Below are 57671 nucleotides of genomic sequence, written 5' to 3' on the forward strand. Positions count from 1 at the left end.
GCCGGTGTGTAAGCCGCGCAGAATGATGCCTGTGATCAGGTAGCCCGAAATCACGAAAAACACATCCACCCCCGCAAAGCCGCCAGGCAGCCAGGCGGGATGGAAGTGGAACAGCAGCACAGCGAGAACCGCGATGGCACGCAGGCCATTGATGTCTTTTCTGAAGTCCATGGGAGAGTGCCGGCCAGTGGATGATCGGGAAGGTGGGTTCTGGTGATTGAGCGGCGGATTCCGCCAGGTCTTGCGGCAAACACCGGACCGTGGGAGGCGGCTTGCCGGCGATGCGTTCTATCAGGCGACCAGTTATTCACCGGGCTGACGCCATCGCGGGCAAGCCCCCTCTTATCAAACAACCTGTAAGCCACTGAAGAAACTGGATTTTGTGGGAGCGGACCGGGCGGCGTTCCGTTTGTCCGCGAATGCTGTAATTCAGCCGATGAATATTCGTCGGATGTACAGGCCTTTTCGCGGACAAGTCCGCTCCCACCTAGTTTGCTGTGCGACAGCGCTTCGTCGAAGACGTGGTGGGGCTTCCCGCAAAGTGGTGTTTCTTCAGTCGATCAGGTGTCGCCTGGTCGTCAGTCCTCGCGAACTATTCTTTTCGAACCATCTGCCCGCCATGGCTCACCGGGTTCAGCCGGATGATCTTGGGAAAGTTGATCAGGTTGATCGACGCCGAACACTGACCACCTTCACAGCGCCAGGACTGACGGCTGTCCACTTCTCCGCGTTCGGCATAGGCGGTGTCGATCATGCGCACCGGGCCGTTCATGCTGGCCTGACTGACCACCTGCACATCACGCGGCTTGCCGATGGCCCAGGCCACCAGCACCCGCTCATTGCCCTTGGTGAAGTGCAACTGATAAAGGTTCTGCTCCAGCGAACTGGCCTGAGCGTCGTAAGTGAAGTCGCGAACCACCGGTGCGATGGCTTTCATCATGATGTAGGCGGGTTTGGGCGAAAGGTCTTCGTTGAGCAGGCCGAAGTTGTGTTCCTGGTCATAGCGATCCGGACCATCGTTGTAGAGGTCGAACCACCACATGCCTTTGACGTTGGGAATGGTGCGGGCCAGAAAGTAGATCCGCGCCATGTACAGCGCTTGGGTTGTCTCGCTCTTGCCGCATGGCCCCTGATGGCTGGGCCAGCCCATTTCGGTCAGGTAGATCGGCACGTCTCGACCAGCCTTGGTGCGGATGTACTGCTCGTAGTCGGTCATCCAGCCCACCCAGGCTTCAGGTGTATTGCCATCGGTTGCCGAGCAGTGGACGTAGGGATGCACGGACAGACCGTCGACCAGGTCCAGCGCGCCGCTTTCGATCAACGGGTCGGCGAAGCCGAACCTCATGCCGTCGGGTGTCACAGAGCCTGCCAGAATCTTCGCCTGCGGCCCGGTGACGTTGCGTGTGTTCTTGCGAATCACGGGCACGGTTTTCTGCACCAGCGTCACGTAGTCCAGCGCCAATTGAGGGTCGTCGGAGGCCTCCAGGTCCCACTCGTTCCAGATCTCGTAGTAACTGATGCGGTTGCCCAACTGGCGGGTGACGTAATCGACGTAATTCAGAAACGCGCTCATCACCACCGGGTCCCGGGGCTTCTTGTTGTCGTGAAAGTAGGTGCTGTAACCCAGTATCGCCAGCCGACTCATCTCCAGTTCGCGGGCGATGGTCAGGTAGTTGCGCCAGTTGTCGGTGATGCGTAACTCGTGAGGGTAAGGGGCTGCGGTTGACCAGAAAGCGTCGTCCTTGACCGAGTTGAAGCCGGCCTGGGCGGTCAGGTCCAGTGGTTGTTTGAGCTTGCGGTCGAAGTTCATCAGGTGCGTCGCGATGCCGACGATAAAGGGCGATTCGGCGTGAGCCACAGGCATGCCGCTCAGGCAGCCCAGCAGCAGGAGACACGCGGTGTGGCGTAAAACGCGCTTCATGGCGGCCTCCTCAGCGCAGGTTGGGCAGGGCGGTCAGGTGCAGGTCGGCCGGTCTGGACGTCATGGCCTCCTGCTTTGCGTTGATGACATAACCGATGGCCAGGCCTGCAAACAGATTGGCCACGGCGACTTCGAACATGTCCGTGGTCCAGCTGATCAGGCACCAGCAGACACTGATCGACAGCAGCATGCGACCGACCCGGCTTTCATCCTCGATCAGCTTGAACAGCAGTGGAATCTGCAGGGTGTACAGCAACCCTCCGACCACGCCGAGCATCGCCCACAGGTACAGGGCCGAGTTGTCCATACCGAGAAAGATTTCAGAGCCTTCCACCGGGAAGATGCCCATGGTGCTGCCGACCATGCCGAAGCCTGCGCCGGTCAGCACCCAGCCTTCGCGGATCAGGGCGTTGATCACGTTGGGCCAGGTGTTGATCAGCCGGTCGTAGAGCGATGCCAGCGAGCTTCCGCTGCTGCTGACCGTGAGTGCGTCGAAGCTCATGACCATGCCAAGCGTTGGCAGCAACAGCCCGATGAACACCACCAGCACGCACAGAATCCGGCAGGTCCAGCTCATGCGCTGAATCATCAACAGGCCCATGGTCAGGGCGAACGCCCCGGCCGGCGCTTTACTGGTGGTCAGCACGATGGCATAGAGCGCCACCGCACTGAGCAGCATCATCACCAGTCGCGAGCGCAGGAACATGAACAGGTACAGGGTGTAAAAGGCGATCAGGATCGACAGCACATTGGACACCCGAGCGAAGCCTGCGACGCGGTCCACGTCGTCCGCGCTCCACGTGGTGTTGGCACTCAGCTCGGTTTCGCCGACGTTGTAGCTGTAGCCCTTCCACGGCACGGCAGTGAGTTTGTCCAGCGCCACCCCGGCCAGCGAGGCGAGCAGGCAGAAACCGATGGCCCAGCACAGCAGTTTTCTGCGATGGATCAGGTGCTCGCTGCACACCAGGCCGAACACCAGCGGGCTCAGGGCGAACAGGCTGAAGGCCAGATTGTGCGGACTGGCACGGTGCAGCATGGCGATCAGCCCGGAAACCGCCCACACGATGACGAAGGTCCAGAACAGGCGTCCGGCCTTGAAGGTCCGCAGCTCCAGCGCAAACAACAGGATGCAGGCGACTTTGGGCAGATAGAGCAGCGGGCTTATACCCGCCTTGTCGAAATAGAAACGCAAGGCCCCGGAAAAGGTCTCGACCAGAATCAGGCTGATCGCGACCAGCACGACCACTGCGGATTTATCGAAGGAAATGATCGACGACGAATCGCCGGCTCTGTTCGCTGGATTCAGCTCCATGATGTCTGCCTTCTGAATGGCGTCAGGAAATTCGAACGGACAAAGCTACCGCCCGACGACCGCGACAGGCGGGTCGATAAAAGGGGAAGCCTTTGGGGATGATGAGAAGTCTGGAGCGAATGCTCGCAACGGCGTGACAAGACGTATATCAGTCGCAGTTCGGGAAACTGTCAATTAATTCGTCAGGATTGGCGGATTATCCGATGAGTGCCGCACCCCTGAGGGTGACACAGAGCATGGGCACGATCAGCGCACGTGAGGCCTCTGATCGTTCCACGCTCTGCGCTCATCGTTATACACAAGTCCTCTTGGAGGAATACGATGATGATCGTTCCTACGCTCTGCGTAGGAATGCCGCCCAGGACGCTCCGCGTCCGGTTTGTGCTGTGACGCGGAGCATGGGCGTGATCAGCGGTCAGGGGTATTTGCGACGATCAGGTGCTGGCGGGAAGTACTGGTACAGCCACGTCTCGCTCAGTGTGCGGTCGCCGGTGCGGATGAACATGCGCATCTCCACCGGGTCCACCGAGTCGCTGTCAGGCACCCAGTCGAAGGTGATCCGGTAACCCTTGATGTCCGGCAGCACGAGGATGTTGAAGTCCTGCACCTTGCCGTGGGTCACGGTCACGATCGGCTCGATCCCGGTGCCTTCCGGCAGACGGTCCAGACCGCCGCCGTGGAAGTCCACCGCGAAACGGCGGGCCCAGGTTTTCGGGTAATGCTCGCCCGGTGCCCAGCCTTCCAGAAAACCACCCATGCCCGAACGCGTCGCGTGAACCTGCGCCAGCGGCGTGCTCACCGGCGGCAGCGGGCTCCAGAACAGCTTGTAGCCGTAGTTCATCGAGTCGCCAGCCTTGACCGCTGTCTTCGGTGTCCAGAACACCACGATGTTGTCCATCGTCTCGCCGGTGGTCGGCAGTTCCAGCAGGCTGACCTCGCCTTCGCCCCACGGCGTGATCGGCTCGACCCACAGGCTTGGACGGCGGCTGTACCAGACCACGGTGTCCTGATAGCTGGAGAACTCGTGATCGCTCTGCACCAGACCGAAACCTTTCGGGTCGTTGTCAGAGAACGCGCTGAACTGCGGTTTGACCGGATTGTTCAGCGGGCGGCAGATCCATTCGCCATTGCCACGCCACATCGACAGACGATCCGAGTCATGAATCTGCGGGTGAATGGTGTCGCACATGCGGCGTTCGTGGGTGCCACAGCTGAACATGCTGGTCATCGGCGAAATGCCGAGCTGCTGGATGTCCACACGGGCGTTGATGTGCGCGTCGATCTCCATCACCACCTGCCCGGACTGACAGTCGATGTCGAAGCGATAGGCACCCGTCGCGCTCGGCGAGTCGAGCAGGGCGTAAACCACAAAACGGGTGGCGTTCTTGTCCGGCGTTTCGAACCAGAACTTGGTGAAGTCCGGGAATTCTTCCTGACGCTTGGCATAGCTGTCGATGGCCAGACCGCGTGCAGACAGACCGTACTGCTTGTTGCTGTCGACGGCCCGGAAGTAGCTGGCGCCCAGGAACGAGACCACGTCATTGATGGCGATTTCAGGCGCCTTGAACAGCTTGAAGCCGGCAAAGCCCAGATCGCCTTTCACCAGATTCTTGTCGATGCCGCTGCTTTCGTAGTTGAACAGGTCGTGGCGGAAATGCACTTCGCGCGCCTGCTTGTTCTGCGGATCGACGCTGTACATGCGCACGGGCGTCTTGAAGCCCGCGCCGACGTGGAAGAAATGCACGTCCAACTGGCCGTGAACGTCTTTCCACAAGGAGTGTTCCGGGTCGTAGCGAATGGCATTGAATTGCTGCGGCGTGAGGTTCGCCAACACCGGTGGCAACACCTGCTTGGTGCTCACATAACCTTTGCCAGCCAGCTTCTTCGCGTGAGCTTGCAACTCTGCAAAATCGAAGTGCTCGATTTCACCATCAGCGGCTGCCGCCAGTGCGCGTGCAGCAAAAAGCCCTGAAGCCGACACGCTGCTATAAGCGGCCAACGCCATGGAAGCTTTCAGGAGATTCCTGCGATTCATAAGGGTGAAGCCTCTAGGTAATTCTGTGCGTCCTGCACAAAAAATGGCGCGCCAACGACTCCTTGCCGAACGCAAACTACCCACAACAGATAACAAAGACGAGATCCGGTTCGGAAATAGGCCGAAAAAAAACGCCGCTCATGCTGAATGAAAACGGCGTCGTACGCATAAATCGGGCGATTTTCAGGTCTGTGTCGGCTGACCGATCACGCTCATCGCCGCTTGGCGCAAGGCCTGCAAGCGATTTGGTCGCAAATAGCCACCCCGCCTGATCTTTTTTCAGAGCGCCGAGAGCGTAGTGGCTATGCAATATCCAGCAATCATTTTGCCGGCAGACTGACCCGCCAGACACGCGCCAAAAGCCAGATTGCGCGCTGATTGATCAGCCTGTTGGGGCCTGGAAAGTGTCCTCATGTCCACCAGTAACGCACCAGATGGAAGAAGATCGGCGCGGCAAAACACACTGAATCCAGTCGGTCGAGCATGCCGCCGTGGCCTTCGATCATGTGGCCCCAGTCCTTCACGCCCCGGTCGCGTTTGATGGCCGACATTACGATGCCGCCCGCGAAACCCAGCAGGTTGATAAGCAGTGCGATCAATGCCGATTGCCACGGGTTGAACGGCGTGATCCAGAACAGCGCGCCGCCGATCAGCGACGCGAGGGCGATGCCGCCGACGAAGCCTTCGACCGTCTTGGAGGGCGACAGGTTGGGTGCGATCTTGCGCTTGCCGAACAGCTTGCCGCACACGTACTGCAGCACGTCCGAGATCTGCACCACGATCACCAGATAGGCGATCAGCAGCAGGTTGCGACCTTCGTAACCGGCAATCTCAAGGGTCAGCAACGCAGGCACGTAGGACACGCAGAACACCGCGATCATCAGGCCCCACTGCACCTTCGAGGCGCGTTCCAGGAAGTGTTTGCTGTCACCGCCCAGTGACGCGAGGATCGGCAGCAGCAGGAACACGTAGACCGGAATGAAGATCGAAAACAGCCCGTACCAGTTCATGGCGATCAATACGTATTGCAACGGCAGCGCCAGATAGAACGCGGCCACCAGTGCGGGGTAATCGCTGCGTCGGGTCGGTGTCAGGGTCAGGAATTCGCGCAAGGCGTAGAACGACACCGCATAGAACAACAGGATGACGGCACCCTGGCCCAGCCAGAAGGCGATGCCGATCACCAACACCATGACCCACCACGCGTTGATGCGCGCGTTCAGGTTGTCGATGACCGAGTTCGGGCCGCCCGCCCGGCGCTTGAGTACGTAGCCGATCAGCGAGGCCAGCAGCAGGACGGCGCCGATGCCCATGAACAGCAGTTGAGTCTGGTTATCCATTACAGCGGCTCCGGTGCCAGGGCCAGCAGTGCATCACGACTGCGGGCGAGGAATTGCTCTTTGCTTTCTTCACTGTCCAGCCGCAGCGGTGCGCCGAAGCTGGTTGTGCATAACAACGGCAGCGGCAGCATTCGGCCTTTGGGCATGACCCGGTTCAGGTTGGATATCCACACGGGGACCAGATCCACCTGGGGATAACTTTTTGCCAGGTGATACAGCCCGCTCTTGAACGGCAACAGTCCTTCCTCCGGGTTGCGTGTGCCTTCCGGAAACAGGATCAGCGAGTCGCCGTGTTCCAGCGCCTCGAGCATGGGTTGCAGCGGATTGCTGTCGGGCGTACTGCGCGTGCGGTCCACCAGTACGCCGTTGAACACACGGTTGATGATGTAGCGGCGCAACGGACTGGACTGCCAGTAATCGGCACCAGCAACAGGCCGGGCGGTTTTGCGCAAGGCGGGCGGCAGTGACGCCCAGAGCAGTACGAAGTCGCCGTGGCTGCTGTGGTTGGCAAAGTAGATCCGCTGCCGGGGTTCAGGCGTGCAGCCCAGCCACAGGCTGCGAGCCCCCGTAATGCTGCGCGCACCTGCAGTGATGATCGTGGCGACCAGAGGTTCGAACATGACAATTCCTATTGAGCGAGGGACAGCCAGGGAAAGATAAAGATGATGCCCAGCAGCCAGAGCAGCTGCAGCACGATGTAACGGATCTGCAGGCGCAACTGCCGAAGCGCACCCTGAGTTCGCAGCGCCCAGTTGCGGCCGCCTTTCTCTGCAGGCTGAAGCTTGAGGTCGGCCAGGACCTGATCGAGTTCCTGAGTGCGATCGCTCAACTGGCTGGGACGGTCAGCCATGTGCTGGAACAGATCGGCATCGAACGCGACCCTGAACGCCTGGGATTTAGCCAGCGCCCCGGTCAGGACCATGCAGGCCACAAACACCATCATCAGAAGGCTTGCAGAACCTATCCACAGCTGCACCAGGCCAAACAACAGGCTCAGCAGCAAAAGCCCTGTGGATAAATAGTCCAGCGACTTGCCGCGCCGTAGCAGGGCGGCAACCACGTGCAGCTGCATTTCCAATGACATGAATGAGCACTCCTGTGATTGAGCGGGTTCTTACGGCCTGCGCAAAGCTATTGTGGGAAGCGCCACCACGTCTTTCGACGTAGCGCTGTCGTGCAGTAAACACCGGACTGTGGGAGGCGGCTTGCCGGCGATGAACGATGACGCTATTTTCCTGAAGTACCGCGTCAACTGCATCGCCGGCAAGCCGCCTCCCACAAAAGGTGTTCATTCAGCAGATTACGTGTTGTTTGATCAGAGGCGGTTTGCCGGCGTTGAGCCTCCCACCATCCTGTGTCATCTCATGGCCCGCGGTGTCTCGGCTACAGGCGCTTTAACTGAATAGCCTGCGAAGGCATTCAAGATATCCACATGCCCGCTACGCAGGACGACACCTGGCCTCGCTTGGCGAATCAACTCGACCGCGTTATCCACAGAACGCGCTCTTCCGGTGAGCAACAACCACGCGGCCACTGCCATTGCACTGCGCGAATAGCCCAGCGCGCAGCACACCAGTAACGGGCCGTTTGAGCGCAGACGCTCGATGGCTTCAGCAGCAAGTTGGCATTGCTCGACGGTCAGCGGTATCAGATCCAGTGCAGCGACCTGTTGATAACGTTGCGTACTCACTTTCAGCGGTAACTCAGCACACATATCCACAACCGCTTTGAACGGTTGCAACTGTTCTTGATTCGGTATGCGGCCCAGCCAGACGTTGTCCACAACCTGATCGGGATCAGGCCTTTGCCTTGTCCACACCCTTGAATTTATCCACGCGCCGATCAGATAGGGCGCCAACAGCCAACACGCAGCTGGGGATAACTTCCCGTTGGAACGTTTTTGAAAACCAGCGGCCCCGAACACAAGGTAATTCAGCGCGACCATCAGCAGGGACAGCGCAGGCCACGCCAGCCACATCCAGCCTCCGCCCAAGGTAAACACGGGTATCGCCAGCAGCAGTGCGCCGATGCCGTAATACAACGCCAGCTTGAGACGCTGCGGCTGACGTGTCAGACGTCCGGCCAGCAGCGGGCTGCGACCTTCATCCGGCCAGAGCCATATGCAGAGCCAACCGGCCAGTGCGCCTGTGGGTAAGTCGATGAAGTGATGCTGATACGTGGTCAGCACCGACACGCCAATCAGCGCGAACCAGCTGTGCAGCAACCAGCGCCACGCCACGTGAAAGTGCCGCGCATATTGGTCGTAGCAGACCCACAGCACCACCAGCAGTGCGATATGCAACGAGGGCGCCTGATTGAACGGCTTGTCGAACCCGGCCAGCACTGCGAACAGCCAGCCGAACAGGCCATCCAGTTCCGGGCGTTCAAAGGTGAAGCGCAGCGGCCAGAGCAGAAAGCAGGTGACTGCGATCAGTTGCGCGCTGAACAGGCGCAGCGCGTGGGTATCCAGCTCACGGCGCGTCAGGCAGGCGAGCAGCGAGAAGCCATAAAGCAGGTCGATGGACCAGTAGGGCACGATGGTCCAGGCCCAGAACGGCATATGGCTTTCCCAGCCAAACGCCATGCTGCCGACGTCACTGCGCTGGGCCGTATACCACGTGGCAAAGCCGTAGCTGGCGAAAAAGAACGGCGCCAGCACCAGAAGCCAGACCACCGCTCTTTTCCACAGGCCCGGTTCGCGAAACGCGTTCACTGGATGCGCTGCGCGAGGGACACCGTGAAAATCCCCCATTCATCCACACGCTGGGTGATTTTGCGAAAGCCTGCGGCTTCGACCAGTTGATCCATCTCAGACTGGCTGCGACGGCGCATGACCCATGCCTGTCCCTGACGATGGCTGGTCAGGGCGCGGGCAATCAATTCCAGCTGCGGGTGCCATGGCTGACCGGTGTACACCAGATAACCGCCAGGCTCGACAGCGGCTGCCAGCCCGGCCAGCGAATCGCCGACCATCTGATTGCTGGCGAACAGCTCATACAGACCCGAGACCACGGCCAGCGTGGGTTTCGGGTCCAGTGCCGCCAGATCGGCGCGGTCAAAGGCATCGCCCTTGACGAAGCGTGCGACGTCTTCCAGGTCTTTCTGTTCGATCAGCAGGCTGCCGTCGCGCACGTTGATGTCGCTGTAATCACGCAACAGGATCGATTCCGGTAGCGGTTCCACGCCATGCAGCGATTCCAGGATGTAACGGCCATGCCCGGCGGCGATATCGACGATACGCACCGGCTTGCCCTGATTGCGCAGGTGCGCCATGGCCAGACGCAGCAGCTCTTCGGCATGCAGCTTGCGCTGACGGATGCCGCGCCAGCCGATGGACTCAAGATAGTTCTTGTCGATCATCCGGCCCAGCGCGCCGGTGCCGGTGGGTTTGTTGCGGTAGACGTAATCCAGCGTGCTGCCGGAATCGAAGCCGGTGTCGAAGCCCAGCTTTACGCCTGTGGATAACTTGCTGCCCAAGCGCATGCTGGCGCGCGTCATGCGCCAGTACAGGTCGCGCAACGAGTTGTGCGGCAACGGCGCGGCCAGTTCTTCGGACTCGGCGCAGGTGACACCCAGCTTGTCGGCATCGAGCAGGGAAGGGCGCGCCACCGGGGTCTCGAAGTTCTGCAGCACGAAGCGTCGCGCACGGCTGATCGCCAGATGACGATCCCGCTCGCCCAACGTGTCGTGGAAGAACCCTGGCAGGATGTGTTTCTCCTTGCGCACGCTGCCCAGTCCGTCGAAAAACTGTTCCTGCGGGCCGCGGTGCACCACGAAGTCGGAACCCGAGATCAACAGCTGAGTCGGGATCTGAATGGCCTGCGCGTCGGCTACCACCCGGTCGGCGGCTTCGTAAAGGCCCAGCAGCACATTCACCGAGATCGCCTTGGTGATCAGCGGGTCGCTGTCATAGGACGCGATGCGTTGCGGGTCGTGGCTCAGGAAGCGCGCCTTGACGTAGCTGTTGACGAAGAAGTTGCCCTTGAACTTGCGCAGCAGCGCCAGCCCCGAGCGAGCGAAAGGCACGTACAGCTTGACCTTGAAGGCCGGCGAGGCGAGGACCAGCGAGCGGATCTTCGGTGCGTAGTCGTGCGCCCAGGTGGCTGCGATCACCGCGCCGACGCTCTGAGCGATCACTGCCATGTTCTCTTCCGGTATCTCGAACGTTGCGCTCAGGTGATCGACGAAGGTCTGCACGTCGCGCACGCTGGTCGCAAAGCTTGGGCTGTCGCCGCGAGCGCCGGGCGACTGACCATGGCCACGTGCGTCCCAGGCGAAGAAATCGAAACCCGGCAGGTCCAGTTCATCGACCAGATGCGCAATGCGTCCCGAGTGCTCATGGCCCCGGTGAAACAACACAATGGCCTGTCGAGGCGCATCGGAAACCTGCGTGAGGGCAGGCCAATGGCGGTAGAACAGCTCTACGCCGTCATGAGTCGTGAAGCGCCGATCATTCATCTCACGCATTGCAACTTCCTTACGCCGTAGGCTTTTGGCTGCTTATTCTTGGGGCGAGGTCTGTTCTTCCAGGCCGCGCCGGACGCGGTTGTACAGCGTGTACACCAACAGTGCGCAGACGAGGGCGAGCACTATGTTTATCCACAGGGCCGCGAGCCAGCCAACGGCCACGCCAGCGCCCAGCACGCCGAACACCAGCGCGCGGTCGCTTTTGCCCATCGGGCCGTCGTAGCGTCGGGAGGCGCCGACCATCGGGCCGAGCACACCTGCGTATTCAGTGAAAATCGCCAGCAGAGTCACCGCCAGTACCAGCCCGAGGCTGACATCGGGAATCAATGCGAAGGGCAAAAATAGCGCGCTGTCGGCGATGACGTCGGTCAGCTCGTTGAGATACGCCCCGAGCCGGGATTTCTGGCCGAATTCGCGGGCGAGCATGCCGTCAATGGCGTTGAGCGCCATGCGCAGGATCATCCACAACGGGATCAGCGCGAACAGTGCGTAATGCGGCACCGACAGCGCGACGATGGCACCGACCAGCAAGGACACGGCACAGGCGGCGAGGGTGACCTGATTGGCCGTCACGCCCTTGTCGTAAAGGCGCTGCACGGCGGGCCGCAGCAGGTTCTGAAAGCGCGGTTTGAGCTGGTAGATAGAAATCAACGAAGAGCATCCGTGTCTGTGGATAACTACACGACCTTGCGGCAACAAACGAAGCGGCACAGGCCAGGCCGCTAGTGAAACATAATGTGACCCGCACTACGCAGTACTGTTTGTGCGATATGTCTCAGGGAAGAGAATTTCGGCCTGTCTGATACCGACCTGAACGGGCATTGAACCTGACGAAAATTTCACGGCGAGTGTTACATCGTAACGCTATGATGCGGCAGCATTCAGACCGCCGATGCAGGCCTCCAGCGGGTCAGGGCGACAGTAAGCAGATTCGGGGTAGTGATGCGGGTTGATCTGGATGTAGAACATGCGGACCTTGAAGGTCTGCCGCGTTTTCAAATGGCGGTGCGTCAGGCGCGACGTCTCGCACGTCTTATGTATGTCGCCGCCGGGCTCGGTATCACCGGGCTGGTGTTGGCGTTTTTCATCGATCTGTTTTCGCCAGGCTCGCTGTGGATGGCCGTGCTGGTCAACAGTGGCGCGGCGCTTCTGCTGCTCGCTGCCGGTTTGCAGTCGGCCCGCGGCGTCGCCAACTGGCGTGCCCGCGCGCTGGAGGTCCCGGCGCGGGTAGAGCACGATCTATCTGCGCTGGATGTGGATGCTGACGTCGATGACAGCGGTTGGTATGAGCGTCTACTCACTCGCCTGAGCGAATCCAGTGAATCGCTGCTGCGCCAGATAGGTCTCTCGACCCTGTGGCTGGCCGGTTGGTCGCTCCTGGTTCTGATCAGTGTCCAGGCGATCTGGAGCCTGACACTGCTCGGCAACGACATTTCGCCAGTCGCCAATCTTGCGGGCAGCGCGCTGCTGTTGATGGCGTTCGGTTTGCTGGTGCTGGAGCGGCAACTGAGCGGCGAGGCACAGTGGCCCGAAGCCGAGCCGTTGTCGCGACTGGTGCGCATGACGATCGTCGTGTTTCTGGTCGCAGCCCTGTGCCTGTTTTTCTCCCGGATCGATCGGGTCTGGCCTGCACGTCTGGCTGTGCTGATCGGTTTGCTGCCGATGGCGGTCGCCATCGAGTTTCTGGTGCGCGCCGCGCTGTCGTTGTTCAGCCCGCGCAACGAGCGGATCGAGCCGCGTCTGTTGGCCAGCAGTTTCATTGCCGACCTGTTGCGCTGGCCACCGCGTCCGCTGATGGCCCTGCAGCACGAACTGCATAACCGCTTCGGCATCGACCTGCGCCAGATCTGGGCGTTCACCTACATGCGCCGGGCCTTTCTGCCCGTGCTGGCGGTCGTGGCCCTGCTGGGCTGGGCGCTGACCGGCGTGCATGAAATTCCGCTACAGGCGCGGGGTATCTACGAGCGCTTCGGCAAGCCGGTCGAGGTCTTCGGTCCTGGCTTGCATGCGGGTCTGCCATGGCCGTTCGGTCGTGTGCTGGCGGTCGAGAACGGTGTGGTTCATGAGCTGGCCGCCAGCGTGTCGCCCGCCAGTGCCGCCGAGCAAGTGGCCGATCCGGCCGAAGGTCCGCCACCGGCCAGCGCCAACCGCCTGTGGGACGCCAGCCACATCAATGAAAAATCCCAGGTCATCGCCAGCAGCGCTGGCGCCAAACAGAGCTTCCAGATCGTCAATATGGACGTGCGCTTCGTCTACCGGATTGGCCTGACCGATGCGGCAGCCCTGGCGGCGACCTACAACAGCGCTGATATTCCGGCCCTGATCCGCAGCACTGCCAGCCGCGTGCTGGTGCACGACTTCGCTTCACGCACGCTGGATGAACTGCTTGGCGAACAGCGCACCGGTCTGTCGGACGACATCGGCAAGGCAGTGCAGGCCGACCTGCAACGTCTGGACAGCGGCGTGGAAATTCTCGCCACCGTGGTCGAGGCGATTCATCCGCCTGCCGGTGCCGCCAATGCCTATCATGCCGTACAAGCCGCGCAGATCGGCGCGCAGGCCCTGATTGCTCGCGAGCGCGGCGCGGCCAGCGACAAGGCCAACCAGGCCCAGCTCAACGCCAGCATTGCCCATGATCAGGCCAGCGCCACGGCCAGTGAAGTGCTGGCCACGGCCCGAAGTGCCGACCTGCGTTTCGACGCCGAGCGTCAGGCTTATACCGGCGCAGGGCAGGCGTTCCTGCTGGAGCATTACCTGACCCGCCTCAACGAAGGCCTGGGCAATGCGAAATTGCTGATACTCGATCACCGTCTGGGCGGCGATAACGCGCCGACCATCGACCTGCGTTCCTTCACCCCACCGGCAGACCCAACGGCGCCGCGTAAAGCCGCTCAGTAAGGAGTCGTCCCTTGAGTCTGTTCCATCATCATCACGATCACAGCGACCACGGTGGTCACGACCACAGCGGTCACGGCCATCACCACCATCATCATGAAGCGACGGGTCCGGCGGCGTTTCCCTGGCGGCGGGCGAGTCTGGCCGCTGTCCTGATCGCGTTCGCCATCGCCGCAGCCAGTCTGGTGCAGGTGCGTTCGGGCGAGGCGACCGTGGTCACGCGTTTCGGCAACCCGTCCCGCGTGCTGCTCGAGCCGGGCCTGAACTGGCGCTTGCCTGCGCCGTTCGAAGCGACCATTCCGGTGGACCTGCGCCTGCGCACGACTTCCAGCGGTCTGCAGGATGTCGGCACCCGTGATGGCCTGCGGATCATCGTTCAGGCTTATGTGGCGTGGCAGGTTCAGGGCGACGCCGACAACGTGCAGCGTTTCATGCGTGCGGTGCAGAACCAGCCGGATGAAGCCGCGCGGCAGATCCGGACCTTTGTCGGCTCGGCGCTGGAAACCACGGCCAGCAGCTTCGACCTGTCCAGCCTGATCAACACCGACGCGAACAAAGTGAACATCACGGCGTTCGAGAACCAGTTGCGTCAGCAGATCGATCAACAGCTGCTTGCCACTTACGGCGTACGGGTGATGCAGGTCGGCGTCGAGCGCCTGACCCTGCCGTCGGTGACGCTCAATGCCACGGTTGACCGGATGCGCGCCGAGCGCGAAACCATTGCCACTGAACGCACCGCCGTCGGCAAGCGCGAGGCGGCGCAGATCCGTTCCGCTGCCGAGCGCGATGCGCGCATCGTGGAAGCCGATGCCACCGTCAAGGCTGCTGACATCGAGGCGCAATCACGCGTCGAAGCGGCGCAGATCTACGGCCGCGCCTATGCCGGCTCGCCACAGCTCTACAACCTGCTGCGCTCGCTGGACACGCTGGGCACTGTGGTGACCCCGAGCACGCGACTGATTCTGCGCACCGATGCGGCGCCGTTCCGCGTGCTGGTCGAAGGCCCGCCAACGCTGGATGGCAAGAGCGGATCGCAGCCATGAGTGATCCGGCTGACGACACCCAGGCTCAGCGCCCTGCGGTCAACGGACCCTGGCTGCAGGCCAGCCGTCTGGCCTTTCTGGGGTTGTACGGCGTGACGCTGCTCGCGGCATTGGGCTGGATCACCTCCAACGTGCGGCAGATCGACCCGCAAAACCGTGCGGTAGTCATGCGTTTCGGTGCGCTGGAACGTATCCAGAACGCAGGCTTGCTGACCGCCTGGCCACAGCCGTTCGAACAGGTGGTGCTGCTGCCCTCGGCTGACCGGGTCATCGAGCGTCGCGTTGAAACGCTGCTGCGCTCATCGGCGGCCCAGAAGGCGGATGAAATCGCGACCCTGTCGGCACCGATCAGCGACGCATTGGCAGGCTCGGGTTTTCTGCTCACCGGCGATGCCGGTGTGGTCCAACTGGACGTGACGGTGTTCTACAAGGTCACGGATCCTTATGCCTTCGTGTTGCAGGGTGATCATGTAGAGCCTGCGCTGGACCGTCTGGTCAATCGCAGTGCGGTGGCGCTGGCCGCAGCGCGAGACCTGGATACGATTCTGGTCGCACGTCCTGAGTTGATGGGCGCCGACAGCCAGGCCGCCGAGCGCCGCGAGCGTCTGCGAGGTGATCTGGTACGCGGCATCAATCAGCGCCTGACTGCGCTGAAAGACGCCGGGATGAGCATCGGCATCGAGGTCGCCCGCGTTGATGTGCAGTCGAGTTTGCCGCCCTCGGCCGTCAACGCCTTCAATGCGGTGCTGACAGCCAGCCAACAGGCCGATCAGGCCGTGGCCAACGCGCGCACTGACGCCGAAAAACTGACCCAAACCGCCAACCAGCAGGCCGACCGCACCCTGCAGGTCGCGCATGCCCAGGCTTCCGAACGACTGGCCAAGGCGCAGACCGACACCGCTGCCGTGGTCAGCCTGTCGCAGTCCGTCAAGAACCGGGACGATCCCGATCTGTTGCAGCGTATCTACCGCGAGCGGGTGCCCGCGATTCTGCGTCAGGCGGGTTCCGTGACCACGGTCGATCCCAAAGACGATTCCCGCCTGATCATTCAGGGAGCACAACAATGAGTGGCGAAGCCGTTCACACCCACGAGCCTGTCAAGGCGCAAGCGGTCGGCAGCATGCTGAGCGGTGCCGAACAGCGCAGTGCAGCCCGCCAGTTGACGCTGGCAATGCTGGCGCTGGGCTTGCTGGGGCTGGGTCTGATCTGGCGCTTTATCGCGCCCGAGCAGACCGGTGTCAGCCAGTTGCTGCTGGGTGCGGCATCGCTGTTGGTGGCGATTCCGGTGGTCAGCGCCGGCTGGCACAGCCTGCGGCACCCGAGCCTGCATGGCATCACTGATCAGTTGATCGCGCTGGCAATGCTGGGCGCGTGGGCTACCGGCGACCTGATGACCGCTGCGTTGCTGCCGATCATCATGATTTTCGGCCATGTGCTGGAAGAGCGCAGCGTGATTGGCTCGCAGGAAGCCATCGAGGCGCTGGGCCGTCTGACTCGCAGCCATGCCCGGTTGCTGGCTGAGGACGGCAGCATTCGCGAAGTGGACAACACCACCCTGAAAGCGGGTGACCAGGTCGAAGTGCGGGCCGGTGACCGCGTTCCTGCAGATGGTAGGGTGCTGTCCGGTCAGGCCAGCCTCGACACCTCGTCGATTACCGGCGAGTCAGTGCCGCTGGAAGCCACCGTGGGCGTGGAAGTGTTCGGGGGCGCGATCAACCTCGATGGTCTGCTGCGTATCGAAGTGACGCGCATTGGTGATGAGTCCACGCTGGGCAAGGTCATCGCGCTGATGCAGAGCGCCGAGCGCTCCAAACCGCCGATCACCCGGCTGCTGGAGCGCTATGCAGGCAGCTACATGGTGCTGGTGTTGCTGATTGCCGCACTGACCTGGTTCATCACCCATGACGCGCAGGCGATGCTGGCAGTGCTGGTCGCTGCCTGTCCGTGCGCTCTGGTGCTTTCGGCCCCGGCAACCGCCATCGCCGGCATCGCTGTCGCGGCGCGTCACGGGATCCTGATTCGCAGCTCGGCCTTCCTCGAAGAACTGGCGGACCTGACCTCGCTGGTGGTGGATAAGACCGGCACCCTGACGTTCGGGCGTCTGCGCTTGCAGTCCATACAGGCGCGAGGCGCGCAACATGCACAACTGCTGGAGCTGGCGGCCAGCCTTGGATCGGCCAGCAGCCATCCGGTCAGCCGCGCGCTGGCCGGGCTTGTGGATAAGAGCGCGCTGCTGCCATTGACCGATATTCGCGAGCGTCAGGGGCTGGGCGTTGTAGCGTCGACCGGGCAGGGCGAAGCGGCGTTGGGCCGTCCTGAATTGTTCGAGCAACTGGGCATTGTCACGCCCGGCGTCCCTGAGCATGACGGCCCGCTGGCGGGTCTGTCGCTGAATGGCGAATTCCTCGCCTGGCTGCTGCTGGCCGATACCCTCAAACCGGAAGCGCAGGCTGCGCTGCAGGAATTACGTGAACTGGGCATGGGCAGGCAGTTGCTGCTGACCGGTGACCGTCAGGGCGTGGCTCATCAACTGGCGCGAGAAGTCGGAATCACCGACGTTCATGCCCAGGCGCTGCCGGAGGATAAACTCAACCGGGTGATGAGCGAGATCGGCAGCGGCTTCAGGCCGATGGTGGTCGGTGACGGAGTCAACGACTCGCTGGCGCTCAAGGCAGGCGTCGTGGGCGTGGCGATGGGAGCGGGCGGTGCCGACATTGCACTCGCTTCGGCTGACATCGTATTGATCGGCAGCGATCTGCGTCGTCTGGGCACCTGCGTACGCCTGAGCCGCCGCTGCCGCCATACCCTGCAGGTCAACGTGATCATCGGCCTGGGCTGGACGCTGGCCATCGTCGCACTGGCAGCCTTCGGCCTGCTGGGCGCGGCCGGGGCGATGATCGCAGCGATCCTGCATAACCTGAGCACATTGCTGGTTCTGGGCAATGCCGGGCGTCTGCTGCGCTTTCAGGAGCCGCTGATCAAATTGTGAGCAACCTTGTAGGTTGCGAGCATTGCCGTTTCGCCTGGAAAGCCTGGGTCATTACATATTCTTTAAGTATAAGAAATGGCTTGAGCTTTGAAGAACTCTGTTACAGATTAAGAGTCATTCAACAGAGTGCGGTCCAAAATTCAGGCTGTCGTCTGGCTCGAGTCAGTGGGCACAAGGCTGTTCCCCCGAAGTTGATTCAAAGCAGTTTTGCCATCGCCAATAGCCTATCGGCCCTTTTTGGAGGGTTTGTCTTGGATGCTCTATTCGAGTTTCTGGATGAGGGGGTGATTCATCATGCTTACGCAACTTCCGTCGGTCTTGCAAAACCTTCATTTGCCGCTGCGTCTCAGGCTCTGGGACGGTCATCAAATGGACTTGGGGCCTGATCCCAGCGTCACGATTGTCGTGAAGGATCCGCGACTGGTCTCCGATTTCACCCACCCCAGTCTCGACCTGCTTGGCAGCGCGTTCGTGGAAGGACGGCTGGAACTCGAGGGCTCCATCACTGAAGTGGTCAGGGTCTGCGACGAGCTGACCCACGCCTTGGTGGAGGAGGAAGACGAGTCCGACACGCCCGTGCGCACCCGCCACGACAAAGACACCGACGCTGCCTCGATTTCCTACCACTACGACCTGTCCAACGAGTTCTACCAGTTGTGGCTCGACAAGGAGATGGTCTACTCCTGTGCCTACTTCAAAACCGGTAACGAATCGCTGGAACAGGCTCAGCAGGATAAGTTTCACCATCTGTGCCGCAAGCTGCGCCTAAAGCCCGGCGATTACCTGCTGGACGTCGGCTGCGGCTGGGGCGGTCTGGCGCGATTCGCCGCCCGCGAATATGGCGCGAAAGTCTTTGGCATCACGCTCAGCCGCGAGCAACTGGCGCTCGCCCGCGAACGGGTGACGGCCGATGGGCTGGACGATCAGGTCGAGCTTCAACTGCTCGATTATCGTGACCTGCCGCAGGACGGCCGCTTCGACAAAGTGGTCAGTGTCGGCATGTTCGAACACGTTGGTCACGCCAACCTGCCGCTCTATGCCCAGCGTCTATTTGGCGCGGTGAAGGAGGGTGGCCTGGTGATGAACCATGGCATCACCGCGAAGCACACCGATGGGCGACCTGTCGGGCGTGGGGCGGGCGAATTCATCGACCGCTACGTATTCCCCAACGGCGAACTGCCGCACATGGCGATGATCAGCGCCCACATCAGCGAGGCCGGACTGGAAGTCGTCGATGTCGAAAGCCTGCGGCCGCACTACGCCAAAACGCTGGAGCACTGGAGCGCCCGCCTTGAAACACACTTGAGCGAAGCTGCCGCGATGGTGCCCGAACACACCTTGCGTATCTGGCGACTGTACCTTGCAGGCTGCTCTTATGCGTTTGCGCGAGGCTGGATCAATCTGCATCAGATTCTGGCGGTGAAGCCTTTTGCTGATGGCGGTACGGGGTTGCCGTTGACGCGGGAGGATGTTTATCGGTGATGGCAGATGGTCGAGCGCGAGGTGCATTCCATGAGTGAGGCTTCTTACAGAGGCCTCACGATGCGTTTGAAGATTTTTTCCATCGGTCCGTAATTTACATTTACGCCATCGATGTTGGCCTGAATCCACTCGTCTCGACTCACGTTTTCCCAGTCAAGCTCATAGCCGGCCGAAAGTGCAAGGTGCTCGAAAAAGATTCGCTGAACCCTGCCATTACCCTCGCGAAACGGGTGGATCATGTTGAGTTCGCAGTAATACTCGGCCAGCTTCTCGCAGAAGCGCTCCTTGTTTAGTCCACTCAGCCAATGATCTTTCTGAAGAGCGTCGAAGATCTTTTGTGCTTCAGCGTCGATTCGTCCACAGGTGCAAAAGCGAGTACCACCTTTGGCGATGTCGACGTTTCTTATTTTCCCTGCCCACTCATAGAGATCGGAAAACAGCTGCACGTGCAGCGTGCTCATATTGTTCAGGCTGTAGGGCGGGGCGCAGTAATGCACTCGAGCTATGGTGACAGCGGTGATCTCTCTTTCCGCCGCCTCAAGACTTTCCATATCTCGTATGTTTAATGTGTTTTTCAGCACCGAGGAGTTCGGGTAGCAGTAAATATCCTGAGAGGCATCATATCGATCCATGACATTACCTACGGTGTTTGGCCAAAACACTTTCCAACGAAGCCTTACTCTCCGGGAAAGGGAGGTGAATGCCTTCCAGCTTCGAGCTGTTGATAAAGTTTTTGATCTTTTTGTCTTCGAAGCGCTTATACGGACTGACGTCCTGTTCAACGGCATAAGCCAGGCAATTTTTGATGAGCGTGTCGAGGTCAGCCTGACTTTTTACGGTCAGGGTAAAGCCCATTGTTTCTGACAGTGAATACCTGACGCTTTTGAAATCGTTTGTTTCAGCAGCCCTATACAAGCTGTCCTTGTTCGAGGAAATGGACCGTTCAAGGCGTTTGAGTTGACGATATAAAGAGGCCCAGCCATTCACGCCAAGGATGAGCATCAATTGGCTTTCAACCGCTTTTTTCAGGTCGAAGAACTTTCCGAGCTTCTTCAGATCCTCAATGTCCTCAGCTTGTAATATCTGCTGTAGCGTTGCCATGGTGTCGGGGCCTCTTAACGGTTATCAAAAGCCGTGCGCATCGCTAGTTTAATGAATGTTCCCCGCCTTTGCTTCACAGGATCGGCGATATCAACCGAGCCACGCGCATGCCCAACTGGTGCAATCTCCGCGTCTCGCGGCTTTCCTGGATGGAGATTTCCCGCGCCTGGGCGAAGTCGGCATTCAGCATGGCCTCGACCTGATTGGAGAAGTCAGGGTCGACGGTCAGCAGCATCAGTTCGAAGTTGAGCCTGAATGAACGGTTGTCGAGGTTGGCGCTGCCGATCGCGGTGATTTCGTTGTCCACCAGTACGACTTTCTGGTGCAGGAAGCCCGGGCCGTAGCGGAACACCCGCACGCCTGCGCGGACCGCATCGAACGCATAAAGGCTGGAAGCGGCGTAGACCACGTAATGGTCTGGGCGCGAGGGCAGCAGCAGGCGGACATCCACACCGCGTAGCACCGCCAGACGCAGGGCAGCCGACACAGCTTCATCCGGGATGAAATACGGGCTGGTGATCCATACGCGTTCTTCGGCGGCATGGATGGCTTCGACGAAGAACAGCGAGCAGGTTTCCTGCGCATCCGCCGGACCGCTGGCGAGCAGCTGGCACAGCACGCCGTCTTCAGGAAAGGTTTCCGGCAAGCTCAAGGGCGGCAGCTCGCGAGTAGCCCAGAACCAGTCTTCGGCAAATGACTCCTGCAGGCAGGCAACCACCGGCCCGATGACTTCCACGTGGGTGTCTCGCCAGGGCGCGAGCGGCGGTTTGAGCCCCATGTATTCATCGCCGACGTTGTGTCCGCCCATATAGCCTTTCAGCCCATCCACGACCACGATCTTGCGGTGGTTGCGGAAGTTGATCTGGAAACGGTTGAGCCAGCCACCGTGGGTGGCGAACGCTTTGATCTGCACACCGCCAGCGCGCAGCTTGTCGATGTAGGCCGCGGGCAGGGCGTGGCTACCGATCCGGTCATAGAGCACAAAAATCGATACGCCTTCAGCGGCTTTTTCCAGCAGCAGGGTTTGCAGCTGCCTGCCGAGCGCGTCGTCATGGATGATGAAGAACTGGACCAGTATGGTTTGCCGGGCCGCACGAATAGCCTCGAGGATCGCTCCGAATGTTTCTTCGCCGTTGATCAACAGCCGGACCTTGTTATTGGCCAGCGCCGGCATGTTTCCGAGTTTGGGCATGGCCCGTAGCGACGTGTAGGCTTTCGAACGACGCGCCGCAACGGCTTCCTCGATCCAGGGGCGCCAGTTCAGGCTGCCGATGGCGACACGCATCTCCTGGTTGGCGTCACGTCGCGCCTTGATATAGGCATCGAACGAACTGCGGCCGAAGACCAGATACGGAATCAGGGTGAAATAGGGGATGAACAGCAGCGGCATCGCCCAGGCGATGGCGCCTTGCGAGGTGCGTACTGTCAGCAGCGCGTGAATGGCGGCACCGGTGCCCAACAGATGAATGAAACCCAGGACGTAACCGAAAAAATACGGGTCGTGATAATCCATGTGGAACAATGCTCCTCGGCTTTGCTGCCTAACAGACCACAGCTGAACCGGAATGTCGCTATTTTATTCCGGGTGCAACTGGGCAGCGGTTATGTCGTCTAAGGCTCATCTTCCGGCCGGTTGTCCCGGCCTTGTGTATCTGTCACTGCCGCTCAGGAATACTCAAATGAATAAACGTATGTTGGCGTGGTTTTTCTGTCTGGCGACGCCGCTGGCTCAGGCCCAGATGCTGCAACCTGGCTTGTGGGAACTGACTTCCAGCAACATGAAAGTGGACGGTCAGCAATTGCCCGACCTGCAACTGATGCTGGGCCAGCTGAAAAACCTGCCGCCAGAGCAGCAAGCCATGATGGAGCAGATGATGCAAAAGCAGGGCGTAACGCTGGGCGGCAAGGGGGTACGTGTTTGCCTGACGCCTGCGCAGGTGAAATCGGACGACATCCCGTTGACTGACCCCAAGTCGGGTTGCACGCAGAAAATCACTGCGCGTAACGGCAAGACCTGGAATTTTCAGTTCAGTTGCCCCAAGGCTCAGGGCACAGGACAGGCGCAATTCCTCAGTGATCGCGAGTTCACGACCAACGTCGTAGGCACGTTCAACGCCACTGGTCGGCAACAGAACGGCAGCATGGACACCCGTGCCGTCTGGCTGGGCGCGCAGTGCGGAACCGTTGCACCACGTACCTGAGTCAATTCATAGAGTTACGTTCCACGTGGAACATTCTTGAAAAATGGACGATTTATTGTCGTTCAGCAAGGGTGTTCCATGACTTAATCTTCATGAAGTGCTTCATATGTCATTCGTAACTGCATGTTATATTGTTACTAATGTCATGGATGAAACCTTCGTGAGCCGGGATGCTCGTTTTTGCGCTTGAGACATCCCATGCACAGACGCCAAATGCTGCTCAATATGCTCCTGGCCGGTGCGGCCCTGACCTTGCCACTGGGTGCTTACGCCACGCAAATCCGTAACGCACGCCTGTGGCGGACCAACGACAAGCTGCGTCTGGTCCTGGATCTCAGCGGACCTGTGCAATACAAGACCTTCACGCTCACTGCCCCGGATCGTCTGATCATCGACGTCAGCGGCTCGCGGCTGACCGGTGACTTCAGCCAGTTGGCGCTGGACAGGACGGTCATCACGTCCATTCGCTCCGGCCATTACGGTTCGGGCGATGACACACGCATCGTGCTCGACCTGACGGCTCCGGTGCAGCTGAACAGCTTTCTGCTCGGCCCGCAGGGTGATCAGGGCCATCGTCTTGTGCTGGACATGAGTTCCACAGTACGTGCGCCTGTGCAAATGGCCGAGCTACCGCCACCGGTGCCGGTCAAGGAGCCCGCCAAGGCACGTACCGGTGGGCGCGACATCATGGTCGTGGTCGATGCGGGTCATGGCGGCAAGGATCCTGGAGCGGTCGGCTCTCGTGGTGAGCGAGAGAAAGACGTCGTGCTGTCCATCGCCCAGTTGCTGGCCAAGCGTCTCAAACGCGAGAAAGGCTTCGACGTGCGTCTGGTACGTAACGATGACTTCTTCGTACCGCTGCGCAAGCGTGTCGAGTTCGCGCACAAGTCCAACGCCGACATGTTCATCTCGGTGCATGCCGATGCCGCGCCGCGCCTGACAGCGTCCGGCGCGTCGGTGTTTGCGTTGTCCGAAGGCGGCGCGACCTCTGCCACAGCGCGTTTCATGGCTCAGCGCGAGAATGGCGCGGACCTGCTGGGCGCAAGCTCGTTGCTCAACCTGAAAGACAAGGACCCGATGCTGGCCGGGGTGATTCTCGACATGTCGATGAACGCGACCATCGCCGCCAGCATGCAATTGGGCCACACCATTCTGGGCAGTCTGGAAGGCATCACCACATTGCATCAGAAGCGCGTGGAACAGGCCGGTTTTGCGGTACTCAAGTCGCCGGACGTGCCTTCGATTCTGGTCGAGACGGGCTTCATCTCCAATACGCGTGACAGCCAGCGTCTGGTCACGGCGCGTCATCAGCAAGCGGTCGCCGACGGATTGTTCGAAGGCCTGCAACGCTACTTCCAGCGCAACCCGCCCATGGATTCGCATATGGCCTGGGTGCAGGCGCAGAAGAAGGAACAGCAGGCCTGATCTGCATTACCTGCAGCCGTTCAGGCGGCTGCAGGTGATCTTGCTGCGCGTACCGTCCGAGCTTGAAACCCGTGTGATCGTCGTCCAGCCCACGCGCTGGATGGTGCCGATCCAGGCCTCGCCATCTGAAGCCAATCCCGTAAAGAACGTCAACTGGTCGTAGCGACTGTTGGTCTGCACCCAGTGGCGTTTATCCAGCACTTCATAGCCTCTCAACCAGGTTGTCTGCCCGGCTGTGGTGACGCTGTAGTGATTGCCTTGCGCATCACTGCACGCCAACACGGTGGCGCTGCGCGTGCACAGCGCAAGATCGGCGGCAGGCCGTGCACCGGCAGCCATTGCCTGTGTGCAGGCCAGAGCCAGTAATGCGATCAATCCTGCCGATAGCTGTTTCATGACGAACCCTTGAATGAGCGGTGTAGCTATTTTGTGTTGTTATACTATAACATTCGAGGATGATTAGAGCTGGCTGCCAGATGGATCAGTTGCAGCCAGTACGAACAGGGCTGAAGCCTTGCAGACTGGTTGGAGAGTCCTGATGTCGAACCGCTTACCCGTTACTGTGCTGTCCGGATTCCTCGGCGCTGGCAAGAGCACCTTACTCAATTACGTGCTGCGCAATCGTGAAAACCTGCGTGTGGCGGTCATCGTCAACGACATGAGCGAGATCAACATCGACGGCGGCGAAGTCCAGCGCGACGTCAGTCTGAACCGCGCCGAAGAAAAGCTTATCGAGATGAGCAACGGCTGCATCTGCTGCACCTTGCGCGAAGACCTGCTCGAGGAGGTCAGCCGCCTCGCTCAGGACGGGCGCTTCGATTATCTGCTGATCGAGTCCACCGGTATTTCCGAGCCATTGCCCGTGGCGGAAACCTTCACTTTTCGCGATGAGGCGGGCAAGAGCCTGACCGATCTGGCGCGTCTCGACACCATGGTAACGGTGGTCGACGGGGTGAATTTCCTGCTCGATTACGAAGCCGCCGACGGTCTGGACACGCGTGGTGAAACCCTGGGTGAAGACGATGACCGTTCGATTACCGACCTGCTGATCGAGCAGATCGAATTCGCCGACGTGATCCTGCTCAGCAAGATCGACCTGATCAGCTCCAGCGAGCGCGAAGAGCTGATGGCCATTCTGAAAAGCCTCAACGCTGACGCCGAAATCATTCCGATGGTGATGGGCGAGGTGCCGCTGGCGAAGATTCTCAACACCGGTCGTTTTGATTTCGAGCGTGCCTCTCAGGCTCCGGGCTGGCTCAAGGAACTGCGCGGCGAACACCTTCCGGAAACCGAGGAGTACGGCATCGCGTCCACGGCCTACCGGGCACGCCGACCGTTTCACCCGGAGCGATTCTTCGACTTCATCAACCGACCCTGGACCAACGGCAAGCTGCTGCGCTCCAAGGGCTTTTTCTGGCTGGCCAGCAAGTACAAGGACGCTGGCAGCTGGTCTCAGGCAGGCGGTTTGATGAGACACGGGTTTGCGGGCCGCTGGTGGCGTTTCGTCGCGCGAGAGAGCTGGCCTGAAGATCAGGAAAATGTTGCGTCCATCCTGGACAACTGGTCATCGGAGACTGGCGATTGCCGTCAGGAACTGGTGTTCATTGGCCAGAACATCGATTTTGACCAACTGACCGCTGAACTGGACGGCTGCCTGCTGACCGATGACGAGATGGCAGCAGGTTCCGAGCGCTGGCGCGCCCTGCGTGATCCGTTCGGTCCTTGGCACGAAGAGGTGGCTGCCTGATGCACGCTCATTTTCTGAAGTATCAACCGGCGATTCGGCAGGCCTGCGGGATTACGCCTGACGTATTGGGTGAAGTATTGGAAGACGGCGTCAACCTCGCCGTCTGGCAGCGTCGGTTACCGGCGCACATCGAAGACTTCGGCGCATTGCTCTTGTCGATGGGGCAGCCGCTGTCCGAGTCCTTGACCCTGGACGTGAAGGGCGGTGATCTGGAGCCGGATCTGCGTACGCTGGCGTCGGGCTACGCCGACCTGCAGGGGTATGACGGTTTCATCGCCGACGTCTCGTGGCTGGTCAGTGCCTACGCCTGCCTGCTGGGTGCCGACTGCGTGGGGCTGCGGTTGCGGGTGCTCGACAAGGCAATGTGTCCGCGCTTTCACGTCGATCACGTGCCTGTGCGTCTGATTACCACGTATGCCGGTTGTGGCAGTCAGTGGCTCAAGGAAGGTGATATTGATCGCAAGCAACTGGGTCGGGCGGAAGCCGAGCCGCTGGATGTCAGTGTCATCCAGCAGATCAATACCGCAGACGTGGCGCTGCTCAAGGGCGAGCGCTGGCGTGGAAACGAGGGTGCAGGTCTGGTGCATCGCTCGCCGGCACTTGAAGGCAACGAACGCAGGCTGATCCTTACGCTGGACTGGCTGGCCTAGCGTTGTTTACGGTGTGATCCACTGACCCTTGCTCTGGCCTTCGCAGAAAGGCTTGAGGTACAAGGCGTCACTGGCCACGCCGTAATAATGGATATGCTCGCGATAAGGCATGTTGGCGACCTGCGCATTACGGCAGACGCCGAACGCGCCGGTCGGGCATTCCTGCGAGTAGGCGACCTCGGTTTTCTGACCCGCCAGTTGCGGCTGGCAGAAGCTGTCGTGGAACAGGTTTGCCGGGATGTTGATATTCTCCTGACATACCTTTACATCAAGCCTCTCGGCCTGACTGTGCACCAGACACGCCTGCGCCCAGGTTTCACCTGAAGACAGTGCCAGCAGCATCAGTGCCAGACCGGCAGACAGCTTGATGGCTTGCAGGGTTACCTTTCCTTGCTCTTCAATCACGAACGCACTCTTAGAAATCATTGTCATGCTGCAGAACATTCCGACTCACGTCATCGGTGGCCCGCTGGGTGCCGGCAAGACCAGCCTGATCAGACAGTTGCTGGCCCAGAAGCCCTCCAGCGAGCGTTGGGCGGTGTTGATCAACGAATTCGGGCAGATTGGACTGGACGCCGCACTGTTGACCACGGCCGAGGATGGTATCGCACTTGGCGAAGTGGCTGGCGGCTGCCTGTGCTGTGTCAACGGCGTGCCTTTCCAGATCGGACTGGGTCGCCTGTTGCGCAAGGCCAGGCCTGATCGCCTGCTGATCGAGCCGTCCGGGCTGGGGCATCCTGCGCAACTCATGGCGCAGTTACGCGAGGCACCCTGGCTCGGCGTGCTTGATGTGCAGCCCAGTGTGATGGTGCTGGATGCGGCGGCGATGCATAACGGGCAGCCACTGGCCGAGACCCAGCAGGAGGCGTTGGTCATGGCGGGTTTACTGGTGATGAACAAATCCGAACAGTTGGAAGAGTCTTCCCGGCAGGCGCTGTCTGATGAGCTTGCTGGACATTCTCTGCTCTGGACGCGCTTTGGCGAACTTCCGCTAGATCGTCTACCCGGTTATTTACCGTCCACGCTTGTGGATAAAAGCAGTGTGGATAACCTGAACGTACCTCGCAGTATCGGCCAGTTACCCACTGTCTGGCCCGATCCCCGCGTGCCACTCTGTCTGAGCCATGGAGGAGGCGGCGGCTGGAGCATCGGCTGGCGCTGGCACCCGTCGCAACAATTCGATCTTCAGCGCGTGCTGCTCTGGCTTGAAAGCCTGAACTGGCAACGTGCGAAAATGGTTATCCACAGCGCTGGCGGCTGGTATTCAGGCAATGTTGCGCAAGGTGGGCGGCTGGCCTGGCAGCTCAGCGAATGGCGACAGGACTCGCGTCTGGAGTTGATCTTCTCGACACCTCAGGATGCGGAAGTGTTGCAGACGCAGATGATGGGATGCCTATTGGCAGCCACATGACGGGGAAGTGTCTGTGGCATGGCGCGGTCTTACAGCTGGCAGGAAACTGTGGGAGGCGGCTTGCCGGCGATGCAGTCAACGAGGTACGTCAGGAAAGCCGCGTCATCGTTCATCGCCGGCAAGCCGCCTCCCACGGTCCGGTGTTTGCTGCGCGCTAGCGCCAAGTCGACACGTGGTGGTGCTCCCACAAAAACAGCGCCTACTGCTTCCACTTCTGATGCGACTGACGCCATTCACTCATCTGGATGATTTCGGCGCTGGGCGGTGGCGTCTTGATTTCGAACGGGTAGGGCGCCAGTTCGATCTGGGCAGTGTGTGCACCGAACATGGTGATGGTGCCGGGATGACGCTGCTCACCGGTGACGGTGAATTCGAAGCCATAGACCCTGGCGAGCCGCTTGTGGCCCTGGGCATCACGTGCAAAGGTGAGGCGGCGCAGAGCCACGTTGCCATCCAGCAATTCGAGCTCGAGGCGGGCGCAGTGCTGTTTGACGCGTTCCAGCGCTTTCTCGCGCAGACCATGGGCGTGCCACCACCAGGCCGCAGCGCTTGCGAACAGCATCAGCACGAAAATGTTTCCCAGGGTCAGCATGACGGAGTGCTCCAGCAAAGGAGCCACCAGCTTAACTGTCCTGAGTGATTTACAGCCATACTGTGCGACTTATATTTCTCATTACTGCATTTGCATCGTGTTCAGGATATTCCCATGAAACGTACACCCCACTTGCTCGCTATCCAGTCCCATGTGGTCTTCGGCCACGCAGGCAATAGTGCGGCGGTGTTTCCGATGCAACGTATCGGTGTCAATGTCTGGCCGCTCAACACGGTTCAGTTCTCCAACCACACGCAGTACAAGCAGTGGACCGGCGAAGTGCTGGCCCCGCAGCAGATTCCGGCCCTGATCGACGGCATTGCCGCCATCGGCGAGCTGGGTAACTGCGATGCCGTGCTTTCCGGCTATCTGGGCAGCGCCGCGCAAGGGCGTGCCATCCTGACCGGTGTTGCACGCATCAAGGCGGCCAATCCCAAGGCACTGTATCTGTGTGATCCGGTGATGGGGCATCCCGAGAAAGGGTGCATCGTCCCGGCTGAAGTCAGCGACTTTCTGCTGGAAGAGGCCGCCGCCATGGCCGACTTCCTGTGCCCCAACCAGTTGGAGCTGGACAGCTTCTCGGGGCGCAAGCCTGAGTCGCTGCTCGATTGCCTGGGGATGGCCAAGGCGCTGCTGGCACGTGGCCCGAAAGCTGTAGTGGTCAAGCATCTGGATTACCCCGGCAAGGCGGCCGACGGCTTTGAAATGTTGCTGGTGACCGCCGAGGCCAGTTGGCACCTGCGACGTCCATTGCTGGCTTTCCCGCGTCAGCCGGTGGGTGTGGGTGATCTGACCTCGGGCCTGTTCCTGTCGCGCATCCTGCTGGGCGATAATCTGGTCGCAGCGTTCGAATTTACTGCATCCGCCGTGCACGAAGTGCTGCTGGAAACCCAGGCGTGCGGCAGTTACGAACTGGAATTGGTTCGTGCTCAGGACCGTATCGCTCATCCGCGGGTACGTTTCGAAGCGGTCAGGCTGTAACGGCCGACAAAGGCTGCGGCTCGGGCATCCCTGCCTGAGTCCGTTCGTTACAGCGCTTCTTCCTTGATTTCCTGGTAACGCTTTTCCAGTTCCTGACGGAGCTGGCGGCGTTGCTGCGCCTGGATGTAACGACGCTTGGCGTCAGGGCTTTCCGGTTCCAATGGCGGGACGCTGGCCGGTTTGCGGTTGTCGTCCACTGCCACCATGGTGAAGAAGCAGCTGTTGGAGTGGCGTACCGAGCGCTCGCGGATGTTTTCGGTCACCACTTTGATGCCGACCTCCATCGAGGTGTTGCCGGTGTAGTTCACCGATGCCAGGAAGGTCACCAGTTCGCCGACATGCACCGGCTCTCGGAAGATCACCTGGTCCACGGACAACGTGACCACATAGCGACCGGCATAGCGGCTTGCGCACGCGTAAGCCACTTCATCCAGGTACTTGAGTAACGTACCGCCGTGCACGTTGCCAGAGAAGTTGGCCATGTCCGGGGTCATCAATACAGTCATCGACAGCTGGGCGTTTCCGGGTTCCATAGCGTACTCACACGGTCAAGGTGGTCAAAGACGCCTATGCTGGCGCTCAAGGTGTAGTTATCGGGACGCTGGCCATTCACTGCCCGTCACGCGTCATTCCATCTGTTTCCATATATTGCACCGGCTTTTTGTCGAGGAGTGCAGTGTTAACCTTCAAAAACCCGTGGATCGGGTTTTTTCCTACGTTTGCGTCAGATTTGGATGACGAAATTTCGGCAGGTGGCGCGGCAAGCGCGTCCAGTACCGGTCAAGGAACTCATCACCCAAAGGAGCCACACCCCAATGCATGCCATCAATTTCATTCAGGACCTGGCAGTGATCATGCTGGTGGCAGGCGTGGTGACCATTCTATTCCACCGTCTGCGACAGCCCGTGGTGCTGGGCTATATCGTTGCGGGCTTCATCATCGGGCCGCACACACCGCCTTTCAGCCTGATCCACGATGAAGACACCATCAAGACCCTCGCCGAGCTGGGGGTGATCTTCCTGATGTTCTGCCTGGGCCTTGAGTTCAGTTTGCGCAAACTGTTCAAGGTCGGTGCCACGGCATTCATTGCCGCGTTTCTCGAAATCGCCCTGATGATCTGGATCGGCTACGAGATCGGCCAGTTCTTCGGCTGGAAAACCATGGACTCGCTGTTTCTGGGCGCGATTCTGGCAATCTCCTCGACCACCATCATCGTCAAGGCGCTCAACGACCTGAAGATGAAGAACGAGCGCTTTGCTCAGTTGATCTTCGGGGTGCTGATTGTCGAAGACATCCTCGGCATTGGCATCATTGCGCTGTTGTCCGGCATTGCGGTCAGCGGATCGGTCAGCTCCGGCGAGGTGTTCTCGACCGTCGGCAAGCTGTCACTGTTCATGATCGTCGCGCTGGTGATCGGCATTTTGCTGGTGCCGCGCGTGCTGGCCTACGTGGCCAGATTCGAAAGCAACGAAATGCTGCTGGTGACGGTGCTGGGCCTGTGTTTCGGTTTCTGCCTGCTGGTCGTCAAGCTGGAATACAGCATGGTGCTGGGCGCTTTCCTGATCGGTGCGATCATGGCCGAATCCAGGGAGCTGATAAAAATCGAGCGCCTGATCGAGCCCATCCGGGACATGTTCAGTGCGATTTTCTTTGTGGCCATCGGCCTGATGATCGACCCGAATATCCTGTTGGCCTACGCCTGGCCCATCGCCGTGATTACCGTTGCGGTGGTGCTGGGCAAGATGCTGTCCTGTGGGCTGGGCGCGTTTCTCGCCGGTAACGATGGCCGGACCTCGCTGCGGGTAGGCATGGGGCTGTCACAGATTGGCGAGTTTTCTTTCATCATCGCGGCATTGGGCATGACGCTGCAGGTGACCAGCGACTTCCTCTATCCAGTAGCGGTCGCCGTGTCGGCCATCACGACCCTGCTGACGCCGTACCTGATTCGTGGTGCCGATCCGCTGTCGAACAAGCTCGCCATGATGGTGCCCGGGCGCGTTGCTCGGGTGTTCAACATGTACGGTGAATGGCTGCGCAGTATCCAGCCACAGGGAGAAGGCGCGGTGCTGGCGCAGATAATCCGTCGCATCCTGCTGCAGGTCGGCGTGAATCTGGCGCTGGTGATGGCGATCTTCTTCAGCGGTGGGTATTTCGCCGAGCGCATTGGCGGCTACATAAGCGAATGGGTCGGGGATGTCAGCTATCAGAAGGCGTTGATCTGCGGTGCTGCGCTACTGCTGTCGTTGCCGTTCCTGATTGCGGCATATCGCAAGCTCAAGGCGCTGTCGATGCTGCTCGCAGAGATGGGCGTCAAACCGGAGATGGCGGGGCGTCATACCGTGCGGGTGCGCAAGGTCCTGGCCGAAGTCATTCCGTTGCTTTCGCTGGCGTTGATTTTCGTCATGCTGGCTGCGTTGTCAGCCAGTATTCTGCCCGCCAACGAACTGTTGCTGGTCATCACGCTGGTGGCAGCGCTTGTCGCTGCGCTGCTGTGGCGCTGGTTCATCCGGGTGCATACGCGCATGCAACTGGCGCTGATAGAGACATTGGGTAACAACAATCCTGAGTCATCCGGGCATTGAGCCCGGTGACACACATTCGGTAGGCATGGCTCTACGGGTATCAGCTTTCCAGCCAGACGTCCCGCGCCCAGTGCCAGACCGATTCCCAGCTTTCTTCGGTGACCAGTTCTTCTTCGGCGGACCACAACAGCACAGTGCCGTCTTCTTCGACGCAGTAGTAGTCGTCGCCGTCCTGGCAGATAGGAATCAGCTCGCGCGGTACACCATCATCCCAGGCGGTTGCGGCCACATCCGGCAGGTAGGTGTGCGACTGCGGGTCAGTGACCGTGACGGGCTCGAGGCTGCCGTACACCACGTCGCTGACCGTCAGGAGAAATTCCTTGAAGACGAACGGGATGTTGATGAACAGCTGTTCCTCGATTTCGACCAACAGGTCTTCATCGGGCAGTTCGAGCGGAACCGGAACCGGTTCGTTTGCTTCACGCAATTGTTCGATGACTTCTTCCACGACACGGATCCTCTTACTTGATGGCGCGGGTTATACAGTAGCGTAAAGCCTTTCTCAAAATAACTATCCGAACGGATAAACAAAAAACCCCGGACATGTCCGGGGTTCTGAACGCAATAACGGAATCTGGTTCAACCGTTCTGGCGAATTCCCGCGACCAGCCATGGCTGGTTGTCGCCTTGCGCACGTTCCATGTTCCAGCTTTCGCTGAACACTTCGCCCTGATCAAAGCGCGACGTTTTGGAAACGCCCGAGAAGGTCAGGGTCGCAATCGTCTTGTCGGCACGATCATCCACACCGTCCAGCTGGACGTTGAGGTTATCGATGTAAGTCGACTGGAAACCATCGCCCAGGTCCGCACGTTCCTTTTTCAGGAACTGGAGCATTTGCGGGGTAACGAACTCGGCAATCTTGTCCATCTCGTTGGCGTCCCAGTGCTGCTGCAGCGACTGGAAGTGGCTGCGAGCGGCTTCAAGGAAGCGTTCCTCGTTGAACCAGGCAGGCGCGTTGATCACCGGCGCTGCGGAAGCGGCCGGGCTGCTGCCGAAGATCGGGTTTTGCGCAGGCAGGCTGGCTTCGCGCTGATACGGCGCACCGGCACCGGCCATTTTCGGCTGTTGCTGCTGACGTCTGCGCGCAATGAAGCGGAAGATCAGGAAGGCGAGGAGGCCCACGATCAGAATGTCGAACAGTTGCAGGCCCTGGAAGCCGTCGCCCATGAACATGGCTGCCAGCAGGCCACCGGCAGCGATGCCGGCCAATGGACCCAGCCAGCGGGATGCGCCGCTGGCGGCAGGTGTCGGGCGACCGGCAGCGTTAGGGGCTGCGGCAGGCGTGGAAGGCGCAGTCTGGCGCGCCTGATGGGTCGGTGCCGAGCCCATGCTCTTGCCACCACCGAAACGCGCGGCGTTCACATCCAGGCTCAGAGTGAGCCCGATGCACAGCGCCATCGCGAAGCTAAGAAAACGTTGCATATGGGTATTCCCGTTTTGTGATTGCACGCGCGTCATGTTGCACAGCACATGGCTGCATGACCAGCACGTTAATGTTTCGGACTTTTACACAAACAGCGTAAGACATTTCTTTACGGCTTGTGGGGTTGGTCGTCTGCGCGTTCAGTTATACGCGTGTACAGCTGAATGAAAGCACAACCCGGATTGATGGTGGACTAAGTCCATGCTCCAAGTGGGCGTGTTGTCACGGAGATATGTGTCGCATTCCAGAGCGGACGCGGAGCGTCCTGAGCGGCGTTACCACGCTGGAGCGTGGGAGCGATCAGCGTGATCTCAAGCACACCGATCCTGCCCATGCTCCGCGTGGGCATGTAGCCCGTGACGCTCTGCGTCACCTTGAAGGGCGGACGCAGAACGCAGGGACAATCAGATCCGATTACAACGCCACCAGCTTCGCGTAGCCCATCATCAGCCACTTGCTGCCCTCGGCGAAGTTGACCTGCACGCGGGCCTGGGCGCCAGCACCCTCGAAGTTGAGGATCACGCCTTCGCCGAAGACGGCATGCTGCACGCGCTGGCCCAGGGTGAACTCGGTTTCCGGGATGCCTGTACCAGTGAACAGGCTGCTGTTATTGACCTTCTGCGTGCCGCCGAATGGTCGGCTCACGCTGTTGGACAAGCGCACTTCCTGAATCAGCGCGGGCGGGATTTCGCGTACGAAACGCGAGACCTTGTTGTAGGTCTCGCTGCCGTACAGGCGACGCGTCTCGGCGTAGGTCATGACCAGTTGCTGCATGGCGCGGGTAATGCCGACGTAAGCCAGACGGCGCTCCTCTTCAAGACGGCCGGGCTCTTCCAGGCTCATCTTGTGCGGGAACAATCCCTCTTCCATGCCCACCAGGAACACGTGCGGAAACTCCAGACCCTTGGCGCTGTGCAGCGTCATCAGCTGGATGCTTTCTTCGTGCTCCTGGGCCTGAGTGTCACCGGCTTCCAGCGACGCATGCCCGAGGAAGGCCGCCAGCGGGGTCAGGTCTTCTTCACTTTCGCTGTTCTCGAAAGCGCGCGCGGCGCTGACCAGTTCCTCAAGGTTTTCTACCCGGGCCTGGCCTTTCTCGCCTTTTTCCTGCTCGTGATAGGTGATCAGCCCGGACTGCTCGATGACGGTCTGGGTCATCAGGTGCAGCGGCATGTCCATGACCTTGGCCGACAGGTTCTCGATCAGCTCGATGAACCCGCCCAGCGCAGTCGCCGCACGGCCGGTCAGGCCTTTATTGGCGACCAGCAGGCGCATCGCTTCCCACATCGACACGTCGGCATGACGGGCATGTTCACGAATCGCTTCAACGGTCTTTTCACCGATGCCGCGCGCCGGAACGTTGATGACCCGCTCAAGCGCCGCGTCGTTGCCGCGACCTTCCAGCAAGCGCAGATACGCCATGGCGTTCTTGATCTCGGCGCGTTCGAAGAATCGCTGGCCGCCGTAGATACGGTATGGAATGCGTTCGCGCAGCAGGGCTTCTTCCAGCACCCGCGACTGGGCGTTGGAGCGGTAGAGAATGGCGATGTCGTTACGCGAGATACCGGTCTTGAGCACGCTCTCGATGGTCTCGACCACATAACGCGCTTCATCGTGTTCGTTGAAGGCGGCATACAGGCTGATCAGCTCGCCGTCGCCGACATCGGTCCACAGCTCTTTACCCAGGCGGCCGCTGTTGTTGACGATCAAGCCGTTGGCCGCTTTGAGGATGCTCGCCGTGGAGCGGTAGTTCTGCTCCAGACGGATGACTTCGGTATCCGGGAAGTCGGACGAATACTGGTGAATGTTCTCGATCTTCGCGCCGCGCCAGCCGTAGATGGACTGATCGTCGTCGCCGACCACCATCAGGCTGTCGCCACCCTGAGCCAACAGACGCAACCAGGCGTACTGCACGGCGTTGGTGTCCTGGAATTCGTCCACCAGCACGTGGCGGAAGCGGCGCTGATAGTGCGCCAGCAGACCGGGGTTGTCGCGCCACAGGTCGAGCGCGCGCAGCAGCAGTTCGGAGAAGTCGATCACGCCGGCACGTTGGCAGGCCGCCTCATAGGCTTCATAGATGCTGCGCATGGTGGTCAGGAACAGGTCGCCGCTGGCCTGAATGTGCTGCGGACGCAGCCCTTCGTCTTTCTGGCCATTGATGAACCACTGCGCCTGACGGGCAGGCCAGCGTTGCTCGTCCAGACCCAGCTCGCGGATCACGCGTTTGACCAGACGTTGCTGGTCGTCGCTGTCCAGAATCTGAAAGGTCTGCACCAGCCCGGCTTCCTGCCAGTGCGCCCGCAGCAGGCGGTGCGCCAGGCCGTGGAACGTTCCGACCCACATGCCTGCCGGGCTGATGCCCATCAGTTGCTCGATGCGATGGCGCATCTCGGCGGCGGCCTTGTTGGTGAACGTCACCGACAGGACCGAGTGCGGGGAGGCTTGCTCGACCTGCATCAGCCAGGCGATGCGATGCACCAGCACACGGGTTTTGCCGGAGCCAGCACCGGCCAGGACCAACTGACGACCCAGGGAGGCGGCTACGGCCTGACGCTGGGCATCGTTGAGGGAATTAAGAAGAAGAGAGAGATCATCGCGCATCGGCGCATTCTAGGGTGCTGCGTCATGGTGGGCAAACCATGCTTTGCGTGGGGCAATAAAAAATCGTTGGGGCTGACGACCGGTCGGTCGGTGCAGAGAGCGTTGCGCGCCGTGCCTTGAGCGAGGGCAGATCACTCAGGGCGGTGGCATATTGATATTTTTGTTTGGTCCGGCAGTTTGGTCTGCTCAAGGCCTTGTGTATGCTCCGCACACGCTCAGGGCCAAGACCCCTTTTGAACGCTCCTGACCGGGCGCATGCGGGGTCTGATCAACGATAAGAACGACGCCATGACATACCGTTTCAGCGCTGGCGAGGTCCTTGAAAACACTCGCCGCGACCTCTACCGGCAGTTCGCCGCGCCCTTGGCGCTCGAACGCACACGTCTTCTTTATCAGGGCTCACTGCTGCCGACACTGTTCATGTTTCTGAACGGTCTTGTCTGTGCCTGGCTGCTCTGGGGCGCCGAGCGCTATCTGCTGGTGTGGATCTGGCTGGGCTGGCTGTCTGCGCTGGTTTGCCTGCGGATCATTCAGGTCGCCGCGTTCGAAGCGGCCTCCAGAGAGCGTCAGGCGCAACCGGTCTGGCGCAGGATGTTTCTCATGGGGGCCTGTGTCAGTGGCCTGACCCTGGCCGCTGCCGCAGTGGTGCTGGTCCCGGTGGAAAACTTTGAACAGCAGGCCTGGGTGTTCGGCCTGATCGGCGCTGCGATCCTGTCTGCCAGCGTCGCCTACGCCGTCAGCATTTCCGCGTTTCTGGTGTTCAGCCTGTCTTGTTTGCTGCCCCCGATCCTGTACCTGTTCTGGGGTGGTGACATTCCGTTTCGCGGCTGGGGATGGCTCGGCCTGATTCTGTTGTTTGCCTTGAGCGTGGTGGCGTGGCAGGTCAATCGTCTGCTGGAGCGCAGCCTGTTGAGGCGCTTCCAGAATCAGGCCCTGATTGAGCACCTGCAGCAGGCGCAGGCGACCAGTGATGCGCTCAATACCGAGCTGGCTCATGAAATCGATCAGCGCTGCGAAGCCGAGCGCGGTCTGAGGGAGGCGCAGATCGGGCTGGAGGATCGCGTGGCCCAGCGCACGCTTGAACTGGAGGAAGCCAATCAGGCGTTGAGCAAGAGCCCGCCGCGTCTGGCGGCCACCGTGTTCGACGCCGCCAGCGAAGGCATAGTGATCTTCGATCCGGACTACTGCATCCTCACGGTGAATCAGGCCTTTAGCCGGGTCAGTGGGTATCAGCCGGAAGATGTGATCGGACGCCGAGTGACCGACATTGCCAGCAGCCGCGATGCGCGCCGTCACTTTCAAGCCATTCATCAATCTCTGGAACAGACCGGTCGATGGCAAGGCGAGCTGGTCGAAGCACGCAAGAACGGTGAGCTGTATCCGCAATGGCTGCAGTTGAACGTTGTGCTCGATAAGGCAGGGAAACTAAGCCACATTGTCGGCTTCTTCTCCGATCTTTCATCGCGCCGTGCGGCAGAGGAGCGCATGCGCTATCTGACGCATTTCGATGAGCTGACCGGGCTGGCCAACCGTTCGCTGTTCAACGAACGGCTGCGTGAGGCTCGCGAGCGTGTCCGGTCGGGAGGCAGAAGTCTGGCGTTGCTGCATATCAATCTCGACCGCTTCAAATTGCTCAACGAAAGTCTGGGTCATGAAATCGCTGATCAATTGCTCAGGCACGTTGCACGTCGCTTGAGTAGCGCCATGCCGGAAGCCGACACCATCGCCAGGCTTTCCGGTGATGAGTTCGCCGTACTGTTTGACGGCTACTCGAACCTGTCCAGCCTTGCCCGCGTAACCAATCGCCTGCTGGGCAAATTGCGCGTACCGCTGTCGGTGGCAGGTCACGAACTGGTGATCAGCGCATCGGTGGGCATCAGCCTGCTGTCGGACTCGGCCCGTGAGGTCTCGGCACTGGTGAGTCAGGCGAACATGGCGATGCAGCATGCCAAACATCTGGGCGGCAACAACTTTCAGTTTTTTACCCAGAGCCTGCAGGCCAGCACGCTCGAGCGCCTGCAGCTTGAAATTCAACTGCGCAGGGCTGTCGACGAACAGCAACTCCAGGTCTTCTATCAGCCCAAGCTGTGTCTCAGGACAGGGCGCCTGGATTCTGCCGAAGCCTTGGTGCGCTGGCACCATCCGCAGCGCGGCATGGTTGCGCCGGGTGAGTTCATCGGGCTTGCCGAGGAAACCGGGCTGATCAGTGCCATCGGCGAGTTCGTGCTGCGCAAGGCCTGTTGGCAGGCGTGTGAGTGGCAGCGCCAGGGCATGGCGCCGATCAGGGTGTCGGTCAATCTGTCAGTGCATCAGTTGCGTCAGGGAAAACTGGTGAGCCTGGTTCGCCAGGTGCTTGAGGAAACCGGACTGGCACCGCAATGGCTGGAACTGGAGCTGACCGAAAGCCAGTTGCTCGACAGCGTCGAACACATCATTGTGACCTTTCAACAGTTGCGCGACCTGGGCGTAAAACTGGCCATCGACGATTTCGGCACCGGCTACTCTTCATTGAGCTACCTGCGACGGTTTCCGGTGGACTACGTGAAAATCGACCGTGCATTCATCAGCGGGTTGGGCGATGGCACCGAAGACGCCGCCATCATTCAGGCGATTATCTCCATGGCCCACAGCCTGGGTTTGAAGGTGGTTGCCGAAGGCGTGGAAAACCAGAGCCAGCTGGAATTTCTCAGGAGCCATGGCTGTGATGAAGTGCAGGGTTATCTGATCAGTCGCCCGATCGAAGCGACTGCGATGGCTGGAATTCTGCTTCAATCATTTTAAGCCGACAGTCATAGGCGGGAAAATTTTGCGGATGTAGGATTATTCCCACATATTTTTATGATTTGCCCTTCTAAATGCAGCGCTAGACGTTTCACGTTCGTTTAACTGGGCGTCTCGCAGGTCATGTAGTATAACTACAAGAAAGCTACAACCCGCCCACCGCTTCATTATCGAGTCTGCCTTTTGAATCTGCTGCAACACATCGCCCAGTCACGTCATCTGCTGCGCAAATCGGAGCTCAAGGTAGCCGACCATGTGCTGCTCGACCCTGCGGCTGTGATGCACAGTTCCATGGCTGATCTTGCCCATAGCGTGGGCATCAGCGAGCCCACCATCGTGCGCTTCTGTCGCGCCATCGGTTGCACCGGGTTTCAGGATCTCAAGCTCAAACTGGCCCAGAGCCTCGCCGCAGGCGCCAGTTTCGGGCAGTTCGCGATTCACGAAGACGATTCGGTCGCCGACTACAGCCTGAAGATTTTCGACACCACCCTGCATACCCTGATGGAAGTGCGCGAGAATCTCGACCCCCATGCGCTGCAACTGGCAGTCACTGCCATGGCGGGTGCCAATCGTGTCGAGTTCTATGGCTTTGGTGCATCCGGTGCCGTAGCAGCCGATGCACAGCACAAGTTCTTCCGCCTGCTGTTGACGGCAGCGGCGTACTCCGACCCGCACATGCAGGCCATGTCGGCGGCGACGCTCAAGCCGACAGACGTTGCGGTGTGCATTTCCCAGTCGGGCCGCTCCAAGGACCTGCTGATCACGGCGAACATGGTGCGTGAAAGCGGTGCGACCCTGATTACCCTGTGCCCGAGTCAGACACCATTGGCCGAGTTGTCGTCGGTCAACCTGGCGATCGATGTTCACGAAGACACCGAGATCTATACCCCGCTGACCTCGCGCATCGCGCATCTGGTGGTGATCGATGTGCTGGCGATGGGTGTTGCCATGGCGCGTGGCCCGAGCCTGGTCAATCACCTCAAGAGCGTGAAGCGCAGCTTGCGCAGCCTGCGTCTGTCGCCGAAATCGATCAAGCCTCACGAAGACTGACAGCGTTCGCCGTCAGTAGCAGGCAGCAACTGAAACGCCCGCCAGAGACCTTGAGGTCACTGGCGGGCGTTTTCATTCGAGAGCGTGTTGCGCGTCGATCAGTGCGTAACTTCTACATCATCAATGCATACCAGCAACTGATCGTTGTGATGAACGCGAACAGTGGTAATGGTTGCGTCGCTTGGCTGGGTGTATGTAACTCGCGCCTCGCCCAGAACCTGCAGGCCGAAGCCTTCTTTGCTGTAGCTCAGTTCCAGATTCAACTGGCCCGCTGCACTCGGTTTGCCACTAAGGGCCAGCGTGGGAATATCGTTGCTGGCACTGGTGGGTACGATGCCGGTTACTGTAAAGGTATTTACACCTGGCATCCGGTCATCGCGTGCACGCCAGTTCTTGTTGTCGATAGTCATTTTTCAGCTCCTTGCTGTAGAGGGTCTCACCGGCCGGTTGCCGGTGATTTGCGTCCTGCAGGGCCAGTGTCTGCCGATCGGTCTCTCGAACTGGAATACATATGTATATTTTTCGGCCAATGGCCCTGAAAAATGTAACGGCCCTGTCATGTCTTCGCCGCGTCTTCGTAACAGCAAGGTGTGAAGATGCTGTTCCACGAAACGTATTGGGAGACAGGACATGGCTCGGCACTACGACGATTTACCCAACAGCACCGTGAAAACCCGCCGTCAGCAGGAAGATCAGCGTCGCATGGAATTTCGTCGCGCTATCGAGAGCTACTGTGAAGCGCGCCAGCTCAATCAGGACCTGTCTGATTATCTGGATGGCGTGACCGGTACCGTCTGGCAGACCCTCACGCCGTCCGAGGACGGCCGTCGAAACGTTCGACAAGCTGGCTGATCTGCGCACGTTCACTGCGAATGAATGCCAGAAAGGCGTGGGCTACCGGAGACAGGCGTTTGTCTCTGCCCTGAACCACGCACCAGCTTCGATACAGCGGCAACTCCGCCACGGGCAGCTCCACGAGCGCGCCGGTGGCGAGTTCCTGACACACCGCATGGCGTGTCAGCATTGCCAGTCCCAGCCCCGCCACCACGCATTCGCGCTGGGCCTCGCTTGAAGACACTTCCGACGTCTGCGTGAAGTGCACACGCTTCTCCTTGAAATACTCCTCGCAGGCCCGACGTGTGCCTGATCCAGGCTCGCGGGTCAGCAGCGGCCAGGGTTCCAGATCCCGCAGGTTCAGGGATGTGTGACTGCACAGCGGATGATCCGGTGGCGCCACGGCAACGATGGGGTTGTTGAGGAACGGCAGAAACTCCAGCCCCATGTCCTGCGGCACCATTGACATGATCACCAGATCATCACGGTTGTCCGAGAGTCTTCTGATCACCAGCGCCCGGTTCACCACGGTCAGGTTGAGACTGACTTCCGGGTAATGGCGTTTGAAAGCGGCAAACAGGTGCGGGACGAAATACTTGCAACTGGACTCGATGGCCAGCTTCAACTGACCTTGCAGCGAACCCTGCATGTCCGAGAGCTGCATATCGAGGTTTTCCAGGCGCCCGAAAATATCCTTGCTGGCGGCCTGCAGTGCTTCGGCGGCCTCGGTGAGGTAAAGCTTCTTGCCGACGTACTCGAACAAAGGCTGGCCGACCAGCTCCTCAAGCTGACGAATCTGCAGGCTGACTGCAGGCTGAGTCAGCGCCATTTCCTCAGCCGCGCGGCTGTAGGAGCGCAGGTCGCACACCTCATTGAAAATACGCAGCTGACGTAATGTCATACGCATCAATGACTTACGCATTCTTATAGATTCCTGTCACCGGTCAAGGTGATGACTATAAGCTTTTGCTTATGGCTGACCCAATTTTTACTCATTTTTATTAATTCTCGATCAGGCATAGGGTGTCCCTGCGGCATTCAGTCACATGCTTCGTTACAAAAAGCAGCCAGGACGTTGGTCCTTAAGGTCGAGGAAACGCCAGTGATAACAAAAATACTGATTGCCAACCGGGGAGAGATTGCCGTCCGTATCGTGCGCGCCTGTGCCGAGATGGGCATTCGCTCGGTGGCGATCTTTTCCGACGCCGATCGCCATGCCCTGCATGTCAAACGCGCCGACGAAGCCTATAGCATTGGCGCCGAACCGCTTGCGGGTTATCTCAATCCGCGCAAGCTGGTCAATCTCGCTGTGGAAACCGGTTGTGATGCATTGCATCCCGGTTATGGTTTTCTCTCGGAAAACGCCGAACTGGCAGACATCTGCGCCGAACGCGGGATCAAATTCATCGGTCCTTCCGCTGAGGTCATCCGCCGTATGGGTGACAAGACCGAAGCGCGCCGCAGCATGATCAAGGCAGGTGTGCCGGTGACGCCGGGTACCGAAGGCAATGTGGCCGACATCCATGAGGCGCTGATCGAAGGGGATCGCATCGGTTACCCGGTGATGCTCAAGGCGACTTCCGGCGGCGGTGGACGGGGCATCCGGCGCTGCAACAGCCGTGAAGAACTGGAGCAGGCTTTTCCCCGAGTCATCTCGGAAGCGACCAAGGCCTTCGGTTCGGCCGAGGTATTCCTGGAAAAATGCATCGTCAATCCCAAGCACATCGAAGCGCAGATTCTGGGTGACAGCTTTGGCAACGTCGTGCATCTGTTCGAGCGCGACTGCTCGATTCAGCGCCGCAACCAGAAACTGATCGAAATCGCTCCGAGCCCGCAACTGACGCCGGAACAGCGCGCTTACATTGGCGATCTGTCGGTGCGCGCGGCCAAGGCGGTGGGTTACGAGAATGCAGGCACCGTGGAGTTCCTGCTCGCCGATGGCGAAGTGTACTTCATGGAAATGAACACCCGCGTTCAGGTGGAGCACACCATCACCGAGGAAATCACCGGTATCGACATTGTCCGCGAGCAGATTCGTATCGCGTCCGGCCAGCCGTTGTCAGTCAAGCAGGAAGACATTATCCATCGCGGCTTCGCGTTGCAGTTCCGCATCAACGCCGAAGACCCCAAGAACAACTTCCTGCCCAGCTTCGGCAAGATCACTCGCTATTACGCACCCGGTGGCCCTGGTGTGCGCACCGACACGGCGATCTACACCGGCTACACCATTCCGCCGTTCTACGACTCGATGTGTCTGAAGCTGATCGTCTGGGCGCTGACCTGGGAAGAGGCAATGGACCGCGGCCTGCGTGCCCTGGACGACATGCGCCTGCAAGGGGTGAAAACCACGGCTGCCTATTACCAGGAAATCCTGCGTAACCCTGAATTCCGCAGTGGTGAGTTCAACACCAGCTTTGTCGAAAGCCACCCTGAACTGACCAACTACTCGATCAAGCGCAAACCCGAAGAGCTGGCTCTGGCCATCGCTGCCGCCATTGCCGCCCACGCAGGCCTGTAAGGAATACACCCATGTCCAAGAAGATCTTCGTTACCGACACCATCCTGCGTGATGCTCACCAATCGTTGCTGGCCACACGCATGCGCACCGAAGACATGCTGCCGATCTGCGAAAAGCTCGACAAGGTCGGCTACTGGTCGCTGGAAGTCTGGGGCGGCGCGACCTTCGATGCCTGCGTGCGCTTTCTGAAGGAAGACCCGTGGGAGCGCCTGCGTCAGCTGCGTGCGGCGCTGCCCAATACCCGCCTGCAAATGCTGCTGCGCGGTCAGAACCTGCTGGGCTACCGGCATTACAGCGATGATGTGGTCAGGGCCTTTGTCGCGAAGGCGGCCGTCAATGGCATCGACGTGTTCCGCATTTTCGATGCCATGAACGATGTGCGTAATCTGCGCGTAGCCATTGAGGCGGTGAAGGCGGCGGGCAAGCATGCGCAAGGCACCATCGCCTACACCACCAGCCCGGTTCACACCATTGATGCGTTCGTGGCGCAGGCCCGGCAGATGGAAGCCATGGGCTGCGATTCGGTCGCCATCAAGGACATGGCCGGTCTGCTGACGCCTTTCGCCACCGGCGAGCTGGTCCGTGCGCTGAAGGCCGAGCAGTCGCTGCCGGTGTTCATTCACTCCCATGACACAGCCGGTCTGGCTGCCATGTGTCAGCTCAAGGCCGTCGAAAACGGCGCGGATCACATCGACACCGCCATCTCCAGCTTCGCCTGGGGCACCAGTCATCCGGGTACTGAATCCATGGTCGCGGCGCTCAAGGGCAGCGAGTTCGACACCGGGCTGGATCTGGAACTGCTGCAGGACATCGGTCTGTACTTCTACGCCGTGCGCAAAAAGTACCACCAGTTCGAAAGCGAATTTACCGCTGTCGATACCCGCGTGCAGGTCAATCAGGTGCCGGGCGGGATGATTTCCAACCTGGCCAACCAGCTCAAGGAGCAGGGGGCGCTCAACCGCATGAACGAAGTGCTGGCTGAAATCCCGCGAGTACGGAAGGACCTGGGCTATCCGCCGCTGGTCACGCCGACCTCGCAGATCGTCGGTACCCAAGCGTTCTTCAACGTGCTGGCGGGTGAGCGCTACAAGACCATCACCAATGAAGTGAAGCTTTACCTGCAGGGTGGCTACGGCAAGGCGCCGGGTCAGGTGGACGAGAAGCTGCGTCGTCAGGCCATCGGCAACGAAGAGTTGATCGACGTGCGCCCGGCTGATCTGCTCAAGCCGGAGATGACCAAGCTGCGGGCTGACATCGGCGCGCTGGCCAAATCCGAAGAGGATGTACTGACGTTTGCCATGTTCCCGGACATCGGTCGCAAATTCCTCGAAGAGCGTGCGGCCGGAACGCTGACACCTGAGGTGCTGTTGCCGATCCCTGAAGCGGGCAGCGTTGCCCGTGCAGGCGGAGAGGGCGTGCCGACCGAATTCGTGATCGATGTGCACGGCGAAACCTATCGTGTGGACATCACCGGTGTGGGCGTCAAGGCCGAGGGCAAGCGCCACTTCTATTTGTCGATTGACGGCATGCCGGAAGAGGTGGTGTTCGAACCGCTCAACGAATTCGTCAGTGGCGGCGCCAGCAAGCGTAAACAGGCACATGCGCCGGGCGACGTCAGCACCACCATGCCGGGCAACATCGTCGACGTGCTGGTCAAGGAAGGCGACATGGTCAAGGTCGGCCAGGCCGTACTGATCACCGAAGCCATGAAGATGGAAACCGAAGTTCAGGCTTCCATCGCCGGCAAGGTCGTGGCCATCCACGTTACCAAGGGCGACCGCGTGAATCCGGGCGAAGTCCTGATCGAAATCGAAGGCTGATCGGGCAGAGAGCCGATCCGACAGCTGAACCGTTTACCTCTGGGGGAGCCTTCGTGGCTCCCTTTTTTTATTCGTACAGCCGGGATGTATGCCCACGCGGAGCACTCATCGTTATACACAAATCCGCCTCAACACTGATCGTGCCCATCGCTCCGCGTGGGCATGCATCCCGTGACGCTCCGCGTCACAAATGGCACAGACTGCGGATTCAGTGAGCCGAGCGCATGACGTGGGTAACGCTGGAGCTTGGCCACGCATCTGCGCCACATTCAAGTGCGGACGCGGAGCGTCCTGAGCGGCATTCCCACGCGGAGCGTAGGAACGATCAGCGTGATCTCAAGCACGCCGATCATGCCCATGCTTGTGCTCAGCGTTATACCCGAGTCTTGTTGCGACCACGGGGTATGCATTCAGTCAGACACTTTCGTTTTGGCCCCGTTTTGCGCGTCTTTCGGACTTGTGTATAACGATGAGCGCTCTGCGTGGTAATGCCGCTCAGGACGCTCCGCGTCCGACCCGGACCCGCACGCTGAAACCTACTGCCGAAACGCTTCCAGCCCTTTGATCTGCGCGCCCTCCTTGAAGTTATCCACAGCCAGCCAGCTTTCGAATGCAGTCCGCAGGGCGGGCCATTCGCTGTCGAGGATTGAATACCATGCGGTGTCTCTGTTCAGACCCTTGACCACCATGTGCTGGCGGAAGGTGCCTTCGTAGCTGAAACCGAAGCGGTCGGCGGCGCGTTTGGAGCGGGCGTTGTTGGCGTTGCATTTCCATTCCAGGCGGCGGTTGCCCAGTCGAAAGGCTTCCCTGGCCAGCAGGTAGATCGCCTCGGTGCCCTTGGGCGTGCGCTGCATGGCGGCGCTGAAGGTCACGTGTCCGATCTCGATCCTGCCATGTACCGCGAAGATCGACAGAAAGCTGATCACGCCTTCAGCCTTGCCGGTCTGCTGATTGATCACGGCATAGAACCACGGATCCGTCGCCACCTGATGCCCGGCCAGCCAGGCGTCGAACGCGCTGCGCTCGTTGAACGGCCCGTAGGGCAGGTAGTCCCACAGCTTCGGGTCGGCAGTCGGTCCCTGGAGCACTGACCACAAGTCATCCGCATGCCGGGCTGTCTCCAGCTTTTCCAGGCGAATGAAACGACCATTCAGGGTCTGCGGGCCGGGCAATGTCGCGGTTTGCCAATCCAGTGGAGTCTCGGACATCGATTGCTTCCTTCAAAGAGCCTTGCGAAATTGAATGTAGCCCGCGCGATCAGCGATGCGTTCATACAGCTGAATGGCCGTGGCGTTGGTTTCGTGGGTCAGCCAGTGAACCTTGTCACAGTCGTCGGCCTTGGCGGTCACGTAGACATGCTCGATCAACTGCCTGCCGATCCCGGTGCCGCGCTGTTCCGGCGCAACAATCAGGTCCTGCAGGTAGCAGGCGTTCCTGATGCTCCAGTTGGAGCGATGGTAGATAAAGTTCACCATGCCCACCGCTTTGCCGTCCACCCACGCCAGGGCCGAGTGCGTCGGCTCCTGCGGGTCGAGCAGGCGCTGCCAGGTCACATCGCTGACGCCTTCGGCCAGTTCGGTCTTGTAAAAGCGCAGATAGGCCTGCCACAGCGGCAGCCATGCGTGGTGGTCGTCAGCAGTCACGGGGCGAATCTGGATGTCGCTCATCAAACGTTCTCCTGGGTACTCATCAAGCGGGCGAGTTGCTGTTCGTTGATTTTCGGGCTGGCGGCAAGACCGTCGCGGACCCCGGCGATGTCCGGGGCGCTGCGGTTCTGGCTGAGTTTGCGTTTGCCTTCCAGTCGCTGGACGGGCAGGGCGAAGCCGACAATGGCTCCCAGCATTTTCGCAATGTACTCGGCGGGGGCATCATCGATGGACCAGGGTTGTGCCCGATCAGATTCGTGTCTGGTCGTCAGCTCATCCAGAAGCTGACGCAGCCGTGGCGCGTCGGTAAAGGTTTCGGCCTTGCCGTAGGCGTGAACCGCAAGGTAGTTCCAGGTAGGCACGACCTGACCATGCTCGGCTTTGCTCGGGTAATACGACGGGCTGACATAAGCGTCCTCGCCGGGAAAGATCACCAGCGTTTCGGCGCAGGTCTCCAGCTGCCGCCACTGTGGATTGCCCCTGGCCAGATGGCCGTAAAGCGTTCCGTTGGGACCCTGGTCCTCGCGCAGCAGGAGGGGCAAGTGTGATGCCTGCATGCCGTCTTCGTTCCAGGTGACCAGAATCGCCAGGCGGGTCTGGTTCATCTGCTCATGGAGTCTGGATGTTTCGTTGTCTCGGAATGCTACGGGTGTGTACATGGCGGTACTCCTTGGCCGATGAACAGATCCTAGGCAAGGCATTGGTCTGTTGTAAGATCCATTTTCAATAGATTTCATAGAGCCAATCCGATGACGTCCGATGCTCCTGCATTTCCTTCCACGTTGACCGGCATCAGGCTGGACAGGCGTCAGGGCTTGAGCAAACAGCTGTATCGTGAGCTGCGCCAGCAGATACTGGACGCTCGATTGACCAGCGGAACGCGCCTGCCCGCCAGTCGCGAACTCGCGGACCTGCTGGCCATTTCCCGCAACAGCGTGATGCGCGCCTACGACCAGTTGTATGCCGAAGGTTTCACGGAAACCCGTGTGGGGGATGGAACCTATGTCACGCATTTGCCGGACCGCGCCAGTGCGTCCGATCAGGCTTGTAAAAGAAAACTATCCACCAACTTGTCCACAGGTTTGTCTACACCTTTGTCCACAGGCTTATCCACAGTTTTGCAGCAAGCAGCGGATAACATGGACGGTGAAGTTATCCACAGCTCTGCGCTTGATCGGATTAAAACTCACCATCTTCCAGCCCCTTCAGAGCAGCGGCCCAAGGCTTTTCGTGTCGGGGTACCCGCCTTCGATCTGTTTCCTTTCGCCTTGTGGGGCAAGCTCTACGCGGCTTTCTGGCGTCGTCCGGACCCTGCCTCGCTGGGTTATGGCGCCGCAGCCGGAGAACCGAGGCTGCGGGAGCTGATCGCCGCGTATTTGCGTTCATCGCGCGGGCTGCAATGTACCGCTGAGCAAATTGTGATCACCAGTGGCGCCCAACACGCCATCAGCCTTTGTGCACAGCTGCTGATAGAGCCGGGCGAGAGCGTTGCGGTCGAAAATCCGGGCTATCGTGCAGCCGCTCATGCATTCGCAGTCGCCGGTGCCCGACTGACAGGTGTAGCCGTCGACGAGGAAGGGATGCGCTGCGCCGATCTCGCCCGGGCCGGTTGTAAATTGGCTTACGTCACCCCATCTCACCAATACCCGACCGGTGTGGTCATGAGCCTGGCCAGACGCCTTGAACTGCTGGCCTGGGCCGAGAAGAACCAGAGCTGGATTGTCGAGGACGACTACGATGGCGAATACCGTTACAGCGGTGCGCCATTGGCACCCTTGGCCGCGCTGGATCGCAGCGGGCGAGTGCTGTACATCGGCACCTTTGGCAAAATTGTCTTCCCGGCCCTGCGGCTGGGTTATCTGGTGCTGCCGCAGGAACTGGTTCGGCCCTTCAGCCAGCGCAAGGCTGTGGACATGCGCCACACCGAAGTCAGCACCCAGTCGGTGATGGCACAGTTCATCGCCCTGGGGCACTTCCAGCGCCACATCCGGCGTATGCGTCGTGCCGCGCTGAGTCGGCGCAACGCGTTGCTCGCCGGTTGGCCCACCGATCTTGCAGGATGTGCGGCGATGCCCAGCGTGGCGGCGGGGCTGCATGTGATGGTCAAGGTCGACAGCGTGGCACGCGAGCAGGAGCTGGTGGAAAAGGCGTCCAGCGTCGGCGTGGAGGTCAATGCCCTGAGCAGCTACTGGCTGCCGGATTCGACCGAACCCATGGATGAGCGGGCCGGGCTGGTGCTGGGTTTTGCCGCCGTGCCCGAGGCGCAGATCAGCGATGCGCTGGACAGGCTGCGCAAGGTCTGGTCCGAGTAAGCCTGTGGCACACGTATAATCGTTTCTTTCTGCTACTTGTCGTCGAGAGACCTATGAACACTTCCACTTCTGCAACACCCGGCCGTGCTTACGGCGCGCCGCTGGCGGCGTTGTTTCTGTTATTGATGGGCGCGCAGTTTCTGCTGCTCAGCGTCGGCGCCCATCAGGTCCTGCTATGGATCGTCGGCGCGGCGCTGGGCGTCACCCTGTATCACGCCGCGTTTGGTTTCACGTCGGCCTGGCGAGTGTTCATTCGTGAGCGACGCGGTGCCGGCCTGCGTGCACAAATGGTGATGCTGGCCGTTGCTGTGGTGCTGTTTTTCCCGGCGCTCGGCGCTGGCACACTGTTCGGACAACCGGTCACGGGCCTGGTCGCGCCGGTCGGCGTTTCGGTGGTAGTCGGTGCGTTCATTTTCGGTATCGGCATGCAACTGGGCGGCGGCTGTGCCTCCGGAACTCTGTTCACGGCAGGCGGCGGCAACGCGCGAATGCTAGTGACCCTGCTGTTCTTCATTCTCGGTTCGCTGATCGCCACTCACCACGTCGATTGGTGGTTCGCGCTGCCGTCGTTCCCGGCCACTTCGCTGGTCAAGAGCTTTGGCGTGATCCCGGCGCTGATCGGCAACCTGGCCCTGTTCGCCCTGATTGCCTTTGTCACGGTGCGCCTTGAAAAACGTCGTCATGGCGAACTCGAAGCGCCTGTCACCAGCGAGCACACAGGTCTTCGACGACTGCTGCGCGGCCCATGGGTATTGGTCTGGGGTGCTGTGGCACTGGCCATTCTCAACTACGCCACGCTGGCGCTGGCGGGTCGGCCGTGGGGCATCACCTCAGCGTTCGCGCTTTGGGGCGCGAAGGTCGCGAGCGGGCTGGGCGTCGATGTCGGCAGTTGGGTGTTCTGGCAAAGCGCGGCGAATGCCAAGGCACTGGCCGCGCCGGTCTGGGAAGACGTCACCAGCGTAATGGACATCGGCATCATGCTCGGCGCGTTGCTCGCCGCAGGCCTGGCCGGACGTTTCGCGCCGAACCTCAATATCCCGACCCGTTCGATCGTGGCTGCGGTAATCGGTGGCCTGCTGCTCGGCTACGGCTCTCGTCTGGCTTATGGCTGCAATATCGGGGCGTATTTCAGCGGCATCGCGTCCGGCAGCCTGCACGGCTGGCTGTGGCTGGTTGCGGCTTATGCCGGGAACGTCATCGGTGTCCGGTTACGTCCGATTTTCTTTGCCGGTGAGCGTCCGCAAGTAGCGTTGAGCGGCTGCTGAAAAAGTGTGAACCCCTGAGATAAAGCGGGCCGTTTGCGAACCATCTCCCGGAATGGCATTCAAAGGCCATGCAGTAGCGAGGATGTCCGAATGCGGTCTCGCTTATTTATCGATGGGGTAGGCCTTTGCAGCAGACGATCATGGGAAAATTCCGATTTCTCGGCAAGACAATCGGTTATGTGGGCTGGTCGTTGTTCTGGCTGCTGATTTGGGACGTGATTGTCACGGTCGATTTCATGCTGTACCTGGAACGCAAGATCACCTTGCCGTCCATGCCGTTGACCCTGCTGGGTTCGGCGCTGGTGGTGCTGACCAGCTTCCGTAATTCCAGCGCCTACAACCGCTGGTGGGAAGCCCGTACCTTGTGGGGCGCGCTGGTCAACAGCTCGCGCAGCTTCGCCCGTCAGGTGCTGACGCTGGTCGAAGACGACGAGGGCGGCATCAATCCCGTGAAGGCCACATTGCTGCGCCGTCACGTCGCCTACGTCAAATGCCTGTCTGCTCACCTCAAGGGCGGGCATTGTGGTGATGAGGTCCAGGCCCTGATCCCGCGTGAAGAGTTCGAGCGTCGGTTCGACACCAACAACTTCCCCAACGACCTGCTTAATACCTCGGCGGCGCTGCTGGCCAAGGAATACCAGTCCGGCCGACTGGACAGCATCCGTCTGGCCCGTCTCGAGTCGACGATTGTGGACATCTCCAACTGCCAGGGCGGCATGGAGCGCATCGCCAATACGCCGCTGCCCTATCCGTACGTGGCGTTTCCAAGGCTGTTCATCACTCTGTTCTGTCTGATCGTACCGATCGGCCTGGTCGAAACCCTCGGCTGGTTCACGCCGCTGGCGTCCACTGTGGTGGGCTTCATGCTATTGGCAATCGAAAAGATCGGCACCGACCTGCAGAGCCCGTTCAAGGCCAGCGAGCACGAGATCCAGATGACGGCGCTGTGCGCAAATATCGAGCGAAATCTCGACTCGATGCTTCGTGGCGCGCAGGAGGAAAGCAAGGTTTCCTGAGGGAAGGGGTATTGCGATATTCCGGTTGACTCAGGCCAGTCCTGAGTCACCGAAACCTTTCAAATGCTCAGCGCAGCTCGCCACACAGATCCAGCTCGACCAGCCGTCGGACTTCTTCAGTCGTCAGGTCTGCGCCAAGCAGGGCATGCAGTTTGCCAAGTGCGGCCTCACGCGTCATGCCGCCGCCGGACAGTACACCGGCACCACGCAGGCGGCTTCCCGCTTCGTAGACATCCAGTTCCACGCCGCCTTCATGGCACTGTGTGATTGCAACGACGCAGACGCCACGGGCACGGGCGTCTTCCAGGCTGGCGATGAACTGTGGATCGTCACTCGGGCCGGTGCCGTTGCCGAAGCATTCCAGTACCAGACCCTGAATGCCGCTGTCGATCAGGCCATTCAGTTGAGCGGCACCGATACCGGGGAACAGCGGCAACACCGCCACGCTGGCCATTGTCCTGGGCTGACGGTAGTCGAGTGCGTCAGGCAGGGAAACGGCAGCATGACCGCCACGCGAGCGCTGCAACGGCGCGAACGGGTTGCGCCCGAAGCTGCGGATCTTGGCGCAACGGGTCGGGTCCATCAGCTCGCCATGGAAATACAGGTGAACACCCGACGCGAGCCCGTTACCGAGCGCGAGCAGGGCACCGTTCACGTTTTCCCAGGCATCGCTGTCCGGCACACCGGCAGGCAGCATGGAGCCGGTGAACACCACAGGAGCATCGAGCCCCAGCAACTGGAAACCCAGCGCCGCTGCGCTGTAGGCCAGAGTGTCGGTGCCATGCAGCACCAGCACGGCGTCACAACCCTGCACATCGACCGCTTCGATCACCGCTTCACGCAGACGCAACCAGTAGGCTGGCGTCATGTTGGCGCTGTCGATCAGTGGCGACATCTCGCGAAAGCGCCACTGCGGTACGACCAGTTCGGGGAGTTCGGCCAGTTGCCCGACCATTCGGGCTTCGAAGCCCGACGCCGGGGCCAGGCCATTGGCGCTGGCTTGCATGCCGATGGTGCCGCCAGTGTAAAGAACCATCACTCGCTGAGCGGGTTGATGTGCTTCATGAGTCATGATTCTTCTCCTTATGGCGTTGTGTGCTTAGCGTGCTTCTGGAGCAGGCTTGCCTGCCACTTCAGCATCATGAACCGGCGTCTGCGACGGGTTGGCTGGCCATGCAGTGCGGTCCAGATCCAGATCAGGGAATTTGCTGGAATCGAACACCGGCGTTTTGATGCCTGCGCGACGCTGGGCATCGTAGTCGCCCAGAATACGCTTCACGATCTTGAACAGCATCGCCAGTGCAATCAGGTTGACGAAGGCCAGCATGGTCATGGTGATGTCGGCGAAGGCCAGCACATCTTTCAGATCGACCACCGCGCCCCACAGAATCAGCACCAGTACGGCGATGCGGTAGCCGATGATCGCGTTCTTCTTCTCACCGAACAGGAAACGCAGGCTGTTTTCGCCCAGATAGTAGTTGTAGAGGATCGAGGTGAATACGAACAGCGCCAGTGCCACGCTGATGAAGATGCGGCCCCAGTCACCGACCACTGCGGCCAGCGAGTTCTGTGCGAGCACGATACCGTTGCCGTCGTAGCCAACGTCATAGATACCGGACAGCAGAATCAGCAGGGCGGTGCAGGTGCAGATCACAAAGGTGTCGAGGAACACGCTGAATGCCTGAACCACGCCTTGGGCAACCGGGTGCTCGACCTGAGCGACCGCAGCCACGTTTGGAGCGCTGCCCAGACCGGCTTCGTTGGCAAACACGCCACGCTTGACGCCCATGACGATTGCGCTGCCGACCAGACCGCCGAACACCGGGTCAAGACCGAAGGCGCTGCGCACGATGGTCATCAGCATGGCTGGAACGTGATCGATCTGCAGAACGATGACATACACAGTGACTGCGATGTAGATCAGGGTCTTGACCGGTACCAGCAGGTCGGAGATCGCAGCGATACGCTTGATGCCGCCGATGAACGCCAGACCCAGCAGCACGACCAGGCAGATACCGGTGGTCATGGTGTCAACGCCGAAGGCGCTTTTGAGGGAGTCGGTCACAGCGTGCGATTGCAGGCCGTTGAAGGCGAAACCGAAGGTCACCAGCAGCAGAACCGCCATGACCATGCCCAGCCAGCGCTTGCCCAGGCCGTGCTGGATGTAGAACGCCGGACCGCCACGGAACTGGCCTTCGGAGTCCTTGCGCTTGTAGAGCTGAGCGAGGGAACACTCGATGAAACTGCTGGACATGCCGACCAGTGCGGTCACCCACATCCAGAACACGGCACCCGGGCCGCCAAGTGTTACTGCAATACCGACGCCTGCGATGTTACCCGCACCTACGCGGCCTGCGAGGCTGAGCATCAGGGCCTGAAAGGAACTCAGTTGACCTGCGCTGCTCTTCAAGCTGTCGCGGAATACCGCAAACATATGGAAAAAGTGTCGAAACTGAACGAAACGTGAGCGGATCGTGAAGTAACTACCCAGGCCTACGATAAGTACGATCAGTACTTTACCGGAGAGAAAGTCGTTAATCATTTCCAGCATTTTTGTTATTCCTCGCTACTTTTGAGGGGGCGCACTATACCGGTGCAAAGTTTTTACGTCTGTAGGTGCTTTCTTGTAAGACTGATTCTTCATTTACAGGACTAAATAAATACTCTGTGGATAACTCCGCAAAGCGTTGTGCCAGAGGCTGTGAATCGCTATCGGATCCACTTTTTGCCAGCGGGCAAAAAAAAGGGTCTGGAGAATCACTCCCAGACCCTCAAAAAATTGAGGGGTGTCTAGGCCCTCAATCTGGTGAGCTCGTTGCGCAGATCACTGCCTGTCAGGCCTTCAATGGGGCCAGGCGGGGAGCGATCATGTTTTCCGGCCGCAGAATGTCGTCGAGCATGGCGTCGTCGAGCAGGCCTTCCTCACGAACCAGTTCCAGTACGCCGCGGCCGGTTTCCAGCGCAATGCGGGCGATACGGGTCGAGTTCTCGTAACCGATGTAGGGGTTCAGGGCAGTGACCAGACCGATCGAGTGCTCGACCAGTTCACGGCAGCGCTGTTCGTTGGCGGTGATGCCGACGATGCAGTGTTCGCGCAGCATGTCCATGGCGCGCTGCAGCAGGCGGATCGAGTCGAAGATTTTGTAGGCGATCAGCGGCTCCATCACGTTGAGCTGCAACTGACCACCTTCGGCCGCCATGGTAAGTGCCAAGTCGTTACCGATGATTTCGAACGCCACCTGGTTCACCGCTTCCGGGATCACCGGGTTGACCTTGCCAGGCATGATCGAGCTGCCTGGCTGACGCGCTGGCAGGTTGATTTCGTTGATGCCGGTGCGTGGGCCGCTGGACAGCAGGCGCAAGTCGTTGCAGATCTTCGACAGCTTGACCGCAGTACGCTTGAGCATGCCCGAGAACAGCACGAAGGCGCCCATGTCGGAGGTCGCTTCGATCAGGTCGGCAGCCGGTACCAGCGGCTGGCCACTGATGGTCGCCAGACGTTCTACCGCAAGGTGCTGATAGCCAGGGTCGGCGTTGATGCCGGTACCGATGGCGGTGCCGCCCAGGTTGACTTCGGTCAACAGCTCCGGCGCCAGACTGCGCAGGCGGTTCAGGTCTTCGGTCAGGGTGGTGGCGAAGGCGCGGAATTCCTGGCCCAAGGTCATCGGAACGGCGTCCTGCAACTGGGTGCGGCCCATTTTCAGAACGTGGTTGAATTCCTGGCCCTTGGCCGCGAACGCCTGGATCAGACTGTCGAGGCTGGCGAGCAGGGCGTCGTGACCCAACAGCAGACCCAGGCGGATGGCCGTCGGGTAGGCGTCGTTGGTCGACTGGGCCATGTTCACGTCGTTGTTCGGATGCAGGTGCTTGTACTCGCCCTTCTCGAAGCCCATGGTTTCCAGCGCGATGTTGGCGATGACTTCGTTGGCATTCATGTTGGTTGAAGTGCCAGCGCCGCCCTGAATCATGTCAACCACGAACTGATCGTGGAAGTCACCGCGAATCAGGCGGGCACAGGCCTCGCTGATGGCGGCGTGTTTGGCATCGTTGAGGTGTCCGAGCTGGTGATTCGCATCGGCCGCAGCCTGCTTGACCATGGCCAGCGCCACGACCAGTTTCGGGTAGTGCGAAAGCGGCACGCCGGACAGGTGGAAATTGTTGACCGCTCGCAGAGTCTGGATGCCGTAGTAGGCGTTTGCCGGTACTTCGAGAACACCCAGCAGGTCTTTTTCGATGCGCGATGATGCAGGCGAGGACATGATAAAAAAAGTCTCAAATTAGGTACGGACGATGCCGGAACGCAGCGGATGGTGGGCTTTGCGTTTAAAATTGACCAATGCTGTTAAACGCTGGGCTATGCACAAACGGCATAACAGGTGTGTGACTCGGCTTTTATGCCGTGCGTAAAGGGGACAAAATGTCGCACCCTCACATGTTCTTGTCGCGGACAGGACGTAAAAGGTTTTTTGTAGCGTCATCGCGAAAGGCATCGTCTCTAACCGCAGTCGCCTGTTGATGCAGTCAGCCATTGTCCGGGAGGACCTGATGAATCTGGAAAGCAAGTGGTTGGAGGATTTCAGCGCTCTGGCTGCAACCCGCAGTTTTTCCCAGGCCGCCGAGCGTCGTTTCGTGACGCAACCGGCGTTCAGTCGGCGTATCCGCAGCCTTGAAGCCGCGCTTGGGCTGACGCTGGTCAATCGGTCACGCACGCCGGTCGAGCTGACGGCTGCGGGGCAACTGTTTCTGGTCACGGCACGTACGGTGGTCGAGCAGTTGGGTGAGGTGGTGCGCCATCTGCATCACCTGGAAGGCGGACAGGGCGAGGTGATGCAGGTCGCGGCGGCGCATTCTCTGGCACTGGGCTTCTTTCCACGCTGGATCGCGCAGCTTCGCAATGAAGGCCTCAACATTGCGACCCGATTGGTCGCGACCAACGTGGGCGATGCGGTGCATGCGCTGCGTGAAGGCGGCTGCGACCTGATGCTGGCTTTCTATGATCCTGATGCCGCATTGCAAATGGACGCCGAGATCTTTCCGTCCCTGCACCTGGGGCAGACCCAGATGCTGCCGGTCTGCGCCGCCGATGCTCAGGGCCAGCCCCTGTTCGATATGGACGGCGAGGCCAGTGTGCCGCTGCTGGCGTACAGCGCTGGTGCCTTTCTGGGCCGCTCGGTGAACATGCTGCTGCGCCAGCGCAACCTGCGCTTCACCACGGTTTACGAGACGGCCATGGCCGACAGCCTCAAAAGCATGGCGCTGGAAGGGCTGGGCATCGCTTGGGTACCGCAGTTGAGTGTTCGTGCCGAGCTGGCGCGTGGCGAGCTGGTGGTGTGCGGCGGCCCGGAATGGCATGTGCCGCTGGAGATTCGTCTTTACCGCTGCGCACTGGTGCGCAAGGCCAATGTGCGATTGTTGTGGCGCAAGCTGGAAAGTGCTGCCGCTCAGGAGTGATTGCATGACGGGCCGCTCGCAGGAGCGGCCCGTGTTTCAGTCAGGGATACTGACTAAGGTGAGCTTCGATGCGCCGCTTGTTTTCATTGCTGTAGACGTAGCAGTTGGCGCGAATCTGATTGCGGACCTCCAGCATATTGGTCTCACACCACCAGCCGCCCCGGTACAGAACCTCTGCCGCTTCGTGGGTCCCGCCCAGCAGGTGGCCCAGTTCGTGTGCGGTGGCGTTATAGGTCGTCAGTGACGCGATGGCAGTGTAGCCCTTGATGAGCGCAACGCCTCCTACCTCCCGATTGATCATGTCCTGAGTCAGCAACAGGTATTTGGTCGTCGGGTTGTATGGCAGGTTTCGCGCGTCGATGTACTGATCCACTCGATTCCTGAAATCCACTGAGATCCTTTCCAGATCGTCACCTTTATAAGCGAAGTCCGTCAATGTCGGGACATGGCGGATGAACTCCAGCTGGACACGCCGATGCGTGAAGTTTTCAAGGTCTTTCACGAACCAGGTGATGTAATCCTGAGCGATACGCTCAAGGTCGTGTTCTCTGACATCGTCGTGCAGAAACAGAAAGAGGAACAGCGGGCGTTTTGCGGAGGGTCCATCAGCCAGTGCGCTCTGGCCCATCAGAAGCGCAGCGATCAACAGCAGGGGGCCTGTTACGATTTTCAACATGAGTACTCATCCTTGAGTAGGTCTAAGGGTCTGCCTGCCCGGTAAGGGTCAGGTCATCAGTACTTAATAGCAATGCTCGGCGGCCGACAGTCGGGATGGGCAGCGGC

The 57671-nt window shown here is 60.0% G+C and carries 50 protein-coding genes (1 of these 50 cut by a window edge); 21 read left to right on the forward strand and 29 right to left on the reverse strand.

The annotated features are described in order from the left end of the window. From QRN20_RS07435 to QRN20_RS07480, 10 genes are all read right to left on the reverse strand, one after another. Positions 1-171 carry the start of an acyltransferase family protein gene (locus QRN20_RS07435; protein ID WP_122425851.1) on the reverse strand. It extends 1713 nt beyond the left edge of the window, so 171 of the gene's 1884 nt are visible here — the first part of the coding sequence; the start codon lies at positions 169-171; its stop codon lies beyond the left edge, outside the window. A gap of 421 nt (positions 172-592) precedes the next feature. After that, positions 593-1921: a glycoside hydrolase family protein gene (locus tag QRN20_RS07440; protein WP_122427800.1), complete on the reverse strand. Its 1329-nt coding sequence runs from the start codon at positions 1919-1921 to the stop codon at positions 593-595. A gap of 10 nt (positions 1922-1931) precedes the next feature. Beyond that, positions 1932-3233: a hypothetical protein gene (locus QRN20_RS07445; protein ID WP_122427797.1), complete on the reverse strand. Its 1302-nt coding sequence runs from the start codon at positions 3231-3233 to the stop codon at positions 1932-1934. Between the two features lie 415 nt (positions 3234-3648). Next, complete coding sequence (locus QRN20_RS07450) at positions 3649-5268, reverse strand: glucan biosynthesis protein D (protein ID WP_004881720.1); 1620 nt, start codon at positions 5266-5268, stop codon at positions 3649-3651. Between the two features lie 410 nt (positions 5269-5678). Beyond that, positions 5679-6608: a phosphatidate cytidylyltransferase gene (locus QRN20_RS07455; RefSeq protein WP_025995482.1), complete on the reverse strand. Its 930-nt coding sequence runs from the start codon at positions 6606-6608 to the stop codon at positions 5679-5681. Continuing rightward, the gene (locus QRN20_RS07460; protein ID WP_057408811.1) at positions 6608-7228 is read right to left on the reverse strand and encodes a lysophospholipid acyltransferase family protein; all 621 of its coding nucleotides are present in this window, start codon (positions 7226-7228) and stop codon (positions 6608-6610) included. The genes QRN20_RS07455 and QRN20_RS07460 overlap by 1 nt, the downstream gene beginning before the upstream one ends. An 8-nt stretch (positions 7229-7236) precedes the next feature. Beyond that, positions 7237-7692, reverse strand: a complete 456-nt coding sequence (locus QRN20_RS07465) for a hypothetical protein (protein WP_058430822.1) — start codon at positions 7690-7692, stop codon at positions 7237-7239. Between the two features lie 273 nt (positions 7693-7965). Further along, complete coding sequence (locus QRN20_RS07470; RefSeq protein WP_082654169.1) at positions 7966-9321, reverse strand: phosphatase PAP2/dual specificity phosphatase family protein; 1356 nt, start codon at positions 9319-9321, stop codon at positions 7966-7968. Further along, positions 9318-11075 (reverse strand): bifunctional alpha/beta hydrolase/class I SAM-dependent methyltransferase, encoded by a 1758-nt coding sequence (locus QRN20_RS07475; RefSeq protein ID WP_058430824.1) that lies wholly within the window; start codon positions 11073-11075, stop codon positions 9318-9320. The genes QRN20_RS07470 and QRN20_RS07475 overlap by 4 nt, the downstream gene beginning before the upstream one ends. A 33-nt stretch (positions 11076-11108) precedes the next feature. Further along, positions 11109-11726 carry a CDP-alcohol phosphatidyltransferase family protein gene (locus tag QRN20_RS07480; protein ID WP_004881711.1) on the reverse strand — a complete coding sequence of 206 codons (618 nt, stop codon included), beginning with the start codon at positions 11724-11726 and terminating at the stop codon, positions 11109-11111. Between the two features lie 291 nt (positions 11727-12017). Between QRN20_RS07480 and hflK (QRN20_RS07485) the strand changes: the two genes are divergently transcribed. The 5 genes from hflK (QRN20_RS07485) to cfaB all read left to right on the forward strand — a co-directional run bounded on the left by hflK (QRN20_RS07485) (position 12018) and on the right by cfaB (position 19484). Continuing rightward, entirely contained in the window at positions 12018-13973 is a 1956-nt protein-coding gene (hflK, locus tag QRN20_RS07485) for a protease modulator HflK (RefSeq protein ID WP_058430826.1), read from the forward strand. 11 nt (positions 13974-13984) lie between these two features. Then, a complete protein-coding gene (hflC, locus tag QRN20_RS07490; RefSeq protein ID WP_058430827.1) occupies positions 13985-15013 on the forward strand; it encodes a protease modulator HflC in 1029 nt (342 codons plus the stop codon). Beyond that, entirely contained in the window at positions 15010-16080 is a 1071-nt protein-coding gene (gene hflK, locus QRN20_RS07495) for a protease modulator HflK (protein ID WP_122415248.1), read from the forward strand. Before hflC ends, hflK (QRN20_RS07495) begins: the two co-directional genes overlap by 4 nt. Beyond that, positions 16077-18002, forward strand: coding sequence for a cation-translocating P-type ATPase (locus tag QRN20_RS07500; RefSeq protein WP_122418671.1), 1926 nt, complete (start codon positions 16077-16079; stop codon positions 18000-18002). Before hflK (QRN20_RS07495) ends, QRN20_RS07500 begins: the two co-directional genes overlap by 4 nt. A gap of 294 nt (positions 18003-18296) precedes the next feature. After that, positions 18297-19484 carry a C17 cyclopropane fatty acid synthase CfaB gene (cfaB, locus tag QRN20_RS07505; protein ID WP_122606270.1) on the forward strand — a complete coding sequence of 396 codons (1188 nt, stop codon included), beginning with the start codon at positions 18297-18299 and terminating at the stop codon, positions 19482-19484. A 44-nt stretch (positions 19485-19528) separates the two neighbouring features. On the opposite strand, the gene QRN20_RS07510 is transcribed toward cfaB, so the two are convergent. The 3 genes from QRN20_RS07510 to cls all read right to left on the reverse strand — a co-directional run bounded on the left by QRN20_RS07510 (position 19529) and on the right by cls (position 22098). Next, positions 19529-20116: a putative adenosine monophosphate-protein transferase Fic gene (locus QRN20_RS07510; protein ID WP_029244172.1), complete on the reverse strand. Its 588-nt coding sequence runs from the start codon at positions 20114-20116 to the stop codon at positions 19529-19531. 4 nt (positions 20117-20120) lie between these two features. After that, positions 20121-20585: a YhfG family protein gene (locus QRN20_RS07515; RefSeq protein WP_029244171.1), complete on the reverse strand. Its 465-nt coding sequence runs from the start codon at positions 20583-20585 to the stop codon at positions 20121-20123. A 73-nt stretch (positions 20586-20658) separates the two neighbouring features. Next, positions 20659-22098, reverse strand: a complete 1440-nt coding sequence (gene cls / locus QRN20_RS07520) for a cardiolipin synthase (RefSeq protein ID WP_122606272.1) — start codon at positions 22096-22098, stop codon at positions 20659-20661. Between the two features lie 166 nt (positions 22099-22264). Here cls and QRN20_RS07525 point away from each other — a divergent pair, with 166 nt between their 5' ends. Beyond that, complete coding sequence (locus QRN20_RS07525) at positions 22265-22786, forward strand: DUF3617 domain-containing protein (RefSeq protein ID WP_029244169.1); 522 nt, start codon at positions 22265-22267, stop codon at positions 22784-22786. Between the two features lie 198 nt (positions 22787-22984). Continuing rightward, on the forward strand, positions 22985-24211 hold the full coding sequence (locus tag QRN20_RS07530; protein WP_025995471.1) for an N-acetylmuramoyl-L-alanine amidase: 1227 nt from the start codon (positions 22985-22987) through the stop codon (positions 24209-24211). Positions 24212-24217: 6 nt separating this feature from the next. Here the strand turns inward: QRN20_RS07530 and QRN20_RS07535 are convergent, their stop codons facing one another. Further along, a complete protein-coding gene (locus QRN20_RS07535) occupies positions 24218-24607 on the reverse strand; it encodes a glutamine synthetase (protein WP_096767389.1) in 390 nt (129 codons plus the stop codon). Between the two features lie 142 nt (positions 24608-24749). Here QRN20_RS07535 and zigA point away from each other — a divergent pair, with 142 nt between their 5' ends. Both zigA and QRN20_RS07545 read left to right on the forward strand, forming a co-directional pair. After that, a complete protein-coding gene (gene zigA, locus QRN20_RS07540; RefSeq protein WP_122412653.1) occupies positions 24750-25958 on the forward strand; it encodes a zinc metallochaperone GTPase ZigA in 1209 nt (402 codons plus the stop codon). After that, positions 25958-26608, forward strand: a complete 651-nt coding sequence (locus QRN20_RS07545) for a DUF1826 domain-containing protein (protein ID WP_122412652.1) — start codon at positions 25958-25960, stop codon at positions 26606-26608. Before zigA ends, QRN20_RS07545 begins: the two co-directional genes overlap by 1 nt. Positions 26609-26614: 6 nt before the next feature. Here QRN20_RS07545 and QRN20_RS07550 read toward each other — a convergent pair whose 3' ends face one another. Further along, the gene (locus QRN20_RS07550) at positions 26615-26986 is read right to left on the reverse strand and encodes a hypothetical protein (RefSeq protein ID WP_058430859.1); all 372 of its coding nucleotides are present in this window, start codon (positions 26984-26986) and stop codon (positions 26615-26617) included. Between the two features lie 52 nt (positions 26987-27038). Here QRN20_RS07550 and QRN20_RS07555 point away from each other — a divergent pair, with 52 nt between their 5' ends. Beyond that, complete coding sequence (locus tag QRN20_RS07555) at positions 27039-28019, forward strand: CobW family GTP-binding protein (RefSeq protein ID WP_122412651.1); 981 nt, start codon at positions 27039-27041, stop codon at positions 28017-28019. Positions 28020-28218: 199 nt separating this feature from the next. On the opposite strand, the gene QRN20_RS07560 is transcribed toward QRN20_RS07555, so the two are convergent. Next, positions 28219-28611: a DUF3301 domain-containing protein gene (locus QRN20_RS07560; protein ID WP_004881684.1), complete on the reverse strand. Its 393-nt coding sequence runs from the start codon at positions 28609-28611 to the stop codon at positions 28219-28221. Between the two features lie 114 nt (positions 28612-28725). Between QRN20_RS07560 and pdxY the strand changes: the two genes are divergently transcribed. Then, positions 28726-29592, forward strand: coding sequence for a pyridoxal kinase PdxY (pdxY, locus tag QRN20_RS07565; protein ID WP_029244163.1), 867 nt, complete (start codon positions 28726-28728; stop codon positions 29590-29592). Between the two features lie 47 nt (positions 29593-29639). On the opposite strand, the gene QRN20_RS07570 is transcribed toward pdxY, so the two are convergent. Continuing rightward, complete coding sequence (locus QRN20_RS07570) at positions 29640-30125, reverse strand: acyl-CoA thioesterase (protein ID WP_004881681.1); 486 nt, start codon at positions 30123-30125, stop codon at positions 29640-29642. Between the two features lie 282 nt (positions 30126-30407). Here QRN20_RS07570 and QRN20_RS07575 point away from each other — a divergent pair, with 282 nt between their 5' ends. After that, the gene (locus QRN20_RS07575; protein ID WP_029244162.1) at positions 30408-32174 is read left to right on the forward strand and encodes a cation:proton antiporter; all 1767 of its coding nucleotides are present in this window, start codon (positions 30408-30410) and stop codon (positions 32172-32174) included. A gap of 40 nt (positions 32175-32214) precedes the next feature. Here the strand turns inward: QRN20_RS07575 and QRN20_RS07580 are convergent, their stop codons facing one another. From QRN20_RS07580 to uvrD, 3 genes are all read right to left on the reverse strand, one after another. Beyond that, positions 32215-32622: an SMI1/KNR4 family protein gene (locus tag QRN20_RS07580; protein WP_004881680.1), complete on the reverse strand. Its 408-nt coding sequence runs from the start codon at positions 32620-32622 to the stop codon at positions 32215-32217. A gap of 131 nt (positions 32623-32753) precedes the next feature. Further along, positions 32754-33596 (reverse strand): Tim44 domain-containing protein, encoded by an 843-nt coding sequence (locus QRN20_RS07585; RefSeq protein WP_285360054.1) that lies wholly within the window; start codon positions 33594-33596, stop codon positions 32754-32756. Between the two features lie 415 nt (positions 33597-34011). Further along, positions 34012-36195 carry a DNA helicase II gene (gene uvrD / locus QRN20_RS07590; protein ID WP_122412650.1) on the reverse strand — a complete coding sequence of 728 codons (2184 nt, stop codon included), beginning with the start codon at positions 36193-36195 and terminating at the stop codon, positions 34012-34014. Positions 36196-36483: 288 nt separating this feature from the next. Between uvrD and QRN20_RS07595 the strand changes: the two genes are divergently transcribed. Together QRN20_RS07595 and hexR are read left to right on the forward strand one after the other, a co-directional pair. Then, the gene (locus QRN20_RS07595; protein WP_285360055.1) at positions 36484-38976 is read left to right on the forward strand and encodes a putative bifunctional diguanylate cyclase/phosphodiesterase; all 2493 of its coding nucleotides are present in this window, start codon (positions 36484-36486) and stop codon (positions 38974-38976) included. 183 nt (positions 38977-39159) lie between these two features. Further along, positions 39160-40026, forward strand: coding sequence for a transcriptional regulator HexR (gene hexR / locus QRN20_RS07600; protein WP_004881672.1), 867 nt, complete (start codon positions 39160-39162; stop codon positions 40024-40026). 98 nt (positions 40027-40124) lie between these two features. Here the strand turns inward: hexR and QRN20_RS07605 are convergent, their stop codons facing one another. Beyond that, complete coding sequence (locus tag QRN20_RS07605; protein ID WP_122412648.1) at positions 40125-40436, reverse strand: hypothetical protein; 312 nt, start codon at positions 40434-40436, stop codon at positions 40125-40127. A gap of 220 nt (positions 40437-40656) precedes the next feature. On the opposite strand from QRN20_RS07605, the gene QRN20_RS07610 reads away from it, so the two are divergent. Next, positions 40657-40878, forward strand: coding sequence for a PA3496 family putative envelope integrity protein (locus QRN20_RS07610; protein WP_050575475.1), 222 nt, complete (start codon positions 40657-40659; stop codon positions 40876-40878). Here the strand turns inward: QRN20_RS07610 and QRN20_RS07615 are convergent. Beyond that, a complete protein-coding gene (locus QRN20_RS07615; protein ID WP_029244157.1) occupies positions 40832-41782 on the reverse strand; it encodes a LysR family transcriptional regulator in 951 nt (316 codons plus the stop codon). The two genes, QRN20_RS07610 and QRN20_RS07615, sit on opposite strands and share 47 nt — an antisense overlap. Positions 41783-41962: 180 nt before the next feature. Here QRN20_RS07615 and QRN20_RS07620 point away from each other — a divergent pair, with 180 nt between their 5' ends. After that, entirely contained in the window at positions 41963-43378 is a 1416-nt protein-coding gene (locus tag QRN20_RS07620; protein WP_025995457.1) for an acetyl-CoA carboxylase biotin carboxylase subunit, read from the forward strand. An 11-nt stretch (positions 43379-43389) separates the two neighbouring features. Then, complete coding sequence (gene oadA / locus QRN20_RS07625) at positions 43390-45198, forward strand: sodium-extruding oxaloacetate decarboxylase subunit alpha (protein WP_029244156.1); 1809 nt, start codon at positions 43390-43392, stop codon at positions 45196-45198. A gap of 536 nt (positions 45199-45734) precedes the next feature. Here the strand turns inward: oadA and QRN20_RS07630 are convergent. Genes QRN20_RS07630 through QRN20_RS07640 form a run of 3 tightly spaced genes read right to left on the reverse strand, consistent with a single transcriptional unit; the run spans position 45735 to position 47503 of the window. After that, positions 45735-46406, reverse strand: a complete 672-nt coding sequence (locus QRN20_RS07630; RefSeq protein WP_285360056.1) for a GNAT family N-acetyltransferase — start codon at positions 46404-46406, stop codon at positions 45735-45737. Between the two features lie 12 nt (positions 46407-46418). Further along, entirely contained in the window at positions 46419-46865 is a 447-nt protein-coding gene (locus tag QRN20_RS07635) for a GNAT family N-acetyltransferase (RefSeq protein WP_029242119.1), read from the reverse strand. Continuing rightward, positions 46865-47503: an FMN-binding negative transcriptional regulator gene (locus QRN20_RS07640; RefSeq protein ID WP_029242120.1), complete on the reverse strand. Its 639-nt coding sequence runs from the start codon at positions 47501-47503 to the stop codon at positions 46865-46867. Before QRN20_RS07640 ends, QRN20_RS07635 begins: the two co-directional genes overlap by 1 nt. 90 nt (positions 47504-47593) lie before the next feature. On the opposite strand from QRN20_RS07640, the gene pdxR reads away from it, so the two are divergent. The 3 genes from pdxR (at position 47594) to QRN20_RS07655 (ending at position 51437) form a co-directional block, all read left to right on the forward strand. Continuing rightward, positions 47594-49156, forward strand: a complete 1563-nt coding sequence (pdxR, locus tag QRN20_RS07645; protein WP_122425850.1) for a MocR-like pyridoxine biosynthesis transcription factor PdxR — start codon at positions 47594-47596, stop codon at positions 49154-49156. Positions 49157-49209: 53 nt separating this feature from the next. Next, on the forward strand, positions 49210-50421 hold the full coding sequence (locus tag QRN20_RS07650) for a YeeE/YedE family protein (protein ID WP_122413164.1): 1212 nt from the start codon (positions 49210-49212) through the stop codon (positions 50419-50421). Positions 50422-50561: 140 nt separating this feature from the next. Then, complete coding sequence (locus QRN20_RS07655) at positions 50562-51437, forward strand: bestrophin family protein (protein WP_285360057.1); 876 nt, start codon at positions 50562-50564, stop codon at positions 51435-51437. A 67-nt stretch (positions 51438-51504) separates the two neighbouring features. On the opposite strand, the gene QRN20_RS07660 is transcribed toward QRN20_RS07655, so the two are convergent. From QRN20_RS07660 to aspA, 3 genes are all read right to left on the reverse strand, one after another. Then, positions 51505-52509: an asparaginase gene (locus tag QRN20_RS07660; RefSeq protein WP_122425848.1), complete on the reverse strand. Its 1005-nt coding sequence runs from the start codon at positions 52507-52509 to the stop codon at positions 51505-51507. Positions 52510-52536: 27 nt separating this feature from the next. Next, the gene (locus QRN20_RS07665) at positions 52537-53988 is read right to left on the reverse strand and encodes an alanine/glycine:cation symporter family protein (protein ID WP_029242125.1); all 1452 of its coding nucleotides are present in this window, start codon (positions 53986-53988) and stop codon (positions 52537-52539) included. Between the two features lie 283 nt (positions 53989-54271). After that, a complete protein-coding gene (gene aspA / locus QRN20_RS07670) occupies positions 54272-55696 on the reverse strand; it encodes an aspartate ammonia-lyase (RefSeq protein ID WP_004881647.1) in 1425 nt (474 codons plus the stop codon). Positions 55697-55982: 286 nt separating this feature from the next. On the opposite strand from aspA, the gene QRN20_RS07675 reads away from it, so the two are divergent. Next, on the forward strand, positions 55983-56888 hold the full coding sequence (locus QRN20_RS07675; protein WP_004881646.1) for a LysR substrate-binding domain-containing protein: 906 nt from the start codon (positions 55983-55985) through the stop codon (positions 56886-56888). Positions 56889-56928: 40 nt separating this feature from the next. Here the strand turns inward: QRN20_RS07675 and QRN20_RS07680 are convergent, their stop codons facing one another. Next, positions 56929-57564 (reverse strand): hypothetical protein, encoded by a 636-nt coding sequence (locus tag QRN20_RS07680; protein WP_285360061.1) that lies wholly within the window; start codon positions 57562-57564, stop codon positions 56929-56931. Positions 57565-57671: the final 107 nt, after the last annotated feature.

It is taken from the genome of Pseudomonas sp. fls2-241-TYG-175, from assembly GCF_030209155.1.
Classification (GTDB): Bacteria; Pseudomonadota; Gammaproteobacteria; order Pseudomonadales; family Pseudomonadaceae; genus Aquipseudomonas; species Aquipseudomonas viridiflava.

Bases quoted from the DNA above. Each gene is read 5' to 3' on its own strand.
- QRN20_RS07440 (WP_122427800.1), bottom strand. From the start codon at position 1,921: ATGAAGCGCGTTTTACGCCACACCGCGTGTCTCCTGCTGCTGGGCTGC.
- QRN20_RS07650 (WP_122413164.1), top strand. From the start codon at position 49,210: ATGAACACTTCCACTTCTGCAACACCCGGCCGTGCTTACGGCGCGCCG.
- QRN20_RS07525 (WP_029244169.1), top strand. From the start codon at position 22,265: ATGAATAAACGTATGTTGGCGTGGTTTTTCTGTCTGGCGACGCCGCTG.
- pdxY (WP_029244163.1), top strand. From the start codon at position 28,726: ATGAAACGTACACCCCACTTGCTCGCTATCCAGTCCCATGTGGTCTTC.
- QRN20_RS07500 (WP_122418671.1), top strand. From the start codon at position 16,077: ATGAGTGGCGAAGCCGTTCACACCCACGAGCCTGTCAAGGCGCAAGCG.
- QRN20_RS07595 (WP_285360055.1), top strand. From the start codon at position 36,484: ATGACATACCGTTTCAGCGCTGGCGAGGTCCTTGAAAACACTCGCCGC.
- hflK (WP_058430826.1), top strand. From the start codon at position 12,018: ATGCGGGTTGATCTGGATGTAGAACATGCGGACCTTGAAGGTCTGCCG.
- QRN20_RS07545 (WP_122412652.1), top strand. From the start codon at position 25,958: ATGCACGCTCATTTTCTGAAGTATCAACCGGCGATTCGGCAGGCCTGC.
- QRN20_RS07615 (WP_029244157.1), bottom strand. From the start codon at position 41,782: ATGCGTAAGTCATTGATGCGTATGACATTACGTCAGCTGCGTATTTTC.
- QRN20_RS07675 (WP_004881646.1), top strand. From the start codon at position 55,983: ATGAATCTGGAAAGCAAGTGGTTGGAGGATTTCAGCGCTCTGGCTGCA.
- zigA (WP_122412653.1), top strand. From the start codon at position 24,750: ATGTCGAACCGCTTACCCGTTACTGTGCTGTCCGGATTCCTCGGCGCT.
- QRN20_RS07640 (WP_029242120.1), bottom strand. From the start codon at position 47,503: ATGTACACACCCGTAGCATTCCGAGACAACGAAACATCCAGACTCCAT.
- QRN20_RS07585 (WP_285360054.1), bottom strand. From the start codon at position 33,596: ATGCAACGTTTTCTTAGCTTCGCGATGGCGCTGTGCATCGGGCTCACT.
- QRN20_RS07635 (WP_029242119.1), bottom strand. From the start codon at position 46,865: ATGAGCGACATCCAGATTCGCCCCGTGACTGCTGACGACCACCACGCA.
- QRN20_RS07570 (WP_004881681.1), bottom strand. From the start codon at position 30,125: ATGGAACCCGGAAACGCCCAGCTGTCGATGACTGTATTGATGACCCCG.
- QRN20_RS07515 (WP_029244171.1), bottom strand. From the start codon at position 20,585: ATGGCAACGCTACAGCAGATATTACAAGCTGAGGACATTGAGGATCTG.
- QRN20_RS07510 (WP_029244172.1), bottom strand. From the start codon at position 20,116: ATGGATCGATATGATGCCTCTCAGGATATTTACTGCTACCCGAACTCC.
- uvrD (WP_122412650.1), bottom strand. From the start codon at position 36,195: ATGCGCGATGATCTCTCTCTTCTTCTTAATTCCCTCAACGATGCCCAG.
- QRN20_RS07630 (WP_285360056.1), bottom strand. From the start codon at position 46,406: ATGTCCGAGACTCCACTGGATTGGCAAACCGCGACATTGCCCGGCCCG.
- QRN20_RS07465 (WP_058430822.1), bottom strand. From the start codon at position 7,692: ATGTCATTGGAAATGCAGCTGCACGTGGTTGCCGCCCTGCTACGGCGC.
- QRN20_RS07530 (WP_025995471.1), top strand. From the start codon at position 22,985: ATGCACAGACGCCAAATGCTGCTCAATATGCTCCTGGCCGGTGCGGCC.
- QRN20_RS07665 (WP_029242125.1), bottom strand. From the start codon at position 53,988: ATGCTGGAAATGATTAACGACTTTCTCTCCGGTAAAGTACTGATCGTA.
- QRN20_RS07655 (WP_285360057.1), top strand. From the start codon at position 50,562: ATGGGAAAATTCCGATTTCTCGGCAAGACAATCGGTTATGTGGGCTGG.
- QRN20_RS07460 (WP_057408811.1), bottom strand. From the start codon at position 7,228: ATGTTCGAACCTCTGGTCGCCACGATCATCACTGCAGGTGCGCGCAGC.
- QRN20_RS07475 (WP_058430824.1), bottom strand. From the start codon at position 11,075: ATGCGTGAGATGAATGATCGGCGCTTCACGACTCATGACGGCGTAGAG.
- QRN20_RS07660 (WP_122425848.1), bottom strand. From the start codon at position 52,509: ATGACTCATGAAGCACATCAACCCGCTCAGCGAGTGATGGTTCTTTAC.
- QRN20_RS07680 (WP_285360061.1), bottom strand. From the start codon at position 57,564: ATGTTGAAAATCGTAACAGGCCCCCTGCTGTTGATCGCTGCGCTTCTG.
- QRN20_RS07555 (WP_122412651.1), top strand. From the start codon at position 27,039: ATGCTGCAGAACATTCCGACTCACGTCATCGGTGGCCCGCTGGGTGCC.
- QRN20_RS07450 (WP_004881720.1), bottom strand. From the start codon at position 5,268: ATGAATCGCAGGAATCTCCTGAAAGCTTCCATGGCGTTGGCCGCTTAT.
- QRN20_RS07535 (WP_096767389.1), bottom strand. From the start codon at position 24,607: ATGAAACAGCTATCGGCAGGATTGATCGCATTACTGGCTCTGGCCTGC.
- QRN20_RS07455 (WP_025995482.1), bottom strand. From the start codon at position 6,608: ATGGATAACCAGACTCAACTGCTGTTCATGGGCATCGGCGCCGTCCTG.
- hflK (WP_122415248.1), top strand. From the start codon at position 15,010: ATGAGTGATCCGGCTGACGACACCCAGGCTCAGCGCCCTGCGGTCAAC.
- QRN20_RS07610 (WP_050575475.1), top strand. From the start codon at position 40,657: ATGGCTCGGCACTACGACGATTTACCCAACAGCACCGTGAAAACCCGC.
- cls (WP_122606272.1), bottom strand. From the start codon at position 22,098: ATGGATTATCACGACCCGTATTTTTTCGGTTACGTCCTGGGTTTCATT.
- QRN20_RS07560 (WP_004881684.1), bottom strand. From the start codon at position 28,611: ATGCTGACCCTGGGAAACATTTTCGTGCTGATGCTGTTCGCAAGCGCT.
- pdxR (WP_122425850.1), top strand. From the start codon at position 47,594: ATGACGTCCGATGCTCCTGCATTTCCTTCCACGTTGACCGGCATCAGG.
- QRN20_RS07605 (WP_122412648.1), bottom strand. From the start codon at position 40,436: ATGACTATCGACAACAAGAACTGGCGTGCACGCGATGACCGGATGCCA.
- QRN20_RS07445 (WP_122427797.1), bottom strand. From the start codon at position 3,233: ATGGAGCTGAATCCAGCGAACAGAGCCGGCGATTCGTCGTCGATCATT.
- oadA (WP_029244156.1), top strand. From the start codon at position 43,390: ATGTCCAAGAAGATCTTCGTTACCGACACCATCCTGCGTGATGCTCAC.
- QRN20_RS07575 (WP_029244162.1), top strand. From the start codon at position 30,408: ATGCATGCCATCAATTTCATTCAGGACCTGGCAGTGATCATGCTGGTG.
- cfaB (WP_122606270.1), top strand. From the start codon at position 18,297: ATGCTTACGCAACTTCCGTCGGTCTTGCAAAACCTTCATTTGCCGCTG.
- aspA (WP_004881647.1), bottom strand. From the start codon at position 55,696: ATGTCCTCGCCTGCATCATCGCGCATCGAAAAAGACCTGCTGGGTGTT.